General features: G+C 42.6%; 59 protein-coding genes and 5 pseudogenes (1 of these 64 running past the window's edge). 55 read left to right on the top strand and 9 right to left on the bottom strand.

Annotation, left to right across the window (positions count from 1 at the left end; all coding sequences use genetic code 11):
- Window positions 1–419 precede the first annotated feature (419 nt).
- A complete protein-coding gene (locus tag D8793_RS05500; protein WP_125371480.1) occupies window positions 420–1,382 on the bottom strand; it encodes an asparaginase in 963 nt (320 codons plus the stop codon).
- Window positions 1,383–1,448: 66 nt separating this feature from the next.
- On the opposite strand from D8793_RS05500, the gene D8793_RS05505 reads away from it, so the two are divergent.
- The 5 genes from D8793_RS05505 to nusB all read left to right on the top strand — a co-directional run bounded on the left by D8793_RS05505 (window position 1,449) and on the right by nusB (window position 5,455).
- Window positions 1,449–2,855: a Cof-type HAD-IIB family hydrolase gene (locus tag D8793_RS05505; RefSeq protein WP_125371481.1), complete on the top strand. Its 1,407-nt coding sequence runs from the start codon at window positions 1,449–1,451 to the stop codon at window positions 2,853–2,855.
- Between the two features lie 66 nt (window positions 2,856–2,921).
- Complete coding sequence (locus D8793_RS05510; RefSeq protein WP_125371482.1) at window positions 2,922–3,983, top strand: M24 family metallopeptidase; 1,062 nt, start codon at window positions 2,922–2,924, stop codon at window positions 3,981–3,983.
- 61 nt (window positions 3,984–4,044) lie between these two features.
- Entirely contained in the window at window positions 4,045–4,605 is a 561-nt protein-coding gene (gene efp / locus D8793_RS05515; protein WP_005591786.1) for an elongation factor P, read from the top strand.
- A gap of 30 nt (window positions 4,606–4,635) precedes the next feature.
- Entirely contained in the window at window positions 4,636–5,025 is a 390-nt protein-coding gene (locus D8793_RS05520; RefSeq protein ID WP_005591787.1) for an Asp23/Gls24 family envelope stress response protein, read from the top strand.
- Window positions 5,018–5,455 (top strand): transcription antitermination factor NusB, encoded by a 438-nt coding sequence (nusB, locus tag D8793_RS05525; protein WP_185761042.1) that lies wholly within the window; start codon window positions 5,018–5,020, stop codon window positions 5,453–5,455. Before D8793_RS05520 ends, nusB begins: the two co-directional genes overlap by 8 nt.
- Window positions 5,456–5,998: 543 nt before the next feature.
- Here nusB and D8793_RS05530 read toward each other — a convergent pair.
- A complete protein-coding gene (locus D8793_RS05530) occupies window positions 5,999–6,964 on the bottom strand; it encodes a LacI family DNA-binding transcriptional regulator (protein ID WP_045500749.1) in 966 nt (321 codons plus the stop codon).
- Window positions 6,945–8,399, bottom strand: coding sequence for a sucrose-6-phosphate hydrolase (locus D8793_RS05535; protein ID WP_125371484.1), 1,455 nt, complete (start codon window positions 8,397–8,399; stop codon window positions 6,945–6,947). The genes D8793_RS05530 and D8793_RS05535 overlap by 20 nt, the downstream gene beginning before the upstream one ends.
- 199 nt (window positions 8,400–8,598) lie before the next feature.
- Between D8793_RS05535 and D8793_RS05545 the strand changes: the two genes are divergently transcribed.
- The 32 genes and pseudogenes from D8793_RS05545 to D8793_RS05690 all read left to right on the top strand — a co-directional run bounded on the left by D8793_RS05545 (window position 8,599) and on the right by D8793_RS05690 (window position 34,402).
- Window positions 8,599–10,611, top strand: a complete 2,013-nt coding sequence (locus tag D8793_RS05545; RefSeq protein WP_125371485.1) for a sucrose-specific PTS transporter subunit IIBC — start codon at window positions 8,599–8,601, stop codon at window positions 10,609–10,611.
- Between the two features lie 159 nt (window positions 10,612–10,770).
- Window positions 10,771–11,727, top strand: coding sequence for a fructokinase ScrK (gene scrK / locus D8793_RS05550; protein WP_125371486.1), 957 nt, complete (start codon window positions 10,771–10,773; stop codon window positions 11,725–11,727).
- Window positions 11,660–12,070: a peptide deformylase gene (locus D8793_RS05555; protein ID WP_125371487.1), complete on the top strand. Its 411-nt coding sequence runs from the start codon at window positions 11,660–11,662 to the stop codon at window positions 12,068–12,070. Before scrK ends, D8793_RS05555 begins: the two co-directional genes overlap by 68 nt.
- A gap of 29 nt (window positions 12,071–12,099) precedes the next feature.
- Window positions 12,100–12,660 (top strand): hypothetical protein, encoded by a 561-nt coding sequence (locus D8793_RS05560; protein WP_125371488.1) that lies wholly within the window; start codon window positions 12,100–12,102, stop codon window positions 12,658–12,660.
- A gap of 298 nt (window positions 12,661–12,958) precedes the next feature.
- A complete protein-coding gene (locus D8793_RS05565) occupies window positions 12,959–14,053 on the top strand; it encodes a DUF4352 domain-containing protein (RefSeq protein ID WP_185760272.1) in 1,095 nt (364 codons plus the stop codon).
- A gap of 109 nt (window positions 14,054–14,162) precedes the next feature.
- The gene (locus D8793_RS05570; protein ID WP_125371490.1) at window positions 14,163–15,299 is read left to right on the top strand and encodes an amidohydrolase; all 1,137 of its coding nucleotides are present in this window, start codon (window positions 14,163–14,165) and stop codon (window positions 15,297–15,299) included.
- A gap of 204 nt (window positions 15,300–15,503) precedes the next feature.
- Window positions 15,504–16,337 (top strand): amino acid ABC transporter substrate-binding protein, encoded by an 834-nt coding sequence (locus tag D8793_RS05575; RefSeq protein ID WP_125371491.1) that lies wholly within the window; start codon window positions 15,504–15,506, stop codon window positions 16,335–16,337.
- 87 nt (window positions 16,338–16,424) lie between these two features.
- A complete protein-coding gene (locus tag D8793_RS05580) occupies window positions 16,425–17,300 on the top strand; it encodes a MetQ/NlpA family ABC transporter substrate-binding protein (protein WP_125371492.1) in 876 nt (291 codons plus the stop codon).
- 206 nt (window positions 17,301–17,506) lie between these two features.
- Window positions 17,507–18,883: a M20/M25/M40 family metallo-hydrolase gene (locus tag D8793_RS05585; protein WP_125371493.1), complete on the top strand. Its 1,377-nt coding sequence runs from the start codon at window positions 17,507–17,509 to the stop codon at window positions 18,881–18,883.
- Window positions 18,873–19,937, top strand: coding sequence for a methionine ABC transporter ATP-binding protein (locus D8793_RS05590; RefSeq protein WP_125371494.1), 1,065 nt, complete (start codon window positions 18,873–18,875; stop codon window positions 19,935–19,937). Before D8793_RS05585 ends, D8793_RS05590 begins: the two co-directional genes overlap by 11 nt.
- 1 nt (window position 19,938) lies before the next feature.
- Window positions 19,939–20,631 (top strand): methionine ABC transporter permease, encoded by a 693-nt coding sequence (locus tag D8793_RS05595; protein WP_005591809.1) that lies wholly within the window; start codon window positions 19,939–19,941, stop codon window positions 20,629–20,631.
- 457 nt (window positions 20,632–21,088) lie between these two features.
- A complete protein-coding gene (locus D8793_RS05605) occupies window positions 21,089–21,682 on the top strand; it encodes an MptD family putative ECF transporter S component (RefSeq protein ID WP_062005580.1) in 594 nt (197 codons plus the stop codon).
- Window positions 21,683–21,906: 224 nt separating this feature from the next.
- On the top strand, window positions 21,907–22,752 hold the full coding sequence (locus D8793_RS05610; RefSeq protein ID WP_062005582.1) for an SAM hydrolase/SAM-dependent halogenase family protein: 846 nt from the start codon (window positions 21,907–21,909) through the stop codon (window positions 22,750–22,752).
- A gap of 11 nt (window positions 22,753–22,763) precedes the next feature.
- Window positions 22,764–23,327 carry an ECF-type riboflavin transporter substrate-binding protein gene (locus D8793_RS05615; RefSeq protein ID WP_061910022.1) on the top strand — a complete coding sequence of 188 codons (564 nt, stop codon included), beginning with the start codon at window positions 22,764–22,766 and terminating at the stop codon, window positions 23,325–23,327.
- 134 nt (window positions 23,328–23,461) lie between these two features.
- Window positions 23,462–23,662, top strand: a complete 201-nt coding sequence (locus D8793_RS05620) for a potassium transporter (protein WP_125371495.1) — start codon at window positions 23,462–23,464, stop codon at window positions 23,660–23,662.
- The gene (locus tag D8793_RS05625; RefSeq protein ID WP_125371496.1) at window positions 23,646–23,843 is read left to right on the top strand and encodes a helix-turn-helix transcriptional regulator; all 198 of its coding nucleotides are present in this window, start codon (window positions 23,646–23,648) and stop codon (window positions 23,841–23,843) included. Before D8793_RS05620 ends, D8793_RS05625 begins: the two co-directional genes overlap by 17 nt.
- Window positions 23,844–23,862: 19 nt before the next feature.
- On the top strand, window positions 23,863–24,357 hold the full coding sequence (locus tag D8793_RS05630) for a DUF6773 family protein (protein WP_125371550.1): 495 nt from the start codon (window positions 23,863–23,865) through the stop codon (window positions 24,355–24,357).
- A 44-nt stretch (window positions 24,358–24,401) separates the two neighbouring features.
- Window positions 24,402–24,596 (top strand): DUF6773 family protein, encoded by a 195-nt coding sequence (locus D8793_RS12150; protein WP_260471115.1) that lies wholly within the window; start codon window positions 24,402–24,404, stop codon window positions 24,594–24,596.
- Entirely contained in the window at window positions 24,581–24,868 is a 288-nt protein-coding gene (locus tag D8793_RS12155; RefSeq protein WP_260471116.1) for a hypothetical protein, read from the top strand. Before D8793_RS12150 ends, D8793_RS12155 begins: the two co-directional genes overlap by 16 nt.
- Before the next feature lie 131 nt (window positions 24,869–24,999).
- Complete coding sequence (locus D8793_RS05640; protein WP_260471257.1) at window positions 25,000–25,542, top strand: CPBP family intramembrane glutamic endopeptidase; 543 nt, start codon at window positions 25,000–25,002, stop codon at window positions 25,540–25,542.
- 9 nt (window positions 25,543–25,551) lie between these two features.
- Window positions 25,552–26,043, top strand: a complete 492-nt coding sequence (locus D8793_RS05645) for a DUF6773 family protein (RefSeq protein ID WP_125371497.1) — start codon at window positions 25,552–25,554, stop codon at window positions 26,041–26,043.
- A 136-nt stretch (window positions 26,044–26,179) separates the two neighbouring features.
- On the top strand, window positions 26,180–27,166 hold the full coding sequence (trhO, locus tag D8793_RS05650; protein ID WP_062005591.1) for an oxygen-dependent tRNA uridine(34) hydroxylase TrhO: 987 nt from the start codon (window positions 26,180–26,182) through the stop codon (window positions 27,164–27,166).
- A 158-nt stretch (window positions 27,167–27,324) separates the two neighbouring features.
- Window positions 27,325–28,128, top strand: coding sequence for a helix-turn-helix transcriptional regulator (locus tag D8793_RS05655; protein ID WP_125371498.1), 804 nt, complete (start codon window positions 27,325–27,327; stop codon window positions 28,126–28,128).
- Between the two features lie 56 nt (window positions 28,129–28,184).
- Window positions 28,185–28,601, top strand: a complete 417-nt coding sequence (locus D8793_RS05660) for a VOC family protein (protein WP_125371499.1) — start codon at window positions 28,185–28,187, stop codon at window positions 28,599–28,601.
- A gap of 9 nt (window positions 28,602–28,610) precedes the next feature.
- Window positions 28,611–28,961: a TfoX/Sxy family protein gene (locus D8793_RS05665; protein WP_125371500.1), complete on the top strand. Its 351-nt coding sequence runs from the start codon at window positions 28,611–28,613 to the stop codon at window positions 28,959–28,961.
- A 284-nt stretch (window positions 28,962–29,245) separates the two neighbouring features.
- Window positions 29,246–30,157, top strand: coding sequence for a DUF4299 family protein (locus tag D8793_RS05670; protein WP_125371501.1), 912 nt, complete (start codon window positions 29,246–29,248; stop codon window positions 30,155–30,157).
- A gap of 331 nt (window positions 30,158–30,488) precedes the next feature.
- Window positions 30,489–31,250, top strand: a complete 762-nt coding sequence (locus D8793_RS05675; protein ID WP_125371502.1) for a nucleoside phosphorylase — start codon at window positions 30,489–30,491, stop codon at window positions 31,248–31,250.
- Window positions 31,251–31,257: 7 nt separating this feature from the next.
- Window positions 31,258–32,041 (top strand): annotated as a pseudogene (locus D8793_RS12395) (ABC transporter ATP-binding protein); the annotation flags it as partial.
- Window positions 32,017–32,112, top strand: a pseudogene (locus D8793_RS12400) (hypothetical protein); the annotation flags it as partial. The pseudogenes D8793_RS12395 and D8793_RS12400, both read left to right, overlap by 25 nt.
- Before the next feature lie 27 nt (window positions 32,113–32,139).
- Window positions 32,140–32,943: pseudogene (locus tag D8793_RS12405) on the top strand (energy-coupling factor ABC transporter ATP-binding protein); the annotation flags it as partial.
- Entirely contained in the window at window positions 32,936–33,772 is an 837-nt protein-coding gene (locus D8793_RS05685; RefSeq protein ID WP_125371504.1) for an energy-coupling factor transporter transmembrane component T family protein, read from the top strand. The pseudogene D8793_RS12405 and the gene D8793_RS05685, both read left to right, overlap by 8 nt.
- Window positions 33,773–33,934: 162 nt before the next feature.
- Window positions 33,935–34,402 (top strand): hypothetical protein, encoded by a 468-nt coding sequence (locus D8793_RS05690; protein WP_239665871.1) that lies wholly within the window; start codon window positions 33,935–33,937, stop codon window positions 34,400–34,402.
- A 123-nt stretch (window positions 34,403–34,525) separates the two neighbouring features.
- Here D8793_RS05690 and D8793_RS05695 read toward each other — a convergent pair whose 3' ends face one another.
- Window positions 34,526–34,996: a DUF805 domain-containing protein gene (locus tag D8793_RS05695; RefSeq protein WP_125371506.1), complete on the bottom strand. Its 471-nt coding sequence runs from the start codon at window positions 34,994–34,996 to the stop codon at window positions 34,526–34,528.
- A 362-nt stretch (window positions 34,997–35,358) separates the two neighbouring features.
- On the opposite strand from D8793_RS05695, the gene metG reads away from it, so the two are divergent.
- Window positions 35,359–37,356 carry a methionine--tRNA ligase gene (gene metG / locus D8793_RS05700; RefSeq protein WP_125371507.1) on the top strand — a complete coding sequence of 666 codons (1,998 nt, stop codon included), beginning with the start codon at window positions 35,359–35,361 and terminating at the stop codon, window positions 37,354–37,356.
- Between the two features lie 274 nt (window positions 37,357–37,630).
- Window positions 37,631–38,287: a DUF4230 domain-containing protein gene (locus D8793_RS05705; RefSeq protein ID WP_125383789.1), complete on the top strand. Its 657-nt coding sequence runs from the start codon at window positions 37,631–37,633 to the stop codon at window positions 38,285–38,287.
- A gap of 185 nt (window positions 38,288–38,472) precedes the next feature.
- On the opposite strand, the gene D8793_RS05710 is transcribed toward D8793_RS05705, so the two are convergent.
- Window positions 38,473–38,679 (bottom strand): helix-turn-helix domain-containing protein, encoded by a 207-nt coding sequence (locus D8793_RS05710; protein WP_005590983.1) that lies wholly within the window; start codon window positions 38,677–38,679, stop codon window positions 38,473–38,475.
- 12 nt (window positions 38,680–38,691) lie between these two features.
- Window positions 38,692–39,219 carry a DUF2975 domain-containing protein gene (locus D8793_RS05715; RefSeq protein WP_125371509.1) on the bottom strand — a complete coding sequence of 176 codons (528 nt, stop codon included), beginning with the start codon at window positions 39,217–39,219 and terminating at the stop codon, window positions 38,692–38,694.
- 208 nt (window positions 39,220–39,427) lie between these two features.
- Between D8793_RS05715 and D8793_RS05720 the strand changes: the two genes are divergently transcribed.
- Window positions 39,428–39,934, top strand: coding sequence for a DUF3592 domain-containing protein (locus D8793_RS05720; protein ID WP_125371510.1), 507 nt, complete (start codon window positions 39,428–39,430; stop codon window positions 39,932–39,934).
- 109 nt (window positions 39,935–40,043) lie between these two features.
- Here D8793_RS05720 and D8793_RS05725 read toward each other — a convergent pair whose 3' ends face one another.
- The 3 genes and pseudogenes from D8793_RS05725 to D8793_RS05735 form a co-directional block, all read right to left on the bottom strand.
- On the bottom strand, window positions 40,044–41,240 hold the full coding sequence (locus D8793_RS05725; RefSeq protein ID WP_125371511.1) for a ferredoxin reductase family protein: 1,197 nt from the start codon (window positions 41,238–41,240) through the stop codon (window positions 40,044–40,046).
- Window positions 41,241–41,474: 234 nt separating this feature from the next.
- A pseudogene (locus tag D8793_RS05730) lies at window positions 41,475–42,678 on the bottom strand (DUF2974 domain-containing protein).
- A gap of 117 nt (window positions 42,679–42,795) precedes the next feature.
- Window positions 42,796–44,055 carry an NRAMP family divalent metal transporter gene (locus D8793_RS05735; RefSeq protein WP_005590976.1) on the bottom strand — a complete coding sequence of 420 codons (1,260 nt, stop codon included), beginning with the start codon at window positions 44,053–44,055 and terminating at the stop codon, window positions 42,796–42,798.
- 205 nt (window positions 44,056–44,260) lie between these two features.
- Here D8793_RS05735 and D8793_RS05740 point away from each other — a divergent pair, with 205 nt between their 5' ends.
- The 15 genes and pseudogenes from D8793_RS05740 to D8793_RS05815 form a co-directional block, all read left to right on the top strand.
- A complete protein-coding gene (locus tag D8793_RS05740; RefSeq protein ID WP_037615348.1) occupies window positions 44,261–44,947 on the top strand; it encodes a response regulator transcription factor in 687 nt (228 codons plus the stop codon).
- A complete protein-coding gene (locus D8793_RS05745) occupies window positions 44,931–45,911 on the top strand; it encodes a sensor histidine kinase (RefSeq protein ID WP_125371512.1) in 981 nt (326 codons plus the stop codon). The genes D8793_RS05740 and D8793_RS05745 overlap by 17 nt, the downstream gene beginning before the upstream one ends.
- A gap of 111 nt (window positions 45,912–46,022) precedes the next feature.
- Entirely contained in the window at window positions 46,023–46,781 is a 759-nt protein-coding gene (locus D8793_RS05750; protein ID WP_125371513.1) for a TraX family protein, read from the top strand.
- Between the two features lie 83 nt (window positions 46,782–46,864).
- Window positions 46,865–47,644: an ABC transporter ATP-binding protein gene (locus D8793_RS05755; protein ID WP_005592422.1), complete on the top strand. Its 780-nt coding sequence runs from the start codon at window positions 46,865–46,867 to the stop codon at window positions 47,642–47,644.
- Window positions 47,625–49,625 carry an ABC transporter permease gene (locus tag D8793_RS05760; RefSeq protein WP_125371514.1) on the top strand — a complete coding sequence of 667 codons (2,001 nt, stop codon included), beginning with the start codon at window positions 47,625–47,627 and terminating at the stop codon, window positions 49,623–49,625. Before D8793_RS05755 ends, D8793_RS05760 begins: the two co-directional genes overlap by 20 nt.
- 149 nt (window positions 49,626–49,774) lie before the next feature.
- Window positions 49,775–50,423: pseudogene (locus D8793_RS05770) on the top strand (ABC transporter ATP-binding protein); the annotation flags it as partial.
- A 218-nt stretch (window positions 50,424–50,641) separates the two neighbouring features.
- Window positions 50,642–51,505, top strand: a complete 864-nt coding sequence (locus tag D8793_RS05775; protein WP_125371516.1) for an ABC transporter permease — start codon at window positions 50,642–50,644, stop codon at window positions 51,503–51,505.
- Window positions 51,506–51,525: 20 nt separating this feature from the next.
- The gene (locus D8793_RS05780; RefSeq protein ID WP_125371517.1) at window positions 51,526–51,981 is read left to right on the top strand and encodes a LytTR family DNA-binding domain-containing protein; all 456 of its coding nucleotides are present in this window, start codon (window positions 51,526–51,528) and stop codon (window positions 51,979–51,981) included.
- Between the two features lie 10 nt (window positions 51,982–51,991).
- The gene (locus D8793_RS05785) at window positions 51,992–52,393 is read left to right on the top strand and encodes a DUF3021 domain-containing protein (protein ID WP_048766511.1); all 402 of its coding nucleotides are present in this window, start codon (window positions 51,992–51,994) and stop codon (window positions 52,391–52,393) included.
- A gap of 184 nt (window positions 52,394–52,577) precedes the next feature.
- Window positions 52,578–53,144: a TetR/AcrR family transcriptional regulator gene (locus D8793_RS05790; RefSeq protein ID WP_125371518.1), complete on the top strand. Its 567-nt coding sequence runs from the start codon at window positions 52,578–52,580 to the stop codon at window positions 53,142–53,144.
- Window positions 53,145–53,322: 178 nt separating this feature from the next.
- Window positions 53,323–53,670 carry a hypothetical protein gene (locus D8793_RS05795; protein WP_185761048.1) on the top strand — a complete coding sequence of 116 codons (348 nt, stop codon included), beginning with the start codon at window positions 53,323–53,325 and terminating at the stop codon, window positions 53,668–53,670.
- Between the two features lie 9 nt (window positions 53,671–53,679).
- Window positions 53,680–54,027 carry a class Ib ribonucleoside-diphosphate reductase assembly flavoprotein NrdI gene (locus D8793_RS05800; protein WP_125371519.1) on the top strand — a complete coding sequence of 116 codons (348 nt, stop codon included), beginning with the start codon at window positions 53,680–53,682 and terminating at the stop codon, window positions 54,025–54,027.
- Between the two features lie 195 nt (window positions 54,028–54,222).
- On the top strand, window positions 54,223–54,354 hold the full coding sequence (locus D8793_RS12160) for a hypothetical protein (protein ID WP_260471119.1): 132 nt from the start codon (window positions 54,223–54,225) through the stop codon (window positions 54,352–54,354).
- A gap of 526 nt (window positions 54,355–54,880) precedes the next feature.
- Window positions 54,881–55,648 (top strand): ABC transporter ATP-binding protein, encoded by a 768-nt coding sequence (locus D8793_RS05810; RefSeq protein ID WP_125371520.1) that lies wholly within the window; start codon window positions 54,881–54,883, stop codon window positions 55,646–55,648.
- A protein-coding gene (locus D8793_RS05815; RefSeq protein WP_125371521.1) for an ABC transporter permease crosses the window boundary here: on the top strand, window positions 55,641–57,086 show its 5' portion. The gene runs 543 nt beyond the window's last position; the window shows 1,446 of its 1,989 coding nt (coding positions 1–1,446); the start codon lies at window positions 55,641–55,643; its stop codon lies off the right edge, out of view. Before D8793_RS05810 ends, D8793_RS05815 begins: the two co-directional genes overlap by 8 nt.

Genomic DNA, 57,086 nt, shown 5'->3' on the forward strand with positions numbered 1-57,086 from the left:
GTGATTCCCTCCATTTATAAAGTCAGAGAGCTTGTCTACCGATAACCCCTCCATTTATAAAGTCAGAGAGCTTGTCTACCGATAACGTTGTCGTATTTTTATACTCATGCTCAAGGCGATATTTTGGGGTACTCGTCGGTAGAGTGGATTAGTTTGTCCCGCGAAAGTGATATTCAAGAAATTATCAACCACAAAGCCCTCACTTAGATTATACTTCTAAATGAGGGCTGTTGTCTTTATTTTCATGTTTCTGTGGGTGACGGCTATGTCGTCATGGCTGTCTGTCCCAGACTCTTTTTTTGAATTTATAACTTCGCTTAAGGCTAAGAATATTTATGAATTTTATATCGAGGGATACAGCATTTATAAAGGAAAATCAAGAAATAATGCCTAGCAAGCGAGTAGACAAGCTTGGTTTTTTATCCTTCTATATAGTCTCTTAATGCTTGACCACTTAGGCCGACATTGAGGGCAATCAGCAACTTGATGCGAGCCTTGGGTGCATTGAGCTCTTTGACAAACATGATTCCGGCTTGGTGTAGCTTGACACCGCCACCTTCGTAGGCGTAGACAGGCTCAGCAATGCCGTTGAAACAGCGTGAAGCGAGAGCGATGGGGAGGCCAGCTTCTGCCATCGCTGTTAATGTTTCCGCAGTTTCTTTTGGCAGATTGCCTGCGCCAAAGGCTTCGATGACGAGGCCGTCCAACTTTTGCCAATCCAGCATATCAAGTAGTTCTGTTTTCATACCGGCATAGGCTGGGATGATGGGTACCAGCCCTGAAATGCTAGTCAGATCAAAGCGGACGCGAGGTTCTGCTGTTTTGAAATAGAGAATTTCCTGTTTCATGACCAGGCCTAAAGGGCCGTGCGTCGGAGTTTGAAAGGTGCTGACGTTGGTGGTGTGGGTTTTAGTGACATATTTGGCAGCATGCACTTCATCATTCATAACGACTAGAACGCCCTTACCTCTAGCTTTCTCGTCGCTGGCTACCCGTAAAGCAGTCAGGTAATTATAAACTCCGTCACTGCCGAGTTCATTTGAACTTCTCATAGCTCCGGTCAAAACGACAGGGATGTCAGGCAGGTCCATGGTATCAAGGAAGTAGGCCGTTTCCTCTAGAGTATCGGTTCCGTGGGTAATGACCACACCATCGTAGTGCTCAGCGTCAGCCTTGATTTTTTTGTATAGTTCTAGCATATGATGGGGAGTGATGTGAGGACTGGGAACGTTGAAGAAATCAATCACCGTCACTTCAATACTATCTAAGGGAACAGCCACATGGTTCATGGGATTGTCTTGGCTGCTATTGACGACCCCACTTCCGTCAGCCTGCATGGAAATGGTTCCACCAGTATGTAAAACTAAAATCTGCTTATTCATAGATGTGCTTCTCCGCGAATTGTGTTATAATTTATTGTATCATAAAAGGAAAGAATGAGAAAATCAATGGAAATAAAAGCCGTCTTTTTTGATATAGATGGAACCTTGATTAATGATAGTCGAACCGTCTTGAAATCGACAGAGACCGCCATTAAGAGTTTACAAGAACAAGGGATTTTGGTCGGTTTAGCGACAGGCCGCGGCCCCTTCTTTGTCAAGCCTTTTATGGACAAGCTGGATTTAGACTTTGCTGTCACTTACAATGGTCAGTATATTTTTTCAAAAGACAGGGTTATTTCTGCCACACCGATTGATAAGCAGAGCCTGCGTGATTTGATTGCCTACGCTAAGAAGCACCGAAAAGAGATTTCCTTGGGGACAGAACAGGCCATGCAAGGTTCAAAAATTATGACCTTTGGTATGAGTTCTTTTTCTCAGTGGGCTACCCAGTTTATTCCTAGAAAAATGACTCGGACGGTAAGCCATGGTTTTAACAAGATTGTGAGTAAGGCCCTGCCTCAGCATGAAGAAGACCTGCTGAAATTGATCCAAGAGCCCATTTATCAAGTGCTGATTTTGGCGGATCCAGCTGAGAGTGCCAAGATTGAAGCGGATTTCCCCCATTTGAAATTTACTCGTTCGAGCCCTTATGCGGCGGACATTATCAATCAAGGGATGTCCAAGCTGGAGGGGATTCGTCTAGTCGGTCAAGAGTATGGCTTTGATATTCATCAGGTCATGGCCTTCGGCGACTCTGACAATGACTTGGAAATGCTGTCGGGAGTTGGCTTGTCTATTGCTATGGGAAATGGCACCAGCTCTGTCAAAGAAGTAGCCAAGCATACGACTAGCAGCAATAGTCAGGACGGGATTCATCGGGCACTAGAACATTTTGGTATTTTAGCGAGTGAGAAAGTCTTTGTGTCTCGCGATCACCACTTCAATAAGGTCAAGACCTTCCATAGTGTTATGGATGAGTCTACGCAGGAAGAACCCATTGCTTGGACACCAGAGGAAGCTCGGCACCGTGCTGACTTCAAGTTGGAAGAGTTGGTTGAATTTCTCAGAGCTGCCAGCTCTTCAGAGGAAGAATTTGACCAGTCGATGTCCAGAATGCACGAGGCTTTAGATAAGGCTGCTGCCAAGGTTCGTAGCAAGAGCAAGGCAGAAATCTCCTTAGTTGGTCAAGTTGATGCTCTGATCGATACGCTCTACTTTACTTACGGTAGCTTTGTCTTGATGGGAGTTGATCCTGAGCGGATTTTTGATATTGTCCATCAGGCCAATATGGGGAAAATTTTCCCAGATGGAAAAGCGCATTTTGATCCAGTGACCCATAAAATCCTCAAACCAGATGACTGGGAAGAAAAATATGCGCCTGAACCAGCGATCGAACGGGAGTTGGAGCGACAGATTCAGGCCTATCAGCGCAATGTGGAAAAGGCGCAAAAAGAAACAAAAGACGAAGAGTAAGGACTCTTCATCAACAGAATTTTTATTTTACGATACTCAATCGAATTATTTTACGGAGGTTTTCTCATGTTATCAAGAGTTGAAAAATTTGAAGCAGCCTTGGCTCAGACAGAATGCGATGCTGTCCTAGTAACCAATCTGAAAAATATTTACTATCTGACTGGTTTCAGCGGGACAGAAGCGACGGTTTTCATCAGCAAGTCACGACGGATTTTCCTGACAGATTCTCGTTATACCTTAATTGCCAAGGGCGTGGTTGAAGGCTTTGATATTGTTGAAACGCGGGATGCGGTTGGAGAAATTGCTAAAATTATAGCGGACGACAAGTTGGCAAAAATCGGTTTTGACGATGAAATTTCCTATGCTTACTTCAAGATGCTGGAAAGTGTGTTTGCTGGTCATGAGCTGGTGCCGATGACAGCCTTTATCGAAAATCTGCGCATGATCAAAGATGAACAAGAAATCGCGACCATTCGCAAGGCCTGCCAGATTTCGGATCAAGCCTTCCTAGACGTGCTGGACTTTATCAAGCCTGGTCAGACGACAGAGCTGGCTGTTATGAACTTTTTAGATGCCCGTATGCGCCAACTAGGTGCTTCAGGTGCCTCCTTTGACTTCATCATAGCTTCGGGTTACCGTTCTGCTATGCCGCACGGAGTGGCTAGTGACAAGGTTATCCAAACTGGTGAAACCCTGACCATGGACTTTGGCTGCTATTATAATCACTATGTCAGCGATATGACGCGGACTGTTCATGTGGGGCAGGTGACGGATGAAGAGCGGGAAATTTATGATATTGTCCTGCGCAGCAATCAAGCCCTGATAGAAGCGGCTAAGGCTGGACTCAGCTGTATTGATTTTGACCGGATTCCTCGTCAAATTATCAACGATGCAGGCTACGGCCCTTACTTCAGCCACGGGATTGGCCACGGGATTGGGCTGGATATCCATGAGATTCCTTACTTTGGCAAGTCAGAAGAGCCTATCAAAGCGGGCATGGTCCTGACCGATGAGCCGGGCATCTATCTGGATGGCAAATACGGCGTTCGGATCGAAGATGACCTTCTGATCACAGAGACTGGTTGTGAGGTCTTGACCCTTGCTCCAAAAGAATTGATTGTGATTTGAGAATTATCAAGCTTTATGGTAGAATAAAGAGTAAATTATTTATTAAAGAGGTAAAAAACAAATGATTGAAGCAAGTAAGCTGAAAGCTGGAATGACTTTTGAAACTGCTGATGGTAAATTGATCCGCGTCTTGGAAGCAAGTCACCACAAACCAGGTAAGGGAAATACTATCATGCGTATGAAATTGCGTGATGTTCGTACTGGTTCTACATTTGAGACTAGCTACCGTCCAGAAGAAAAATTTGAACAAGCGATCATCGAAACAGTACCAGCACAATACTTGTACCAAATGGATGGCACTGCCTATTTCATGAATACTGAGACTTATGACCAATACGAAATCCCAGTAGTCAACGTAGAGGAAGAATTGAAATACATCCTTGAAAACTCAGATGTGAAAATCCAATTCTACGGATCAGAAGTGATCGGTGTGACAGTACCTACAACTGTTGAATTGGTGGTAACAGAAACACAACCATCTATCAAAGGTGCTACTGTAACAGGTTCTGGTAAACCAGCAACTCTTGAAACAGGTCTTGTTGTTAACGTACCAGACTTCATCGAAGTTGGACAAAAATTGGTCATCAATACAGCAGAAGGAACTTACGTTTCTCGTGCGTAATTTCAATCTTTCATATAGAAAGGAATTCTTATGGCAAACGAACAATTAGGCGAAATCGTTATTGCGCCACGAGTCTTGGAAAAAATTATTGCCATTGCTACGGCTAAGGTAGAGGGCGTTCATTCTTTTGCAAATAAAAGCATGTCAGATAGCCTTTCTATGCGTACGCTTGGACGCGGTGTTGCGCTGCATACGGATGAAAGTGGCGACATATCAGTTGATATCTACCTATATCTGGAGTACGGTATCAGTGTACCAACAGTTGCAGTTGCAATCCAAAAAGCAGTCAAGAGTGCTGTAAGCGATATGGCTGAAGTGGAGCTGTCTGCTGTCAATATCCATGTGGCAGGCATTGTTCCAGAAAAATCACCAAAACCAGATTTGAAAGATCTATTTGATGAGGATTTCCTCAATGACTGATGTTTTGTTAGAATCTAGAAGAGAGCTACGTCAGCGGGCTTTTCAGGCTTTGATGAGTCTAGAGTATGAGGGTGATGCCATTGAGTCTTGCCGCTTTGCCTATACCTACGATAAGGACGAAGAGGAGACGGATGCTGAGGTCAATATTCCAGCATTTCTACTCAATTTGGTCACAGGGGTGCTCCAGTCCAAGGAAGAATTGGATAAAAAAATTGCCCAGCACTTAAAAGCAGGCTGGACAGTTGAGCGTCTGACCTTGGTAGAAAAGAATATCCTGCGATTAGGCATCTTTGAAATGACAGAGTTTGATACTCCTGAGCGAGTAGCGGTCAATGAAGCCATTGAACTTTCCAAGCAATTTTCTGATGAAAAATCAAGTAAGTTTATCAATGGTATTTTAAGCCAATTTATAACAGAAGAAAAAGACTGAGACGACTGTCTCAGCTTTTTTGGTTTTTGATAGTTGCAGGTGCTGATAATGCTTAAGAAGTTTCCATTATAAGTTCCTATAGCTGGAACAGTCTATCTTGCTATAGGTTAATGGCAACCTAGGTCTCGGCTGGTCCTTTTTCCTATAGAATCATGACAATCTAGGCCTCGGCCGGTTACTTTTCCTATAGATTCGTGGCAACTTAGAGCTCGGTTAGTTACTTTTCCTATAAATTCCTGGCAATCTAGGTTTCGGCTGGTCATTTTTCCTATAGAATCTATACAATCTAGGTCTTGGCTGTTCACTTTTCCTATAGAATCATGGCAAGCTAGACCTCGGCCGATCACTTTTCCTATAGAATCATGGCAGCCTAGGTCTCGGCTAGCTACTTCAAACTTAGTTATAAAAGAAAGTCTTCCTAGACGGAGCTAACATTGAAGTAATTGCTAGGGATTAATGATATTAAAAGTCCCCCAAAAGTTGGTTTCTGCCAAACCTTTGGGGGATTCGTCAAGATGAAGGAATTTAGTGAGATCAAAAAAGTTACACGCTTTTGCCAGGCAAGAGGTTCACTGGCAGGAAGTAGCCGGTCGTTGTGACTTCTTGCTTGTCAATTTTTTGTAGCAATAAATCCACCAGAAGTTTGGCAATCTCCTTCAGCGGCTGTTTAATAGTCGCTAATTGAGGATAATAGTTCTCCACAAAGTAGGTTCCGTCGTAGCCGATGATTTTTAAATTTTTAGGAATCTGGATGTCCAGCTCCTGAGCGACTTTCATCACTAGAATGGCTGTCAAATCATCTGAAGCAAAGATAGCATCTGGCTTCTCATGGGTTAAAATATGCTTGATTTCCATTTCCTTTCGAACTGGAGAATAATCGCTGGAGACATTGATGATTGGAGCGTCTGGTAGAACAGAGGCGAAGCCAGCATGGCGCAGGCCAGTTGGGGAATTGGAATTATCATTACCAGTAATCATGATGATGTTTTGAGCGCCAGCCTTGACCAAGGTCTGAGCAGCTAGCACTCCGCCACCATAGTTGTCTGAGGAGACAACTGGGATATCTGGTGAAAGGTTACGGTCAAAGGAAATGATAGGAGCAGTTACGCGATTGTAGTCTTCGATGCCTAGATTGTGACTGCCGGAGATGATACCATCCACCTGATTGGCTTCCAGCATCTCAAGGTACTCACGCTCCTTATCTGAGTCATGCTCGCTATTGCAAATGATGGTTTTATAACCCTGTTTAAAGAGCTCATGCTCCAATTTACCAATTAATTCTGCGTAAAAAACATTGCTGATATTAGGAAAAATGAGTCCAATTAGTTTGGCTGATTTTCCTTGGAGGCTGCGCGCCAGATTGTTGGGCTTGTAGGCCAATTCTCGCATGGCTGCCTCAACCTTAGAAATCGTTTTGTCGGATAAGTAGCCTTTCCTGTTGATGACGCGGGAAACAGTTGTGGGGCTGACTCCTGCTAGTTTTGCTACATCAGTTAGCTTTGCGACCATAATCTAATTCATAGTAAGTACCGGTTGGATTGCCCTTGGTAATAGCAATGCCTGTCTGGTCTTCTCTCGGGAAGACACGGCCGGAAAATACTTTCTCTCCTTTATTGATGAAAATTTCAAAAATTGATTTATCGATGAAGATAGTAGCACTTGTGGCTTCTTTGTCAATATCACAGCTTCGGCTGGTTCCAAAGTCCAGAGCGAATGGCTCACCTGCCTGACTGCGGTCAACGGTCACTTGACCTTCCTTGAGATCGAAGTTGATGCGTAGGCCCTTGCCATCCTTGTCCGCAAAGAGGATGATTTCGTGTTCGGTGTTCGCAGCGAAATCTAGTTCTAGTTCGTAGCTGTTCTTGCTTTCTGCCAAAGCAGCGAAAGGCTGTTCCTCTGTTCGCAAATCCTTGATAGCAGGCACTGGGTACTGGTAGAGCTTGCCGTCTTTCAGGGTTAATTCCTTGACGAGGGAGAAGACCCCTTGATGGTCGAAGTGGTCAGATGGGTATTCGACATCAGGCAAACCTAGCCAGCTGACAGCCAGAGCGCGACCGTCAGGTGTGTTAAAAGCTTGGGTCGCGTAGCAGTCGAAACCGTAGTCCAGATTTTGGATAGGGCTAGGATTAATCATAGCAGCTTGATTTGTGTCAAAAGATTGACCTATTTTATACATATTTGGATAAATGTTGCCATAATCCAGTACGTCTTTAGACAAGCCTTGAGGGCAATAAAGCAAGACTGGCTGGTCGTTGATAAAGACTAGATTAGGACACTCCATCATATAGGCTGTCTTGTCATTGGCGAAGTCCAAATCACCGACGACTTCCCAGTTGGTATAGTCATTATCAACTGCCTTGTAAAGCTTGACATAGCCTTGCTTGTCTAGATTTTGCCCACCGACAATGGCATAGAATTGCCCTTTGTAGTTGAAAATCTGCGGATCGCGGAAGTGGTCAGTCGCTTCAGTAGGTTGCTCAATCAAGACCTTGTCGATTTTTTCGAGCTTGCCTGATTTGTCTAACAGGGCACCGATTTGATAAGGATGACGCACCCAATTCTCATCACGAACATTGCCAGTATAGAAGAGAAAGAGCTTGTCACCGAACTGCATGGCAGAGCCAGAGTAGGCGCCGTGGCTGTCCAGAGCAGTATCTGGCAGCACCCGAAGACCAGTTTCTGTGAAATGAACTAGGTCATCACTTTCTAATTGAACCCAGCATTTGAGACCGTGTGCTGCCCCGAAAGGAAAGTTTTGGTAGAAAACCACCCACTTGCCATCAAAATAAGAGAAGCCGTTGGGGTCATTGAGCAGACCTGTCTGAGGCTCCACATGGTAGTTAGCCCGCCAAGGAGATTTAGCGATGTTTTCTTTGATCTGCTGTAGCTCTTCCTGAGTCCAGTCTTCATAGCGTTTGTAGCGTTTTTCAGTCGTCCAAGCCAATCTTTTGTCCTCCGAATCATATTATTTCTTATTACTATAGTAAACGTTTTCTGCTGAAAAATCAACATTTAACAGTAAAAAAATATTTTTTCTGCAAAACGCTTGACATATCTCTGAATCATGGTAAAATAATATTCGTAAAGGCGATAAAATCGCTTTCAAAAAGTTTTACAATATTTTTATAAGGAGATTTTTGCAAATGAACAATACTGAAATTGCAAAAAAGGTCATCGAAGCCTTGGGTGGACGTGAGAACGTTAACAGTGTAGCCCACTGTGCGACTCGTCTGCGCGTTATGGTTAAAGATGAAGGAAAGATCGACAAAAATACTGTCGAGAACCTAGAAAAAGTTCAGGGAGCTTTCTTTAACTCAGGCCAATATCAAATCATTTTTGGTACCGGTACGGTTAATAAAATCTATGACGAAGTTGTAGCACTTGGCTTGCCAACTTCATCAAAAGATGACATGAAAGCTGAAGCTGCTAAGCAAGGGAATTGGTTCCAACGCGCCATCCGTACTTTCGGTGATGTCTTTGTACCAATTCTCCCAGCTATTGTTGCGACAGGTCTTTTCATGGGAGTTCGTGGAGCAATTGCTCAGGATCAAGTTTTATCTTTATTTGGTACCACAGCGGATGCTTTCAAATCGACTGACTTCTATACTTATACAGTAGTATTAACTGATACAGCCTTCGCTTTCTTCCCAGCTTTGATTTGCTGGTCAGCTTTTAGAGTCTTTGGCGGGAACCCCATCATTGGTTTGGTTCTTGGTCTAATGATGGTTAACTCAGCACTTCCAAATGCTTGGGATGTAGCTGGTCAGGCTACTAAATTTGCTGTTGATCCTTCTAAGGATATTTTAGACAAAATTGCTAATATGGATGTTCTTGGAAGTCTAAAATTTGCTAGCGAAGTTACAGCAACAAAAGCTCATCCAATTTACTTCTTTGGTTTTATTCCGGTGGTTGGCTACCAAAACTCTGTGCTTCCTGCCTTCTTTGTAGGTTTGTTTGGTGCGAAATTTGAAAAATGGCTGCACAAGAAAATTCCAGATGTCTTGGACCTTCTTCTTGTTCCATTCCTTACTTTCCTTGTAATGTCTATTTTGGGACTCTTTGTGATTGGTCCGGTCTTCCACATTGTTGAGTCATATGTTTTGAATGGTACAGAGTTCCTTCTTAGCCTTCCGTTTGGTCTTGCTGGTTTGATTATTGGTGCAGTACATCAACTGATTGTCGTAACTGGTGTTCATCACATCTTCAACTTACTGGAATCTCAATTGGTATCTCAAACTGGGAAAGATCCATTTAATGCGATTATCACTGCTGCTATGACAGCTCAGGCTGGTGCGACTTTGGCTGTAGCTGTGAAGACAAAATCTAAAAAACTCAAGGCTCTTGCATTCCCAGCAGCACTTTCTGCAGGATTAGGTATTACTGAGCCAGCTATCTTCGGGGTTAACTTGCGCTTCGTTAAACCGTTTGTCATTGGACTGGGTGCTGGTGCTGTTGGTGGTTGGTTAGCTTCTATTATGGGGCTTGCAGGTACAAGTTTCGGTATCACAATTATTCCAGGTACACTCCTTTACCTGAATGGTCAATTGTTGCAATATATCTTTATGGTTGTTCTGACAACTGGTTTGAGTTTTGTTCTGACTTATATGTTCGGATACAAAGACGAAGAAACTGCTGAAGAAAAAGCTGAAACTGAAAAACTTGTCGAAGAAGAAACAACTGGTAATGTTCCAGCAGCTCTCCAAGATGAAACAATCATTTCTCCAATTGTTGGTCAGGCAGTAGCTTTGAGCGATGTGAATGATCCTGTTTTCTCAAGCGGAGCTATGGGTCAAGGGATTGCGATCAAACCAACTGAAGGTGTCGTTTACGCCCCAGCTGATGCAGAAGTGACAATTGCTTTTGCGACAGGCCATGCTTATGGTTTGAAGACAGCTAATGGTGCTGAAATCCTGATCCACGTTGGTATTGACACAGTGTCTATGAATGGCGAAGGATTTGATCAAAAAGTTTCTCAAGGTTCTAAAGTCAAAGCTGGCGATATTATTGGAACTTTTGATGCAGCTAAAATCGCAGCAGCTGGTCTGGATGACACGACTATGGTTATCGTGACTAACACAGCTGACTATGCTTCTGTGATCCCAGTAGCAGATGGAACTGTTGCTAAAGGCGATGCGATTATTGAAGTGAAAGCTTAATCTTAGCTATAGAAAGTTAACAAAGGAAAACGAACAACTTATGTTTGTTCGTTTTTTACTTGAGTGCTAAGATTTACAGAGGAAAATCTAAAATATAGAGCCATTTCCAATAGGGAAATATGCTATAATGGAGTATAAAGAATACAAGAGGTGTTTGAAATGACAAAATTGTACGGAAGTTTAGAAGCCGGTGGAACCAAATTTATCTGTGCTGTGGGCGATGAAAATTTTAATGTTGTAGAAAAAACACAGTTTCCTACGACCACGCCGATTGAAACGTTAGATAAAACGATTGAGTTTTTCTCTCGTTTTGACAATTTAGCAGGTCTGGCAGTCGGCTCTTTCGGTCCAATTGATATTGACCCTAATTCAAAAACATATGGCTACATTACGACAACTCCAAAACCACATTGGGCCAATGTAGATATCGTGGGAGCGCTTCGTCGTGCGTTGAATGTGCCAATCTACTTTACGACAGATGTCAACAGCTCAGCTTATGGTGAAGTTGTAGCTCGTAACAATGCTGGTGGTCGCATTGAAAATCTGGTTTATTATACGATTGGAACAGGGATTGGTGCTGGTGCTATCCAACGTGGTGAATTTGTTGGGGGTACAGGCCATCCAGAGATGGGACACTACTATGTAGCTCAGCACCCAATGGATGTGGAAAAAGGCTTTAACGGCGTCTGTCCTTTCCACAAGGGATGTTTGGAAGGCTTAGCAGCAGGTCCTAGCTTAGAAGCGCGGACTGGTGTGCGTGGTGAAAATATCGAGCTCAATAATTCTGTCTGGGATATTCAGGCTTACTATATTGCGCAGGCAGCTATTCAAGCGACGGTGACGTTCCGTCCGGATGTCATTGTCTTTGGCGGTGGCGTGATGGCGCAGCAGCACATGTTAGACCGTGTCCGTGAGAAATTTACAGTCCTGCTCAATGGCTACCTGCCAGTGCCAGATGTGCGTGACTACATTGTCACCCCGGCTGTCGCAGGAAATGGCTCGGCTACACTAGGAAATTTTGTCCTCGCAAAAGATATTAGCGAACGCTATGCAAAAAGCAATTGTGAAAGATCCTTTCTTTTTACAGCAAAAGTCGGTCCCAGCTACAAAGGCTGACCTATTTTTAGCCCAAGACTTGCAGGATACCTTGTTGGCCCATAGAGAGTCTTGTGTCGGTCTTGCTGCAAATATGATTGGTTCCCAAAAGCGAGTGATTATTTTTATGTATGGTATGTTGCCCATGGTCATGTTTAATCCAGTTCTCATTCAGAAATCAGGAGCTTATGAAACGGAAGAAGGCTGTCTGTCCTTGACAGGCAGTCGGTCAACCATTCGTTACCAGAAAATCACTGTCGAATATCTGGATCAGAATTGGCTGAAGAAGACCATCACGTTAGAGGATTTCCCAGCGCAAATCTGCCAGCATGAATTAGACCATTTGGAAGGAATTCTCATATAGGAAATATATCTGGAAAGGATGGGAATAGAATGAAAGTATATCAGCGCGATGGAGAAAAATTTTATGCCATGGGCCTTCTCTTACTCTTTGCTATCTTTTTTATCATGTCTTCTGCATCTATGGATAAGGCCTCCCTTGAGTCAACAAATCAAAATAGTGCTAATCAACTGGTTCATAGGGCTTCTATCAACGAAGAAGACCAAATAAGCAGGCAGATTACTGAAGAAAGCAACAATATGCTCAATCCAGTCTATTGGGGAATGGGCATAACCGCTATTTTTATGATCGTTCTAGGCTATATTTCGAATCATAAACCACCGATTTTAGAGATGGATGAGATGGGAATAAGGCTGAGAGGCTTATCTGCTAAAAGAGAGAAGTACTTCTTGTGGCAGGAGATTGAGCAAATTGAATACGATATCTATCGATCTAGGTCAGAACCGGGCAGTCGAATTTTATATTTCTATCCTAAAAATCAAGAGGAGAGTGCGGTCTCTTTGGACTTGGATGATGTGAAAAATATTAGCTTCAATGAACTTCATCAGGAGATTTTCCAACTTGCTCCTCATATCAAGTGGCTTTTTCCGTAGAAATATTATTATAGAGTAGGGATCTGATCTGCTTATTTTATCGATGTAAGATTAGTTGGATAAAAGATAATGGCACAGCTTAGGCTGTGCTTTTTTGTAACCAATTTCTTAATATGAGAGTTAGAAATGTTGCCTGTTTTACTTAAGACCGCACTTTAAAATTTTCATTTGATCTGCTTGGTCATTTTAGAGATTGCAAGGATGCATTTTTACATGAGGTTGATTTCAAACGCTATTTACCAGTTTAGTTAAGTATGATAAAATAGAAAAGTCAGAGTATTAAGAAATTAAGGAGACAATGATGAAAAAAGTATTTAAATACACAGCCTTGCTTGTGGCAGGTGTGAGCTTAACAGCCTGTGCTTTGCTTCCAAGTCCAAATAAAAAACATTCTGGTAAGCCAAGCCAGGAAACGACTGTCAAAAAATCAGCCAGCAATGGGCAGGTTGATATCCAGATTAAGGATGGTCAGTTCATTATGCCAAGCAACGGATCAGCTGATGCCAAATACTTGGCCTTGTCTTTGGAAATTAAGAATAAAACAAATGATAAGATCATGATTTCCTCTTCAGACATTGGTTTTTATGATTCAGAGGGAGAGAAGATCCAGCCGGTCGGAGTCTATGACGACAAAGAAAACTTTAAAACACTGAGCTATGAAGATTTAGCGGAAGGAAAGACTCTTTCTGGTAATCTGGTCTTTAAGGTTGAAGATGGCAAGAAATATGAACTTCACTATGAGAAGAAATCCTACGGCTCCGATGAAAAAGCAGAAGCTATCAAACTAAAAGTTGATCCTGCGAAATATCCGAATCACGTTGACGAATCAAAGAAATTAGCTTCTGATTACCTCAATGCTGTTTTCTTGGGAGGAGAAGCCAAGACAAAATCTTCTAAAGACAAAGGTGATTTGGTTTTAGGTGGCGATTTGGAGCAAGATAAGAAAGATTATAGAGCAGCTTTTGCAGCAGATTTTACACGTAAATTGCATGATTATCCCTTTAGTGAGGATGAAATCAATGCTTTCATTGATGCCTATGTGAAAAGTAATGCCAAACGCTCAGAAATTGATTACACAGTAGCGCAGTACATGCCAAATTCAATCATTATCAAGATCAAACCGAGAACGGTCAGTCTAAATAAAACCATGTATACCTACCGTCAAGATTTTTATGACAAACATCGCTCTGAATATGGAAGCCTGAGTGACGTCTACAAAGCTACTGATAAGAGCTATGCTAATGATATGATGGCTGGAATGGATTCACGTCCTCTCCTCACACCAGAACGAGATTATCAGTTGAAATTTGTCAAAACAGATGGCAAATGGGTCCTAGAGCGTGATTATTCTTATGAATCCATCGTCAGAGCTTTTGAGGGTGATATATCTTAATAGCAAGATGAGAGGGCAGATGCTTCATTCTGCTCTCTATTTTATTTTGTTTCCTAGCCTAGCTTTGTGCTATACTGGAGGGTAGATATGTAGAGTAAAGGAGTCTAGCATGAAACAATTCTATGATAAATTAGTAAAAACGCGTCATTATCTCCATCAGCATCCAGAGCTGTCTGGTCAAGAATATGAAACAACGGCTTTTCTAAGCCGTTATTTGCAAGACTTAGGAATTAAAATCTTGGACTCTGACTTAGAGACGGGCTTGATTGCCGAAATCGGTCAAGGAGAACCAGTTATCGCCTTGAGGGCAGATATTGATGCCCTGCCCATTATAGAGCAGACAGGTCTGCCTTACGCTAGCCAAAATCCTGGTGTCATGCATGCCTGCGGTCATGATTTTCATCAGACTAGTCTTCTGGGAGCGGCGGAGTTGCTCAAGGCTATGGAAGAAGATTTACAGGGAACCATTCGCCTGATTTTTCAGCCAGCTGAGGAGACCTCTCAAGGAGCCAGTCAAGTTCTGGCTACGGGTTTGCTGGATGATGTAGTTGCGATTATCGGTTTTCACAATATGCCCCAGTTAAAAGCTGGACAAATGGCCTTGAAGCCGGGAGCCATGATGGCAGGCGTGGAAAAATTCAAGGTGACTGTGGAGGGAGTCAGCAGCCATGCGGCTCGGCCGGACCTGGGAGTGGATACGGTGCTGACTCTGACTAGCATGATTCAAAATCTTCAGGCACTGGTTTCTCGGACTGTCTCGCCCTTTGAGCCAGTTGTTTTATCTGTGACCCACATTGAGGCTGGGGCGACTTGGAATGTCTTGCCTCAAAATGGCTTTTTTGAAGGCACCATTCGTTGTTTTAACCCTGATTTGCAAAAGCGTTTGAAGGCAGATTTTATCCGTATTGTGGAGCATACGGCGGAGAATTTCGGTGCTAAGGTCACTATTGTATGGGATCAGACTCCGCCAGTGACCTATAATGATCTAGAATTAACCGAGCTTGTTTTTGAGAACTCCCAGAACATCGGGGAGCTACTGCCTGCTCAGCCATCTTCAGCTGGCGAAGACTTTGCCTTTTATCAAGAAAAAATCCCTGGTGTCTTTGCTTTTATCGGCTCAAATGGTGCAGCAGATGCGCCTGACCTGCACCATGATAGCATGACGATTGATGATGCGGCCTTCCAGGTCTCTGTGCCTTACTATGTCGAAAACGCCCTCTTCCTCCTCAAACACTATAAGAAATAACTATAGTCTTTCATAGAAAATAAGAACTAGGCAAGCTCCTCTTCTTTTGTTATCATAGAAAAACAAGATTTTGATATTTTCAAATAGTTTGAATAATCGAATCAGTGATAAAGAAAATCTATCACCTTGATAAAAAATATATAATGGTCAGGATTTTCGACTTTTGGTATGATAGAAACATGCTCTTTAGGAGGAGATAGAGATATGAATATTAAAAAAATATTGAAATACACTGCCACTGCTGTGGTAGGAAGTCTTGCAGTTGGGCTGCTTGTGGCCTGCTCGTCTTCTGCAAGTAAAGATAGTGCTACAAAGAAAAAGACGATTGAAGTCGGAACGGTTGGAACAACCAAGCCTTTCTCTTATGAGGATAAGGCCGGAAAACTAACTGGTTACGAAATTGAAGTGCTTCGTGAAATCTTTAAAGGTTCAGATAAGTACGAAGTCAACTTCAACAAAACCAAATGGGCTTCTGTTTTCTCTGGCTTGGACAGTGACCGCTACCAAATCGGTGCCAACAACATCAGTTATTCAGAAGACCGTGCTGGTAAATACCTCTATACCAACCCTTACGCTAAAAACCCAACCGTCTTGGTGGTTCGTAAAGGAGTGAATATCAAGTCGCTGGACGATATCGGAGGCAAGTCTACTGAGGTTGTTCAAGGTACTTCAACAGCCAAACAACTGGAAAAGTACAATGAAGAGCACAGTTCAAACCCAACAACTATCAACTATACAGATGGTACAATCCAGCAAATCCTAGCTAATTTGAATGATGGCCGTTCAGACTACAAGATCTTTGAACGTATCACAGTAGATACCATCATCAAAGACCAAGGTTTAGATAATGTCGAAGTGATTGAACTTCCAAGTGACCAACAACCGTATGTCTATCCAATCCTTGCTTCAGGACAAGAAGAGCTTCAAACCTTCATGAACAAGCGGATCAAGGAACTCTACGAGGATGGAACACTTGAAAAATTATCAAAAGAATTCTTTGGAGGCACTTATTTGCCAGACGCCAAGGATATCAAGTAAGTTCTGATTTTCTTTGCCCTAAGCAATTGGAAATAACTTACAACCCACTCATTAGAAAAAATATATTTTATATAAGGAGATTATCTCATGAAATTGAAAAAATGGTTTGGTGCAACAGCACTCTTGGCTGTAGCAGCATTTGGTTTGGCAGCTTGCTCGTCTTCAACATCAAAAAACGCTAAGTCAACAGACAGTGCAACAGTGACTGTAAAAGTTGGTGTGATGAACCTCAGTGATACAGAAGAAGCGCGTTGGGACAAGGTTCAGGAAATCCTTGATAAGGATAAAGCAGGTGTTAAATTGGAGTTTACCCAATTTACAGACTATTCTCAACCTAACCAAGCAGTTCGTGATGGCGATGTAGATATCAATGCCTTCCAGCATTACTACTACCTGAAAAACTGGAATAAAGAAAACAATGCTGACTTGGTGTCTGTAGCAGATACATATATCGCGCCAATCCGCCTTTACTCTGGTACTAAAGATGGCAAAAACAAATATACTGCTGTGAAAGATATTCCAGAAAACGGAAGCATTGCCGTACCAAATGACCCAACAAACGAAAGCCGTGCTTTGAACCTTCTTCAAGCAGCTGGTTTGATCAAGTTGGACGTGGATTCAACGAAGCTTGCGACTGTTGCTAACATCAAAGAAAACAAGAAAAACTTGAAAATTTCTGAATTGGATGCTTCTCAAACAGCAGCTTCTCTTACTTCTGTAGATGCAGCGGTTGTCAACAATACCTTCGTTCGTGAAGCTGGTATTGACTATAAGAGCGCTCTTTACAAAGAAAAGACAGATGAAAATTCTAAACTGTGGTACAACCTGATTGCTGCTAAGAAAGATTGGGAAAAATCTGACAAGGCAGATGCCATCAAGAAAATCATCCAGGCTTACCATACTGACGAAGTTAAAAAAGTCATTGAAGAATCTTCAGATGGTATGGATCAACCAGTTTGGTAAGATTTTATAGAAAATAATTGAAGATAGAAAGGGCGGGGAATGGATTTCTCCAGCCCTTTATCTGCTATTAGTTAGAGTTTTTATCAGCGGAGATGATTTAGCAATATTAAAACGCTGAGTCAAAGACTTACCTGACAGCAAGTCTTTGCTCTTTCGTGAATCATAGCAGATAATCTTTACAGAGATGCGATTAGTAGGAGTTACACATGCCTTTCTCAACTGAGAGTGAACAAATTAAAAAGTTTGAAAATGATGAGGTGGCCCAACACTATTTTGAGGTGTTGCGGACTTTGATTTCTAAAAAGTCTATCTTTGCCCAGCAAATTGGGCTCAAGGAGGTAGCTACCTATCTGGGAGAAATTTTCACTGCCGCGGGTGCTAAAGTGATGATTGATGACAGTTACACGGCTCCCTTTGTATTGGCAGAGTTTCAATCGGACAATCCTGAGGCCAAGACTATCATTTTCTATCACCACTATGATACGGTGCCGGCCGATAATGACCAGCCTTGGACTAACGATCCTTTTACTTTGTCGGTCCACTATGGTGTTATGTATGGTCGCGGGGTCGATGATGACAAGGGCCACATTACTGCGCGTTTGACAGCGGTACGTAAGTATATCCGAGAGCATGGTTCGCTGCCAGTCAATATCATCTTCATGATGGAGGGAGCAGAGGAGTCAGCTTCGACAGACTTGGATAAATATCTGGCCAAGCATAAGAAACATTTGCGGGGAGCAGATTTGCTGGTCTGGGAGCAGGGCACGCGTAATAATCTAGGCCAGTTAGAAATTTCTGGTGGAAATAAGGGTATTGTTACCTTTGATATGTCTGTTCGCAGTGCGGAAGTTGATATTCATTCTAGCTATGGCGGTGTCATTAATTCAGCTTCTTGGTATTTGATGGATGCTATCTCTAGCCTGCGTAGTGCTGACGGTCGGATTTTGGTGGAGGGCATCTATGAGCAAGTACAGGAGCCCAATGAGCGAGAGCTGGCTTTGATTGCCCAGTATGCTCTGAAAACACCAGAAGAGTTGAAGGAAATTTACGGCCTCCAGCTTCCAGTCTTGAAAGAGGACAGGCAGGAATTTCTGCGTCGCTTCTATTTTGAGCCAGCCATTAACATTGAAGGATTCGGTTCAGGCTATCAGGGACAAGGAGTCAAAACCATCCTCCCAGCATATGCATCTGCCAAGATGGAAGTGCGCTTGGTACCAGGCTTAGAGCCCCATGATGTCTTGGACAAGATTCGCAAGCAACTGGACAAAAATGGCTATGATAAGGTAGAATTAACCTATACACTGGGAGAAATGAGCTATCGTAGTGATATGAGTGCTCCTTCTATCCTAAATGTGATTGAACTGGCCAAGGATTTTTATCCAGAGGGCATCTCGGTGCTTCCGACATCGGCAGGAACAGGCCCCATGCATACAGTCTTTGAGGCTTTGGAAGTTCCGATGGCTGCCTTTGGCTTGGGAAATGCCAATAGTCGAGATCATGGTGGCGATGAAAATGTCAAGATTGCCGATTATTATACCCATATTGAATTAATCAAGGAGTTAATCAGAAGTTATGAGCAATGAAATTATCAAATTAGACCGTATTGATGTCACTTTCACGCAGAAAAATCGTGTCATCAAGGCGGTTGAAGATGTGACCATTCACATCAATCAGGGAGATATTTACGGTATCGTGGGTTATTCTGGTGCCGGAAAGTCAACTTTGGTGCGGGTTATTAATCTTTTGCAGAAGCCATCTGCTGGTCGCATTAATGTGGATGGAACAGTGTTATACGACAAGGAGACTGTCCAGCTGAATGCGGCTCAACTGCGGGAAAAGCGCAAGGACATTGGCATGATTTTCCAGCATTTCAATTTGATGGCTCAGATGACGGCCAAGGAAAATGTCGCGTTTGCCTTGAAGCACTCAACTCTGTCTGCTGCTGAAAAAGAGGAGAAGGTTCGCAAACTTTTAGAACTGGTTGGTCTGGAAGATCGAGCAGATAATTATCCGTCTCAACTGTCTGGTGGGCAGAAGCAGCGCGTGGCGATTGCTAGAGCTCTGGCCAATGATCCAAAAATCTTGATTTCAGATGAAGCGACTTCGGCATTGGATCCTAAAACAACCAAGCAAATTTTGGCCTTGCTTCAGGATTTGAATCAAAAGTTGGGGCTGACGATTGTACTCATCACGCACGAAATGCAGATTGTCAAAGATATTGCCAATCGTGTGGCTGTTATGCAGAATGGGAAATTGATCGAGGAAGGCTCAGTTTTGGATATTTTTACCAATCCACAGAACGAATTGACCCAAGACTTTATCACAACGGCAACAGGTATCACTGAAGCGATGGTTAAAATCAATCAACAGAAGATTGTGCAAGATTTGCCAGCGGATTCTGTCTTGGCGCATTTGAAGTATGCTGGTACAGTGACAGATACAGCCATTATCAACGATATCTACAAGCAGTATCAAGTTTCAGCCAATATTTTACATGCTAACATTGAGATTTTAGATAATGTGCCTGTTGGGGAGATGGTAGTCATTTTGTCAGGAAATGCAGAAAACCTTGCGTCTGCTCAAAGTAATTTACAAGCTGCTGGCGTAGAATTAAAGGTGCTTAAGGGAGGAATTTAGATTGATAGACTTGATTAAAACATTTTTGCCTAACGTCTATAAAATGGGCTGGGCTGGTCAGGCTGGCTGGGGAACAGCGATTTATCTGACCCTTTATATGACAATTATTTCCTTCCTGATCGGTGGGATTCTAGGTTTGATCGCTGGACTTTTCCTGGTATTGACAGCGCCAGGTGGTATTTTAGAAAATAAAACAGCCTTTTTCATCTTGGACAAGGTCACATCCATCTTTCGGGCAATTCCCTTTATCATTCTCCTAGCTTTGATCAATCCCTTCACACGGATGATTGTGGGGACAGGGATTGGTCCAACAGCAGCTTTGGTGCCACTATCTTTGGCAGTCTTTCCTTTCTTTGCCCGTCAGGTGCAGGTGGTCCTATCAGAATTAGACCGCGGTGTGATTGAAGCAGCGCAGGCAGTTGGAGCTAACTCATGGGATATTATCGGTGTTTACCTGCGTGAAGGCTTACCAGACTTGATTCGGGTGACAACAGTGACCCTAATCTCGCTAGTTGGTGAAACAGCTATGGCGGGAGCGATCGGTGCAGGTGGCCTTGGGAACGTAGCGATTGCCTATGGTTATCAACGTTTCAACCAAGACGTGACCATTTTAGCAACTGTTTTGCTCTTGCTTCTTATCTTCTTTATCCAGTTTCTGGGAGACTTCCTAACTAGAAAGATCAGTCATCGCTAGACGAGAGTGGGACAGAAATCGGTAATTCGTTAGAATTCGATTTCGTCGTCCCACCTCCGCACAGTTGAGTAGGGCTCGACAATCCAAAGACAATTTAGAGGCTAGGACTTTTGTCCCAGCCTCCTTTTGTCAGCTATCTTCCTTTGAAAAGTCTGAAAGTTTAATTTACATTCTATTTTCATAATGCTATAATAAATAAAGCTAAGTATAGAAAAATAGCATAATACATTACTTCTTGGCAGTGCTGGATTTTGCCCATGCCGAGGAAAGTTGCTTTAATAAACAATTAGTTTTCCTAGGAAGAAAGCTTATCAAGGATGCTAGATCTACAAACCTTGTTAGAACTTCCTCCTGTAGGAAGGATGGCAAAGCTTGAAATGCGCATTTGCACGTATCAAGGATATAGCTATCAATAGTTTTATGAAGTTTTAGCTTCACAATTAGAAAGGATTCGATAATGACATCGTTAACACTGAAAGAGTTGAAATGGACGGGAGTCTTTGCTTTGCTCTACTTTCTCTGTGTCGGACTAGGAGTACTAGTAGGGCACTTTTTTGACAATGCTGGCAATATGCTCTATGCTCCAGTATTTGCTGCAGTTTTTGGCGGAAGCGTTTATATGTTGCTACAAAGCAAGATTAAAAAATTTGGAGCGATCAGCTTAGTAGGCCTAATAATGGGAGGCTTTTTCCTCCTGTCTGGTCATTTTATGATTGCTGGTCTGCCGGGCTTGGTGTTCGGTCTCTTGGCGGACACGATTGCAGGCTTGGGCAAATACGAAAATAAATTCTGGAGTCTGCTTTCCTTTGTTTGTTTCTCTTTTGTCAATTCAGGCCCTATTATCCTCATGTGGCTAGCGCGTCAAGCTTATATTGATAGCTTGGTAGCGCGTGGTAAGACAGCAGAATACATCAATCGGATTTTGCTGCCGTTGGATTTTCCGACCATTGCCAGTTTTATCGTGATGGTAGTGGCAGGTGCTTTAATCGGTGGCTTGCTCGGTCAATATCTGGTAAAAAAGCGCAGTGCAAAAGCTGCCTCTCAGTCATAAAAAGTCAAGCCAGATGAAAGTTGCTGGATTTTCCTATCTTAGCTTGCTCAAGGAATTGTTCTGGCATAAGTTTGATCCAGAAATGCCCTAGCTTGCATGCTATATCTTTGAGAAATAGACGGTTATAAAAAAATCCTATGCCTCCGGCTCTAGCGAAAAGAGCCTAATTTTGGTAAGATTAGAAGACTTGGAGAATATCAGGCTCAAGGCCTGGGAGGAATAAGATGAACAACATATTAGTGCTGCAGTCGGACTTCGGTCTGGTAGATGGAGCAGTGTCAGCTATGATTGGAGTGGCTTTGGAGGAATCACCAACGCTGAAAATCCATCATTTAACCCATGATATCACCCCTTACAATATTTTTGAGGGTAGTTATCGTCTCTTTCAGACAGTAGATTATTGGCCAGAGGGAACGACCTTTGTTTCGGTCGTGGATCCGGGAGTGGGTTCCAAGCGGAAAAGCGTGGTTGCTAAGACCAGCAAAAATCAATATATCGTGACACCTGATAATGGTACTCTGTCCTTTATCAAAAAGCATGTCGGTATCGTAGCTATTCGTGAGATTTCAGAAGTGGAAAATCGCCGCAAGAATACCGAGCATTCTTATACCTTCCACGGGCGAGATGTCTATGCCTATACAGGTGCCAAGCTAGCTAGCGGCCATATTAGTTTTGAGGAAGTTGGCCCAGAGCTGAGTGTCGAAGAAATTGTCGAAATCCCTGTTGTCGAAACAAGGCTAGCGGATAATTTGGTCAGCGGAGCTATTGACATTTTGGATGTTCGCTTTGGCTCCCTTTGGACTTCGATTACGCGCGAGGAGTTCTGCACCTTGGAGCCAAGCTTTGGCGACCGTTTCGAAGTCACTATTTACAACAATGATATGTTGGTCTATCAAAACCAAGTGACCTATGGCAAGTCCTTTGCGGATGTTCGTATTGGTCAGCCAATTTTATACATCAATTCCCTCTATCGGGTAGGCTTGGCTATTAACCAAGGTTCCTTTGCCAAGGCCTATAATGTTGGTGTTGGTGCTCAATGGCACATTGAGATTAAACGTATAGAAAATTAAAGGAGAATATTATGAAAAAGAAATTGTTGGATACAAAGTTCACTATTAAAGAAGTTGTTGCAACAGGGATTGGAGCTGCACTTTTTGTAGTCATTGGGATGATTAGCATTCCAACACCTGTCCCAAATACCAGTATTCAGCTGCAATATGCGGTTCAGGCCCTCTTTAGTGTCGTTTTCGGTCCCTTTGTTGGCTTTCTGATGGGCTTGATTGGCCACGTTATCAAAGACGCTATGGCTGGCTACGGTCTCTGGTGGTCATGGATTATCGCTAGTGCCTTCTTTGGTTTCATTCTTGGTTTGTTTAAAAATCGCATTCGTGCAGCAGAAGGTGTTTTTGAAGTGAAGGACATCGTCAACTTCAATATCTTCCAGCTTTTGGCCAATGCTTTTGTCTGGCTCTTGGTCGCTCCGATTGGCGATATCTTGATTTATAGCGAGCCGGTCAATAAGGTCTTTGTGCAAGGCTTTGTGGCAACTCTGTCCAATGGAGTGACAGTTGCCGTAGCAGGAACCTTGCTCTTACTAGCCTACGCCCGTACTCAGACTCGCTCAGGCAGCCTTAAGAAAGATTAATCAAATTAGATAATTAAAGATTGGGAAAGTCCCAATCTTTTTTTGTACAAAATAAAAAACAAAATGTAATTTATATATTGCATTATTTAAAATATATTGTATAATGGATTTATGAAGACGAAAGGAGCGCAAATATGAATAAGAAAGGGAATAATCTGCTTACACTACTTATTTGTCTTGTATCGGCGATAGTTCTACTAGTAGTTGGCATGATTCAGAAAGATCAAACCTTTATCATAATCGCTTGTACTGATGTCGTCCTTGGCACTATTTTCTACGCCATAGGCGGGCAAAAGAAATACGAAAAGGATGGTGACTATGGCAAAAAATCTTAGGTTAAAAATGGCAAGGGCTGAGCATGACATGACCCAAGGCGACTTGGCTGATGCCATTGGTGTGACTCGTCAGACCATTGGGCTGATTGAGGCAGGCAAGTACAATCCCAGTCTTAGTCTATGCTTGGCCATTTGCAAATGCCTCGATAAAACGCTGGATCAGTTGTTTTGGGAAGAATAGTAGGAAAGTGAGAAAGAAAATGAAGGACAAACCACAAAAAGTCTATACAGACGAGCGGACTCTACAACTTGAGCGAAAATTAGGAAATGAAGTTGCATTTTTTGCGATTATCTTGCTCCTTATCTCTATTTTTATCAAAATCATGATTTGGCATGTGCCAGTAGAAGGTTACTTACCGGAAATTCTAGTTATTTTGGCTATGGAAATCTATGCTGGAATTCGTAGCTGGCAGTTGGGACTTGATATCAGACGCGACAAGCCATCTATTGGGCATAGGAGTTTCAGAAGTCGTTTGGCTAACGGAGCTATCTTAGCGATTGTAATCGTGGCTGTTCAGATGTGGAGTGGAAATTCAGCTCTTCGACCATTCTTTCGCCATCATCCAATTCTGCAATTTATTTTTATTGTAGCTTTGATAACTGCCTTTTCTAGTATATTTGATCAGTTGGTCAATTATTTTTATCAGAAGAGACAGGTTTTATTGGACCAAGAACTAGAAAATGATGAGAATTAGAATCAATGAATCTTTAACTTATAAATAAGAAAGTGAGAAAGAAAATGAAGAAGCAGCCTGTTATAAAAGATGAACGAACAGAAAAATTGGACGGCAAAGTTGCAGGAGAGTTAGTACTAGGAATGTTTCTCTTCTTAGCTATCTCTGTATTTTTCAAAGCCTATATCCTCCATCTAAGCTTGCTGGCCTATCTGCCAGAAGGTATTCTGCTTGTCTATATGCCTTGCTTCGTCGCGTAAGCCTAGGCGTTGATGTTCGCGATATGGTGAGAGAGGAAAAATGGCCAGAGCGATTTGGCGGTGGAGTCGTCTTTGCTCTCATTGTTATAGGCATTGATTTCTTTGGTCAGCGAGAAAGTCTGGCCAGCATGTTCAGCATTTTGTATCTGCTCAAGCTGGCTCTTGCAATGATACTGTTTATGCTTGGAAGCTTGACCATGGACAAGATCAGTCTTTATCTAAACAGTAAAGGTCAGGCAAAGCTAGATCAGGAATTGGAGGATGAAGAATGACTTGGTGGAAACGATTGATCTGGGTTGGCTGCGCTTTCTTAGCTTTGGGCTTGTATGTCCTCCCTATGCTGTTTTAGCAGGTAGCAATCATTTATCAATTTCCCAAACAGTGGACCATCGGTCTTGGGCTTTTGCTGATTTTCCTCACCTTGCTGGCCTTTGTCGTGGCAGCAAAGAAAACTGGCATCCTATCTCCATCTGGAAAAATTTTTCAAAAAGGAGATGGGAAGCGAATTGCTCTAGGCCTCTTAGGCATGTTGCTCATATCTGTTCTTGGGACGGTATTACTCCGGTGGTTACATGGAGAGGTGACGACGGCTAATCAGGCATCTTTGATGGAGGAGTTCCGAAGAGGGGATGTAATTTTATTGTCCATCATGCTTGGAGTTTTGGCGCCTATCGCAGAAGAAGTTATTTTCCGTGGCATCATTCCTCTAAAAATCTTTAAAGGCTATGAAAGCTGGGGCTATATCATAGGCGGACTACTCTTTGCGATATTTCATGGCCCAACCAATATCATGTCCTTTGTGATTTATGGTGGTGCTTCTGTGATTTTGACCTTGCTGGCTTATCGAACTCGGCGCTTGGAAGTCAGTATTGCAGTTCACATGCTAAATAACGGACTTCCTGCCATTCTTATGTTATTAATCCCTATTTTTGGAGTAGAAGTATAGGAGTTTGAAATGAAAATGAAACTTATCAAACGTCAAATTTTAGACGAACGGGAGGAGCAACTGGTCAACAAGGCTGGTATGGAGGCTTTTAGTCTCATGCTATGTGGCAGTTTAGCTTTATATATGGGTTCTGTAGCTATGAATGGGGGAGTCGTTCACTATCAGCCCTTCTTGCTTTTGATTCTCATCACTAGCTTTTATTTCATGTGTCGCACTCAGTATCTGGGAGCTAATTATTACAATAGTTTCAGTCTGACTATCTGGGGTGTGCTGGCTGCGACAGGATTTCTGGCCCTTTTGATTGCCTGCCAAAATTTTCAGCTCAATCATGCTATTTATCACAATAGTGTTTTTCACCCCATGTTTCTATTTGTTATTTTAATTACTTTTGTCATTCACTTTCCCTTTATGCTGCTGGTCAATATTTTATTAGAGAGCCTCAGCAAGTGGCAAAAGAAGCGCTTTGAGAAGTATTTGGAGGAATTGGAAAAAGAGGGCTAACCTGCTTTTCTACGTATAAATTCTAGCTCTGCTATTTTCCAAACAAATGTTTTGCCCAGTTTTTTCAATCAGGTTATAATAAATAGATGAATTAAAAAATTCAGAAAATTTATAGAGAAATGAGAGTTGAAATCTTATGGCAAAAGATATTCGCGTATTACTTTACTACAAATATGTTCCGATTGAGAATGCTGAGAAGTTTGCAGCTGATCATCTGGCCTTCTGTAAATCTATCGGTCTGAAAGGCCGTATCCTGGTAGCAGATGAGGGAATCAATGGAACGGTTTCTGGTGACTATGAAACCACTCAAAAATACATGGATTATGTGCACAGCCTTCCAGGCATGGAAGACCTTTGGTTCAAGATTGACGAAGAAAATGAGCAAGCCTTCAAGAAAATGTTTGTTCGCTACAAGAAAGAAATTGTCCACCTTGGTTTGGAAGACAATGACTTTGACAACGACATCAACCCGTTGGAGACGACAGGAGCTTACTTGTCTCCAAAAGAGTTCAAAGAAGCCCTCTTGGACGAAGACACTGTTGTCCTAGACACTCGTAATGACTACGAGTATGATCTGGGTCACTTCCGCGGTGCTATCCGTCCAGACATCCGCAACTTCCGCGAATTGCCGCAATGGGTTCGTGATAACAAAGAGAAGTTCATGGACAAGCGCGTGGTTGTTTACTGTACCGGTGGTGTTCGCTGTGAGAAATTCTCAGGCTGGATGGTGCGTGAAGGATATAAGGATGTCGGTCAGCTTCATGGCGGTATCGCGACTTACGGCAAGGATCCAGAAGTTCAAGGTGAGCTTTGGGACGGCAAGATGTATGTCTTTGATGAGCGTATCTCGGTTGATATCAATCATGTTGATCCAGTTGTGATTGGGAAAGACTGGTTTGACGGTACTCCTTGCGAGCGCTATGTCAACTGTGGCAATCCAGAGTGTAACCGCCGCATCCTGACTTCAGAAGAAAACGAAGACAAGTACCTCCGTGGCTGTTCTCACGAATGCCGCGTTCATCCTCGCAACCGCTATGTGACTGAAAACGGTCTGAGTCAAGCAGAAGTGATAGAACGTTTGGCTGCGATTGGGGAGAGCTTGGAAACACTAGTAGCTCAGTAATTTAATCGTGAAGATAAAAAACTTTAGATGTTTCAAGTGTCTAAAGTTTTTTCATTATTTAGTTGCAGATTAGCTTTTCATTATTCAGATTTCGATGTTTTGTCCCTTCTTTTTGATGTGATATAATGGGCTTAAATAAATGGGAAAGGAGCAAGTCTATGTCTAAAGCTATCATGGAAGAAGTGGCAGCCTATCTGCGTCAGCATGCAGATGAAGAGCTGAGTCTGACTGATTTGGCTCAGCATTTCCACTATAGTCCTTCCCATCTATCCAGAACTTTCAAGAAAAAGATGGGCTTTTCTATCAAGCAATATATGGAAGCTCTTAAGATGGAAAAAGGGATTCAGGAGATTGTGGAAGGTCGGCAAAATGTGACGGATACCTCTATGGAAGCTGGTTATGATAGCCTAGGCAGCTTCTCCAATACGTTTAAGCGGCATACTGGACTTTCGCCTAAAAAATACTATCAGGAATCAACCAAGGCTTATGATTTCATGGTCAAACAGCTGGATGAGAAGGGAGCTTTGTTGCATCAGGATCCCGACTGTAAAAGTGGCAATCGATTGACTGTGACGCTATCTTATCCTGAGGGGTATGAACCACGTATTAGTTGTGTCGGGCTTTTTAAAACCCGCATACCCAAAGAAGAGCCGGTTATCGGAGTAGCACTGAGTCAGGAGAGCCGGTTTATTTTTGAAAATGTACAGGATGGTCACTACTATCTTTTGGCCTGTGAATTGCTGGAGGATTTATGCCTAACTAAAAACTATGTCTTGAAGCATAACTTTCGCTGGGGCAGCGATGAGCCTCTCACTTTTTCAGGCGATAGCATCTATCAGGAGGAAATCAGCATGCGCAGGCCCTTGCCCAGCGATCCACCTATTACAGTTAATCTTCCAGTTTTAATCATGCGTTCCCTAGCCAAACAAGCGCAATTGAGAATAAGAAAATTTTTATCTTAATTGATAAACTGATACTAGAGATTTATTCTCAGATATAAAAAATTGGAGGAACAATAATGAAATTAGACGTATTTTTAAGTTTTAATGGTCAGGCCGAAGAAGCTTTTCGTTTTTATGCAGATCTTTTTCAGACAGAGATAAAGGGACTTGTACGAGCTAGTGAGATGATGGATCCAGCAAACCTTCCTGCAGAAAAACGGGATAAGCTTGCCTGGATTGCTTTAGATACAGAAAACTTGACCCTGAATGGTGAGGATGTAGGTGTTTTTAATGACCTATCTATTCCTAGCAATCATCAGCCTAATCAATGGTTGGTTCTGAGCCCAGATAGTAGAGAAGAAGCCAATGAGCTTTTTGCCAAGCTTGCTGAAGGTGGACAAATTCTCTATCCTTTAGAGGAACAAGCTTTCGCAGAGTTTTATGGCCGCTTGATTGACCGTTTTGGTATCGGCTGGGATGTGATGATGAAGTAGGGGAGAGCGATGGAATATAGTAAATCTTTGGCTCAACAGATTCGTACCATTTTAGCTACTGAACTTCCCCCTCATGTTTTTGAAGAAGAGGTAGAAGAGAAGAAGATGTTTGGTGGTTTGGCTTTTATGGTCCGTGGTAAGATGACCGTTACTGTGAGTTCGAGAAGTCAAGAGCTTGTCATGGTACGCATCGGTAAGGAAATGGAAAAGCAGGTCCTGCCTAAAAATGGTGCCAGTGTCACAGTGATGAAGGGCAGGCTTTATCATGGCTATATTGATTTAGATGGCGAAGGACAAAAGGAACTGCCTTACTGGATCAAGCTAGCCTTGTCCTACAATCAGGAGCTGACGCAAAAATGAAGTGATAGAGCGTTTGGCTTCGATTGGGGAGAGCTTAAATGAAGTAAGTCCTGCATAAAGAATCAAAAACAGTCCACTGGGGCTGTTTTTGATATGGAAAGATAACCTGTTTAGTAATGGGGCTCAGCGTTATGTATTTTAGGATGATGATATGGCAAGCTAGTATTTTTAGAAATAAATCTAGAAAATCTCTTATAGCTCTATTTTTCTAGTTATAGGTCTTTATTTTACATTCTTGTAGCATATGTTATAATATAACAAGATAATATAAGGATGTTTGCTTTATGAGTATTACATTTTCCATTCCAAATAAACGAGGTTTTCTAGGATTTCAGAAAGTTTTAAAAATCAGTGAATTGCTTGGATTTGTTGATGGACTTGAACCCCACCCTATACAGAAAGAGTTTGTGTACCTTGGACTAGATAAGCTTGCTCTATTGAAATGCTGGGTTCCTGCAAAGTCAGGCCGTTATATTGACTTGGAATATGATAAGACTCAACAAACTTACAATGTGCGGATTCTGACTCCTTCAACACTTGCTGATTGGTCTCAGGCCCTTACTTTGATTTCTAAGTTATCAAGTCGTTTGGGGACAAGCATCCGTGATGAACATGGTAGAGAATATAGCAGTTCAAGTGTCTGGGACTACCCTTATCAAGAGGACATAATTTTTGGCTTGGAGGACTTTCTAAAATCAGGCTATGAGCTTGTGTATCAAGATGGTATTCGGAGAACGCTTGCCCTGAGTCCACATCTGGTGGAAGGTTTCTTGAAGGCAGATAATCCTGCTCAGAGTTATAGCGATTTTTTCACCACTCGACAGTATATTGGTGCCTATGACGCTCAAAGTAAATTTTATGGAAGTGAGCAGAGTGAAAAAATTTTAGGGACCTATACGCTAACTGCTGGTGTTGATACAATCCTTCCTCTCGTACCTACCCTCGCACCAGAAGATACTGAATATATTGATGAATCAAAACTTAGCTGGTGCTGTAATCTGGTCGGATGTGATGATGCAGACCCGGACAATCTGGAGAAATTCTTTATTTACAAGAGAATTTCATATTCAGATTTTTTGGACAAGCTTCCTGAAAATATGACACAATTATTTGATGCTGAGAAAGTTCTTGTTTCTGCTATGACTTTTGCCCAAATGAAAGCTCTCTTTGAAGATTGCCAGGAGTTTGTTTTGTAGTCTTTGTTCATGCCAAGACTGGACTCAGCCAGTTTAGCTTCAGCTTCTATTATGGATAAATAATCTTTTTATGTGAAAATTCTTGTTCAGATTGACTGCCCTCCGATAGCTAGATATTAATCTAGCGCACGGGGGCAGTTGCTTTATCCCAATTTTTTGTTTTGAAATGCGCTTGAGCCCATCCTTGCTATAGAGCCTGCCTATATCCTTGGCTAGCTAGAAAATATGCAGGCGATAGTCAGTAGACCGCCTTTTTATGATACAATAGTAGGATAGAGTCAGTGGATGTTAGCTGGCTATTTTATGCTAAAGAAAGGGACAAAACAAGTCGATGATTCTTGAAGAGTTTGATCAAAACCGTAAGGCCATCATCAATCCAGAGGATTTGATAGAGCCTATTGAAGGCTTTCCGCAGACGGCAGTGTCCTGCTTTGCTCGGGAGACCTTTGCCCGAATGCTGGCGGATTTTGACCATGAGTTGATTACGACGACATCTATGGCCAACATTGAGATTCCTATTTATCGTGTCTTTGTGGATGGGCAGGAGCTAGCTCTTTTCAATGCTCCAGTTGGGGCTTCTGCTTGTGTGGCTATTCTGGAGGATTTGATCGCTTTTGGCATGAAAAGACTGGTTCTATTTGGGACTTGTGGTGTGCTAGACGAGGATATCAAAGAAACATCCATCATTATTCCGACAGCAGCCTTGCGCGATGAGGGGACTAGCTATCATTGCCAGCCGGCTAGTTCGGAGATAGCGGTCAATGTCGGCTTGCAGGATTTTCTGGTAAATTTCCTTGAGCAGCGAAGGATTTCCCATAGTTTGGGCAAGGTTTGGACGACCGATGGCATTTTCCGAGAGACTGCGGACAAGCTGCGCAGGCGAAAAGAGGCGGGAGCTATCTGTGTGGATATGGAATGCTCGGCTGTAGCGGCTTTGGCGGCCTTTCGTGGCATTCGAGTTTGCCAGTTCTTTTATGCGGCGGATCATCTGTCTGAGGAGGCTTGGGATATGCGCAATCTGGCTAATCATGCGGACTTAGACGAGAAAGACAAGGTGGCCAATCTGGCGATTCAGATCGCTCTGGCTTTATAGAAAAAACATGGAAAAACCAATTATTCAATTTGAAGATTTTAGTTTTCAATATCAGGCTCAGTCGGAGCCGACTTTGAAGCATATTAATCTGACCATTTATGAGGGGGAAAAGGTGCTGCTTATTGGGCCGTCTGGCTCTGGTAAGTCAACCCTAGGGCAGTGTCTTAACGGTATTATACCCAATATTTACAAGGGACAGGCCAGTGGACATCTCTTGATTAAGGAGCAGCCAGCTTTTGACACCAGCGTTTATGACAAGTCAAATCTTGTCAGCACGGTTTTGCAGGACACGGATGGTCAGTTTATCGGACTCAGTGTTGCAGAGGATCTGGCCTTTGCCTTGGAAAATGATATGGTGGCCTTGCCCTTGATGCGGGAGAAAGTCCTGCGTTGGGCCAAGCAGCTAGACCTAGAGCAGCTTTTGGACCATCGTCCTCAAGACTTGTCTGGCGGGCAGAAACAGCGGGTCAGTCTGGCGGGTGTCTTGATCGATGAGAGCCCAATTTTGCTGTTTGATGAGCCTTTGGCCAATCTCGATCCCAAGTCTGGTCAGGACATGATTGACTTGATTGATCGGATTCATAGAGAAGCTGCGACCACGACCATCATTATTGAACATCGCTTGGAAGATGTTCTTTATCGACCTGTTGATCGAGTTATCCTCGTCAATGATGGGCAAATCCTCTTTAACGGCGCGCCGGATGATCTGCTCAAGACAGAGCTTTTAGCGGAAAATGGGATTCGAGAGCCTCTCTATATCACAGCCTTGCGGCAGCTTGGTTTTGATGTGGCAAGTGCGACTCATCTGGCTGATTTGACCAAGCTGGAGCTTACAGGACTTTCTCAGAATCTGACCGAGCAAAAAGCAGAGCAGGTTGACAGTAGGCACGAAGCTCTTTTGGAACTCGATCATGTTTCTTTTGCCTATCAGAACGACAGACCTATTTTGCGGGATATTAGTCTGAAGATTTTCAAGGGTGAGCGGATAGCCATCGTTGGGAAAAATGGAGCTGGCAAGTCTACTCTAGCCAAGGCTCTTTGTCGTTTTATTGATACAGAAGGGGAGTATCGTTGGCAGGGACAGGATATCAAGGGCGACTCTATCAAGGAGCGAGCGGAGCGGATTGGCTATGTCCTGCAAAATCCCAATCAGATGATTTCAACCACAATGATCTTTGATGAAGTAGCTCTGGGACTGCGGTTGCGTGGTTTGGCAGAGGCGGAAATTGAAGAAAGGGTTCATGCTGTGCTCAAAACTTGCGGTCTCTATGAATTTCGCAGTTGGCCGATTTCAGCTCTGTCTTTTGGTCAGAAGAAGCGGGTGACCATTGCTTCTATCTTGGTACTAAATCCAGAGATTATCCTTTTGGATGAGCCAACAGCTGGTCAGGATCAGCGCCATTATACAGAGATGATGGACTTTCTCGATGAGCTAAACCAGCAGGGACACACGATTATCATGATTACCCATGATATGCAGCTTATGCTGGATTATTCGGATCGGGCCATCGTGGTGGTGGACGGCCAGATTTTAGCAGACCAGTCGCCTGCTCAGGTTCTGTCCAATCATGAGTTGATTGCAGCGGCCAATTTAAAGGAAACTTCGATTTTTAGCTTAGCTGAGAAGCTGGGAATGGATCCGTTAGCTCTGACTCAATTTTACATGCGAAAAAAGGAGGAAAGTCATGTTTAATCAACAGAAATTGATTGGCTACCATGCCGGAAAGACTTTTCTCCATGCTCTTTCTGGTGCTAGCAAACTGATCTTTTTTATCTTGGTTTCAGTGGCGGCCATGATGAGCTACGATACGCGTTTCCTCCTTCTTGTGGCTCTGGCTTCTCTGATGTTATTTCGAGTGTCTGAGATTCGGCTGAAAGATATTTCTTTTGTTCTGGCTTTTGCGGGAACTTTTGCAGCACTGAATATTCTCATGGTTTATCTCTTTGCCCCTCAGTATGGGGTGGAGATTTATGGAGCCAAGAATTTGCTCTGGACAGGCTGGGGAGCTTATAATCTCACGCTTCAGGAGCTCTTTTATCTCTTGAATCTTTTGCTCAAGTATTTCTCAACGATTCCCCTAGCGGTGATCTTTCTCATGACCACCCATCCCAGTCAATTTGCTTCCAGTCTGAATCAAATCGGCCTTTCTTATAAGATTGCTTATGCGGTCAGCCTGACCCTGCGTTATATTCCGGATTTGCAGGAGGAATTTTACCTCATCAAGATGTCTCAAGAGGCGCGTGGGCAAGAATTATCCAAGAAAGCTCCCCTTAGCAAGCGGGTCAAGGGCAATCTGCAAATCGTCATTCCCTTGATTTTCAGCTCGCTCGAGCGAATCAACACCATCGCGACGGCCATGGAGCTGCGTCGCTTTGGGAAAAACAAAAAGCGGACTTGGTACACCCAGCAAGCCTTCGGAAAACTAGACAAACTTGTAATCGTGGTGTCTGTCCTTCTACTAGGCCTCAGCCTTCTTCTTTTCGTTGTCAATCAAGGACGCTTTTATAATCCTTGGGCATAGGATCGAGGTGGAAAACGAGCCATGTTTGGATTGAGAGGATAATTGGTGCAAGAAAAAATAAATTTTAAATTTTATAAGGAATTAGTTTTTCCTATTTTTTGTGGTCTAGGGGCTTTCGCTTTGCTCTTGGCTTTGTCACAGACAGATGAAGTCGGGGGGAGAATGACCCTGATTTTAATCATCTTGCTAATGGCGATGAGCGGTCTCTTTACTTGCCTTGCTATAGTCAATAGGGAAAAGAGTTTGCGACGCTGTCAAGAACTTTATTCTCACTTTCCAGAGCTGGAAAAGGATCTTCAACTGATTTATAGCGACTCTCGTTATGCGCGTGAAAGCTTATCTCTCTATCTCTACAAGGATGCCATCATACGGGTGGATGCTTATTTCCAATTTCTCATGCTTTCTGATTTAGTTGATGTGACCATTAAGATTGAGGAAGTGCAAGAAACAAAGTATGCAAAAGTTCATCACCTGTATCTGTATTACAATCCAATGAGTTCTAACAAAGATATTCGTCTGGCTTTTGGACCTTATACGGATCAAAAATATATTGACTTATTACAGTTTTTAGATGTGATAAATCAAGTTGCTCCTTGGATTCGAATCTATAATGAAGCTGTGGAAAAATAATATGGTTTAACAAACATAAAAAACCAGGTAAATTTAACAGGCCTCCCAAAGAGTTAGATACAAAAATCTAACCTTTCGGGAGGCCTGTTAAAGTAGAATGCTTTTTGTTTGATTCAATGGACTTTACTCGTTTTCAGTTGCCACAAAATTTTGTTGGTAATTTTGCTGCTCTTGATAGGGATTTTGGCTAAATTGCTGATCTTGGTATTCTGTATTATTATAGGAATCATTGCTAACGAGTTCATATTTTGTAGGCTGACAATAAAAAATAAACAGAATAAAATGGCCAAAAAATGGGACCAAGTACAAAAAGAGAAGAGCCCAATAATAGCCACCATCTCGCAATCGTCGAACTTGAATGGCGAGAGAGGGAAGCAGAATTGCAATGTAATAGACAACTATCAGGCCAACAAAGGCGGTAGATAAGGCTCCTCCAGTCTCAGAGTTCAAAACCGTCTCAATCAGAAGAGCAGTACAAAGTATTAGTATCATTACTAAAAAATGGCAGAGAATTGGCCACCAAAATTCTGGGCGAGTTGAGCGACCGGTGAAATCCACATAGCCCTTCCAAAATTTTTTATATGCATCAATCATGTAGTAATCTCCTTAAATATTTTTATATATTCTACTATATTTAGCAAGAATTGGCAAGTTTTGGGGAAATAGCGATCTTTGGCCAGAACAAAATAGATGGCTAAATCAAGGTGTTTTATTATAGCCCTAGAAAAGAATTATGAACAAACTAAGAAGATCGTTTCTCAACCGATTTGATGAATAGAGCTGTTCTTTACTATTACTATCGTCGAAAGAAACTATGGAATAAAACCTATCGTCCTTATTTATTTTAAGAGAAGAAAGCCTAAAATCAATGTCAGTTCCCCTCTTTCAATCGCTAGGAAATATGATATAATAAAGTGTTATCAAAAAAGGTTTCATTAGCCTTGAAAGGATTAAAAATGACTACAAAACAACCATTTTATATTACAACCCCTATCTACTATCCGTCTGGTAAACTTCATATCGGGTCTGCCTATACGACTATTGCCTGTGATGTTTTGGCTCGCTACAAGCGCCTCATGGGCTACGATGTTTTCTATCTGACTGGTCTGGATGAACATGGTCAAAAAATCCAGCAAAAAGCGGAGGAAGCTGGTATCAGCCCGCAAGCTTACGTCGATGGCATGGCAGTTGGGGTCAAAGAACTCTGGAAATTGCTCGATATCTCATATGATAAATTCATCCGTACGACCGATGACTACCATGAAAAAGTAGTGGCTCAGGTCTTTGAACGCTTACTTGCTCAAGATGATATTTACTTGGGCGAATACTCTGGTTGGTATTCAGTTTCAGATGAGGAATTCTTTACAGAAAGCCAGCTTGCAGAAGTTTTCCGTGATGAAGCTGGAAATGTAACGGGCGGAATTGCGCCATCTGGACATGAAGTGGAATGGGTATCAGAAGAGTCTTACTTCCTTCGTCTAAGCAAGTACCAAGATCGCTTGGTAGAATTTTTCAAATCACAGCCCAACTTCATTACTCCAGACGGTCGTCTCAATGAAATGCTGAAAAACTTCATCGAGCCAGGCTTGGAAGACTTGGCCGTCTCTCGGACGACCTTTACTTGGGGCGTGCCTGTGCCATCAAATCCTAAACACGTGGTCTATGTTTGGATTGATGCCCTGCTCAACTATGCGACTGCTCTTGGCTACGGTCAGGATGATCATGTTAACTATGATAAATTCTGGAATGGCACTGTCTTCCACATGGTGGGCAAGGACATTCTGCGTTTCCACTCTATCTATTGGCCAATTCTGCTCATGATGCTGGATATTAAGCTGCCTGACCGCTTGATTGCTCATGGCTGGTTTGTCATGAAAGATGGCAAAATGTCTAAGTCTAAGGGCAATGTAGTCTATCCTGAAATGCTGGTAGAACGTTATGGTTTGGATGCTCTACGCTATTACCTCATGCGCAGTCTTCCAGTTGGCTCAGACGGAACTTTCACGCCAGAAGATTATGTTGGCCGTATCAACTATGAGCTGGCCAATGACCTAGGAAACCTCCTCAACCGTACCGTTTCCATGATTAACAAGTACATTGACGGTCAGGTGCCAGCCTATGAAGAAAATGTGACGGACTTTGATGGAGCTCTAGCTCAGGTGGCAGCTGAATCCATCGTTGACTACTACAAACACATGGATGCAGTGGACTACCCACGTGCTCTGGAAGCAGTCTGGACGCTCATCTCCCGCACCAATAAATATATTGATGAAACAGCTCCTTGGGTTTTGGCCAAGGATGAAGCTAAGGTCAAAGAACTGGCAGCAGTCATGAGTCACTTGGCAGCGAGCCTCCGTGTTGTTGCCCATATGATTGAGCCTTTCATGATGGAAACCAGCAAGGCTGTCCTCAGTCAACTGGGCTTGCCTCAAGCAGTTTCGTTGGAAAACCTAGCAATTGACCAGCTCCCAGCAGGTCTGACAGTTGTAGAAAAAGGGACACCAATCTTCCCTCGTCTAGATATGGAAGAAGAAATTTCCTATATCAAAGGACAAATGGAAGGAAACAAACCTGAGGTTGAAAAAGAATGGAAGCCAGAAGAAGTCGAGCTCAAACTTAACCGTGAAGCGATCAAATTTGACGACTTTGATAAGGTAGAAATCCGTGTCGCAGAAGTCAAAGAAGTTTCTAAGGTTGAAGGCTCTGATAAGCTGCTTCAATTCCGCTTGGATGCAGGAGACGGTCAAGACCGCCAAATCCTCTCTGGTATTGCCAAATACTATCCAAACGAGCAAGAACTGGTCGGTAAGAAAGTCCAAATCGTAGCCAACCTCAAGCCACGCAAAATGATGGGCCGCATCAGCCAAGGTATGATTCTATCAGCCGAGCACGGCGACCAACTGACTCTCCTAATTGTGGACGAGAAAGTACCAAATGGAAGTTTGATTGGGTAGCAATCTTTGCTCTAATGACAATCCCCCAGCAGCCTCCTGCTGGGGAATTTTGATGTATTATTCTCTTTGAGACCGCTTGACAAAAGGTATATATATTTATATAATTTTTATTGAAAAGATTTTAGGAGTTATATTATGAAAATAGTAAAAATTGCATCACTTGTTTTGTTGTTGCTTTTAATTGTCCTTCTTTTTCCGCTGAATCCCTATTTATCAGCTATTCTCGCTATAATTAGTCTTGGAACAGCATTTTTAATTCGGAGGAAATAGGATAATGAAAATAGTTAAAAATTTCATAAGAAAAGTTTTAGGAGCTAAGATTTACGTTTGGATTGTGGTAGCCGTTCTCGCTATCTTTTTTGTTGTTGCGAAAACTTATAATATCGTTGGATATTTCCAAGGGAAAAACGCTTCAGATGAACGAAGCCAAATCTACACGCAGATAACTCACTTGGAAAAAGTTAATGAAAGTGTTTTTTTGAATGTGGGAATTCAAAAAGTCGAAACGATTGAGAAAGATAAAAAAATACCTGGTACTAATATCAGTATTCCACTCTCTGTTAAGAAAGCAATCATTATTATTAATTATACGGCTAAATTTGGAATTAAGGAAGGAGTCAAGGTTAGGAAAATTGCTGAGCATGAGTATGAGCTGACTATTCCTAAATATGAAGTTGTAGGTGTAGAGGTTCCAGATAATCCCAAAGATCGATATAAACTATATGATACGAGTGGACAGTTGTTGAGCGGTTCAACAGAAAATATTGATACTGGAGAGCATGTTGCTAAAACTCTTGGCAATAAAGAACAAGAAGAATATCTTAAACAATATAAAAATCTTATCACAGAATCAGCCGAGAAATATTATAGAGCGATTGTAACTGGTATTGACCCAGAAGCTAAAGTGACCTTTAAAAATGTGAATAAATAGGAATCATAATTTTTTGAGTATTGTTACAGTTTAGCTGATAGTGAAATGTGTCGTTCTATCAAATGGGGAAAGCATCTTGCACATCATTGCAAGGTGTTTTTTTATATCCTATACCATATCGCTAGCCCTTAATTTGTTTAAAACAAACAAATAGTCATAACCACCTGTTTAACGGGTGGTTATGACTATTCATCATCTGTAAATTCTAGGATGTCTCCGGGCTGGCAATCAAGGGTCTGACAGATAGCATTGAGGGTGCTAAAGCGGATAGCCTTAGCCTTGCCCATTTTGAGGATGGAAAGGTTGGCGTTTGTGATGCCGATGATATCGGCTAGTTCTCCCAGTTTCATCTTTTTCTTGGCCAGCTGAACATCAAGATTAACGATAATCATGATAGCAGCCTCCTAGATAGTAAATTCATTTTCTTCAGCTATATCAATCCCCTTTTCCAGAATTTTCATCATCAGCCAAATAATCAGAGCGCCTAAGAGAGGTGTAAAGCTCATACTGGCGTTAAAAGAGAAGGGGAGGGCGATGGGATTGCCTGATGCAGCAACCTTAACGGAAAGAAAGGTCAGAGCCAGAAAGACTTTCCATGCCTTATCAGCTAGTTGCGTGTTTGATGAATCAAAAATCTTTCCACCAATCAAATTTTTGATGAAATTACGAGCAAGATAGATGAGATAAATAGTCAAAGAAGCTGTGAGAAGATTTATAACAAAGGCTAAAATGCTCCACCAATTTGAAAAATCAGCTGAGGGCAGAAATTGAACATTGAGCTTCATTCCCAACCTGTCGGAAAGACCGGTGTAAGAAATCACACTTAGGATAGTAAGAAACACCAGAATAGCAGCATAACCCACTATGATAAGATTCAGAAGATTAACGATATCTTTGAGCAAAGAATTATTCTTTAATTCAATCTTTTTCATGATGCTTACCTCTATCGAAAATCAGTCGGCAGTAGATTTTCTTTTCCTTTTATTCTTATTATAATCTATTTTTTATTGTATTTTAATAAAAATGTATCGAAAAACGATAATTTTTATAAAGGCAAAAAGATATCCTATAGAGACTTTGGTATAGATGAAAATTTTGATACAATATGTATTGAATATCAAAGTAACGAAGGAGATAATAATGAATCCTATGATTACGATTGTGGTGCTTGGGCTACTCTGGCTAGTCATTGTTTTTCCACTCTATCTTCACTACCGAAAAGAAATTTCTATTAAAAGTAAATCTACATCTTTAATATCAGGCAAAGTAGTAGGGTATAACAGTTTCATCTATAGTCGCCATGGTAAGCCACCTCAGGTAGCCTTGCCTATTGTAGAGTATACCGTTCGCGGCAAAAAATATCGAAAAAGACTTGAGTATAAACAGTTTATCCCTGCCTCTTCAGGAAAAATCCAAAAAGATGTCTTTTCAAGTGATTATGTTTACGGCTCGGATAGGAATCTAGACTTGAAAAAAATATTTCCCGTCGGCTCAAATATGGCTGTTTACTATAATCCTAAGAATCCAGAAGAGGCATATGTTGAGCGCTGCATCAGCAATGAAAAGTATTTTAAATATTTGTTTATCGGATTATCTATTTTCTTTCTCATTCTGATTGGAATTAATCTTTTCCGTATATTTTTGTAGTTTGAAAAGTCTATTTTTGGATATTGAGTGATAGAAATTTTATCTTTTTCAAAATCTGTTGAATTCAAATAGAGTAAAAAAGAGGATTGAACTCCTCTTTTTGGTTTCTTTATTTAAACTTAAATCCTTCATAGACCAGATCTGCCTTAGGATTGGTCTTTTTAAATTCGTTGGCTAGTTTATCCATCATCTTGACAGGTCCGCACATGAAGACGGTGGTTTTGTCGTCCAAAGGATAATTCTTGAAGTCCAAATAGCCAGAGACCTTACTATCAACCAAATGAAGGTCAAACTGCGGATTCTTGGCCGCGTAGTCTGTGAGGAGGTCTAGGTAAACAGCATTTTCAGCTCCAGTATAAGCGTAGTAGAAGCTGACTGGACGATTCAGATTAGGATTTTCACGGATATAGGAAATGAAGGGCGTAATGCCAATCCCGCCAGCAATCCAGATTTGTTTTTCCTGCCCTTGGTCAAGAATCATGTGACCATAAGCTTGGTCAATGGTGACTTTGGTTCCCTCTTGGATTTTGTCATAAATTTTTTTAGTGTGATCGCCAGAGTTCTTAATAGTAAAGTATACGATATTGTCATGGCCACCAGAGATAGAGAAAGGATGTGGCGCTTTTTCAAATCCTTCTTGGAAAATCTTGACAAAGGCAAACTGACCATACTGATAGTCTAGCTTTTGACTAAGCTGGATCTTCAACTCCACGGTATCGTGGTTCAGTCGTTTGACCTGCAGAATTTTTCCCAGATGGCGAAAGGCCAAACTTTGATAGAGGAAGATAATGTAAAAGCCAGAAGCTAAACCTATGATAGCGTAGAATCCGACTACGAAACCTAGTAAGGTCGGTGTTAGGAGTCGACCGCCCATCAGCATATAGGCGTGGAAGAGACCAAAGATATAGGCCAAATAAACAAAACGGTGAATCCAGCGCCAAGCCTCATATTTGATGTGCTTGCCAAGATAGGCCACCAGAACAATGCTGACAAATAGATAGATGCCGACGTTCCCAAGCTGGGCTGCCAGATGAGAGCCCCAGAGACTGCCACCCATAGCAACATTGTGGAGAGCAAGCAGGACGACGGAAAAGATAGCTGTAAATTTATGATAATCATACATCTTTTCGATACCATGGAACCATTTTTCCAAAAGGGCGTTCCGAGTCGCAAGTAAAAAGGTCAGCGAAAGAGTAGTCAAGGCCAGACCGGGTACAATAAAGGTGGTCATTCCAGCTGAAGCCCAAGCATAGATGGTCAGGATTATGCTAACAGCAATAAGGGCGATTCCTTTGATAGATTTCATGATGGTTTCCTTTCTGATTTTTATCACTACTTAGTTGTAAATATATTTGTTACATTCTAACAAAGAAAAAACAAGCTGTCATGAGACTGCCTGTCCATCATACTACATGTTGCGTCCAATTTTAGAGAATTAACTTGTTAGTCATAATAAAACACTCCTGAATCTAGTTTTCTAGATTTTGACAGGAGTGTTTTTCTTTTATATTAGAGAGTTTCCAAGTGCTGTATTTATAGCTTATTGCTCATCGGGTTTATCTGTTTGAGCGAAATCATTGCTTGTAAAAGGAAGATTCTTAGTGAATTCGGATAGATTTTCCTTAACCTCTTGAACAAGTTTGCTAGGCTTCAGCAGATTCATGTCGTCTTTCCAAGACTGGTAGCGCATGTCTACCAGTAGTTTGGCGAGGCGCGACAGCATTTCCCGCTCCTGGTCTGTGAGAGCATTGGCATTTTCAAAAACAGCTAGGATTTTGTTGAAATTTTCCAGCTTGGTGAGGTCATTGATGGAGCTGATGCCAGCATCTAGGATGAGGCCGAAAAAGAGGTCGAAAAAGTCTTTTAGTTCGTCATCAGAAACGCTATCTACCCAGTTTTTCAGAGTTTTATCTACTTGAAGGCTGTCTGGATTAAGGTTGTCCAGTAGGACAAAAGTCTGGCCACTGATCTGCCAAGTGAAGGTATCGTGCTGGGCCAGAGCCGATAGCTGTACTTTTGACAATCTGAGCCTGCTTGGGCGTTTCGAGCATCATTCCGACGATAGAGCCTTGCGGAATGTAGCGCTTTATCTTGTCTGAAATAGTCTGGTAGCCTTGACTGGTGATGACCGAGTGATTCAGTCCAGGAGCATCATAGCTGTAAATGCTCTGAATGCGCTCTTGATACTCTGGCTCGATCTGACTAGCAGCGTAGGAAGCTAAGTTGCCGCCCTTCGAGTGGCCCGTCAGGATGAACTGCCCAGGCAGAGCATCCATGGCTTTTCGCAGATAATTGACCGCCGTTTTTTGAGCTGGGACCTGATCCATATAGGTCATGTGGAAGTCCTCTTTCCAGCCGATAATGGAATCATCAGTTCCGCGGAAGGTTAGAACATAGCTATCAGGCTTGATTTTGAAAATCATAGCTGCAAACTGCTTTTGGATATCAGGATCAATATCATTGACATAGCCCATAAGCTTAATATTTTTAAAACGGGTTGAGCTAGCTACCTTTTCTAAAAGTTTCAGACGATTTTTAGTCACCAACATGGACAAATCCTGGGGCACTTTTTCAGCAGCCTCAAACAAGCGGCAAGTACAATCAGGGGACATCTGGTCAGACACGATCTGGTCAAAAGGCAGATAAGTTATCTCGGTCAGCATCAGCATATCCAGTTCATTAAAGGGGGTATCGTAGATACTGTCGTAAGCTACTTGGTCTAGGTAATCAAAAATTATTCCCATATTTATCTCCATATTCTATCTTCTTCCAGTATAGCATAAGTGGGGCAGGTTGTCAGAAAGGAAAAAGAAAAGAGCGGAACTCTGAAGATGTCCTTCAGTATTTCCAGCTCTTTTGATCTAGTAAGCCTTACCGATGAGGATGGCGTAGATAAAGAATAAGGCAAAGCCAAAGAGGAAGATCAAACCAAGGATGGAAAGACCTTTTAGCCATTTGCTCAGATGTTTATTCTCGCTCGTAACGAGGAGATAGTTTAGAAGAGCAAAAAATGGAGTAGTCAGGAAGGAAGCAATCATGGCAAAACGAAGCATGAGAGCCACACTACCTTGGAAGAAGTAGATGATAACGCCACCGATAATAGCTGTAGCGGTCATCCAGATATGCAGAGTTTTTTGAGAAGTCTTCTCTTCATTGAGAAGGAGGCGTAGGGATTCAGCGTTTACACGGGAATAGCCATCGATAACGGTAATAACTGTACCAAAGATACAGAGAAAGGCGATGAAAGTAATCAGAATCCGTGACCAGTCGCCAAGAACAGATGCGTACATCCCAACGAATTGCTGGATGTAGGCAGCACCAGCATCTTGAACTGCTTGGCCAGTTGGATACTGGATAAGAGCGCCCATAGCGACGAAGAAGATAGCCAGAATGGCCGTACCGATATAGCCAACATTAAAGTCAAAGAGACCGTCTGTGACAGAGATATTGACAGATTTTCCTTTCTCAGCAGTCCAGAGGGAGTTGATTGCTGAAATCTCGATTGGAGCTGGCATCCAGCCCATTAGAGAAACGATGAAAGGCAAGGCAGCCATTTGCCAAGGTGTCTTTTCAACGAAGTCTGCTCCGTACTCAGGATGCTTGATAATGGCAACGATGACTGCAATAACGGTTGCAAAGGTTAGAGCGGACATGATCCATTTAGCAAGGCCATCGAGGAACTTGTAGCCACCAAAGAGTAGCATTGCCCAGATCAGGATGATGAGGATCAGAGACCATTGAGTAATACTGAGTCCAAGGGCGTTTGGAAAGGCGCTGGCGATAATGGCAGCACAGAGAATCCCAACCCCTGCTGTATTGACCAAGGCGGAGAAGACATTTAAAACGAAGAAGATGCCCAAGTAGACTTTTCCTTTTTGGGCATAGCCTTCAACCAAGCTGTGACCAGTTTCTAAGGTGTACTCAGCACCGAAGCGAAAGAAGGGATATTTGAAGAGGTTAGCCAAGATGACCAGTCCCATCAAAGCCCAGCCATACTTGGCGCCTGCTTGAGCAGAGGAAACAATGTGAGAGCCACCAACAGCAGCAGAGGCCATGAGGATCCCAGGACCTAGGGCTTTTAGTTTAGACTGCCAGGTAGATGTCTGAGTTTGTTCTAGCATAATAATCTCCTTATTATAAAAAATGAATTTTCAGACAATTCTGAATGTAGTGTTATTTTATCTTTTTACTATACTTTTGTCAATACTCCTTGAATTATTTCTTGAAAATTTCTGAAAATAACGTAAATTTCAGACTAAAAAAGTCTCTGTGATTTAAGGGAGAATTTGATATAATAGCAGTAAGAAAAATGAGTGAGGAAATGGAATGCACAAGATTTTACTGGTCGAGGATGATGCGGTCATCCGTCAAATGATCAAAAAAATGCTGGAGCAATGGGGCTATCAGGTTGTGGCGATTGAAGATTTTATGCAGGTTTTGACAACCTTTGTCAAGGAGGAGCCCCAGCTGGTGCTGATGGATATTGGCCTGCCCCTCTTTAACGGCTACCATTGGTGCCAGGAAATTCGGAAGATTTCGACGGTACCGATTATGTTTCTGTCTTCGCGCGACCAGTCCATGGATATCGTCATGGCCATCAATATGGGTGCAGATGACTATGTGACCAAGCCTTTTGATAATAATGTCTTTTTGGCAAAAGTTCAAGGCCTGCTGCGACGTTCGTATGAGTTTGGGACGGATCAAAGCCTTTTGGAATATCAGGGCGTGATTTTAAATCTTAAATCCATGGATTTGGTCTATGAGGGCGAGCTTGTAACGCTGACCAAGAATGAATTTCAGATTTTGCGGGTGCTCTTTGAGCATTCTGGCAGCATTGTGGCGCGTGATGACTTGATGAAGGAGCTCTGGAACAGCGATTTCTTTATTGATGACAATACCTTGTCCGTCAATGTTGCCCGCCTGCGCAAGAAGCTGGAGGAGCACGGTCTGAAGCATTTTATTGAGACGAAAAAAGGGATAGGATATGGTTTGACCAATGGACATGCAGGATAAATTTTTCTTTTTGAAGCATCATCTGTATTCCCGTCGCTTCATCTTGATGCTCTTGCTGATTGTATTTTCAATTATGGGGATGTTTGCCTTTATTTTTGAAGACGGGCGCAGCCTGCTAGAGTATCAGCTGCTCTTAGCCTTTCTCCTCGCTAGCTTTTTCTTGGGAATGGATCTCGCTAGTGCCTATAAGGAATATCGCAACCAGCTCTTCTATGCCTCAGGTCGGCCTCAGACTGCCTTAGAGGTTCTCCTTTTTGAGAAACTGGCTCTTTTGGAAATGGACAAGAAGAACCGTGCGATTGAGGAGAGGGAGAAGCTAAATGACCTGATGGACTACTATACGCTCTGGGCCCATCAGATTAAGACGCCTATTGCGGCTAGTTCCTTGCTGGTCGGAGAGATTGAGGACAAGAAGGTCAAGAATCAGCTGGAGCAAGAGCTTTTCAAGATCGAGTCCTATGTCAATATCGTCTTGCAGTACCTTCGTTTGGAGAGTTTCCACGAGGATTTGGTCTTGAAAAAGGAAAATATTGAAGACTTGGTCAAGGAGATTGTCAAGAAGTATGCGATTTTCTTTATCCAAAAGGGCTTGAGCCTCAATTTGCATGATCTGGACCGAACCATCATCACAGACAGGAAATGGTTTGTCGTTATTTTGGAGCAAGTGCTGTCGAATAGTCTGAAATACACCAGCCAAGGCGGGATTGAAATTTATTTTCAGGAGGATAGGCTTTATATCAAAGACAGCGGTCTGGGCATTCAAGATGCGGATTTGCTACGCGTTTTCGAGCGAGGTTTTTCGGGCTATAATGGTCGCCTGACCCAGCAGTCATCTGGCTTAGGACTTTATCTGTCCAAGAAAATCGCAGATGAGCTGGGGCATCAGATCAGTATTGCTTCGCAGGTCGGCCAGGGAACGACTGTCATGATTAGTTTTTCAGAGAAGAAGATGATATTTGAATAAGGCATTCTTACAAATTTGTAAGGTTGGCCAGTGAAATTGAAAGGTTAGGTTATGGTACCGACCTTTCTTTTTTTGTAAGATAGATGTATAAAGAAGACAAGGAGATATGAAATGAAAACAAGAGGATTAAATGCTTTCCAACTCAAGCTTTTCATGGCCTTTTTAATGGTTTTTGATCATATTGGTAAGATTCCAGGGCTTTTGCCGACGGGCTGGGACGGGATTTTTCACCTGCTGACTCGCTGTGTAGCTGCTTGGTTTGCTTTTAGCGCAGTAGAAGGCTTTCTGCATACGCGCAACCGCTTGGCCTACAATGCACGCTTGTTTATCTGGGCGGCTATCATGCAGCTGGGCAATACCATCCTGACCATGCTCTTTCATAGCAAGGGGATTCATCTTGAGAATAATATCTTTCTCAGCTTAGCCTGTGGCGTTCTGGTGCTTAATCTTGTATTTGGTCTTTCCAAAAATAGTGAAGAGATTATGGATGAGAAGCGCTATTTTCGGATTGGAGCGGCAGTCTTAATCGGTTTGGCAGGAGTTTTTTTGACAGAAGGCGGCATGACCATTATTCCTTTGATGCTGATTAGCTATATCTTCCGCAATCAGCCTGCTCTCAGAACTTTTTCTTACATGGTCTTGGCTTTTCTGCTCTTCTGTCTGAGCATTGAAATCTACCCAACCATGGGAGCCACCCTTTCGATGATGCTCTACAATTCAGACTGGGCCTTTATTACCGTCTTGCCCTTCCTCCATCTCTACAATGGCGAGCGAGGCTATAATGGCAAGTGGGGCAAGTATTTCTTCTATATCTTTTACCCAGCCCATCTCTGGATCATCGCACTGATTGCTTATCTAGTGCAGAGATAAAAATATTGGCATTTAAAAATTAGTAAAATATGGAAATAAAGCTGTTTCTGTATTAAAATGGAATTATAGAAAAGGAGATCATGATGACCTTATTAGATGTACAACACGTGAAAAAGATTTATAAAACTCGCTTTCAGGGCAGCCAAGTGGAGGCGCTGAAAGACATTCACTTTACGGTAGAAAAAGGCGAATATGTCGCCATCATGGGTGAGTCAGGTTCTGGGAAATCCACCCTGCTCAACATCTTAGCCATGCTGGACAAGCCGACTGAGGGCCGCGTCTTTCTCAACGGAACTGACACAGCAACCATCAAAAACAGCCAGGCTTCCAGCTTCCGCCGAGAAAAATTAGGCTTTGTCTTTCAGGATTTTAACTTGCTGGATACATTATCGGTCAAGGATAATATTCTCCTACCCTTGGTACTCTCTCGTCGTCCCATTACCGAGATGATGCAAAAGTTGGTCACCACCTGCAACGAACTGGGGATAAATAAACTCCAAGAGAAGTTCCCTTATGAAATTTCCGGTGGTCAGAAGCAGCGAGTGGCAGTAGCCCGTGCTATTATCACTGAGCCTGAGATTTTGCTGGCAGATGAGCCGACAGGAGCCTTGGATTCCAAGTCTTCGGCAGCTCTCTTAGATGTCTTTGATGACATTAATGATCGCGGCCAGACCATTCTCATGGTAACTCACTCGACTTCGGCGGCTAGTCGGGCCAAGCGGGTGCTCTTTATAAAAGACGGGATTCTCTACAATCAAATCTTCCGCGGCAACAAGACCGAGCGGCAGATGTTCCAAGAGATTTCCGATACTCTGACAGTCATGGCAAGTGAGGTGGGCAATTATGTTCAAACTAACGAGTAAACTGGCTTTATCAAATCTGATCAAAAATCGCAGTTTGTATTATCCATTTGCCTTGGCAACGGTACTGGCAACAGCGATTTTGTATAGTTTTGTCTCACTGGCTCACAGTCCAAATATGGAAACTTCTTATGGTGGTACAGCAGCTCGCATGACTTTGCAGTTTGGTATCCAAGTCATTCAGATTGCCGTCCTTATCCTTATCACCTATGCCAATAGCTTTGTCATGAAGAACCGTTCGCGTGAGCTTGGTGTCTATAGTGTGCTAGGGATGGAGAAGCGTCACTTGCTGCTCATGACCTTCTTTGAACTCTGTGTCTTTTATCTGGCTACAGTCGGTCTGGGTATCTTGTCTGGCCTAGCTTTAGATAAGATGCTCTATGCAGTCCTTTTGAAATTGATGGGAATGCCGGCAGTTCTTGCCTCGACCTTCCAATGGCAGAATGTCTGGATGACTCTAGCTAGTCTGGGTGTCGCTTTTGCGGTGATTTTGTTGCTCAACTCTACGCGTCTTCTACGCTATAGCTCTCTTAACCTAATGAAAGAAAAGAAAGCTGGCGAGAAGAAAGGACGCTTCCTTTGGGTGCAAACCTTGCTGGGGCTCTTGCTCATGGGAGTGGCTTATTACATGGCTTTGACCGTTACCAAACCTGTCGCTGCTATCGGCAATTTCTTTGTAGCTGTGATCATGGTTATCCTAGCAACCTATCTGCTTTTTAATGCCGGTTCGATTACACTATTGCAATTTCTCAAAAAGCGCAAAGGCTACTACTATAAAACGCAGAATTTCATTTCTGTTTCCAATCTCATCTCGCGGATGCGTAAAAATGCGGCAGGATTGGCAACCATCTCCATTCTATCTACCATGCTCCTTGTGACTTTGGTTGGTACAATCAATATCTATGTTGGAGGTCAGGATTATATTACTACCTTGCATCCAAAGGATTACAATGTTAGCGTCGTCTTGCCGAAATCAACCGAGCAGAAGGAGGCTCTGTTGGATAAGGTTCAGCAGGTCGCTCAGGATACAGGTCTGAAGAAGCCAAGCTATACTACCTATCTCTATCAATCAGCCTTCATCATGAAACTAGCTGGAAATGATATCACGGTTCCAGCGCAAAGCGAGCTGGATTCGGATCCAAGTATCTTGACCAAGTCTGCCGGCACGATTACAGTTATCAATCGTCAGGATTATGAACAAATGACAGGGAAAAAGATAGACTTGGCAGATGATGAAACTCTTGTCTATGGAAAAAATGTTTCCTTAAATAAGGATAAACCTCTCCGAGTAAATGGTAAGGACTGGAAGATCAAGCAGATTTTACCGTCGAATTTCACGCATGGGGAAATCCCTAATCCAAACGACGTGGCCATGGAGCAGGGCCTCTATATGGTGGTCAATGATAGTAAAGAAGTAGGACTAAATGTTGCACACTATTACTACATTGGAGTTGCTTCAGAGACTAAGGGCAGTAAGAAATTTGTCGAGCAAGTCCAGCTGGGACTGAGGGATACTTTGGATCAGGAACAGGCCCAAGATGGCAGCTACGCAATGGCTAGTGATCGTCATAGCGCAGAAAAGAGCTATCAGGAACTTACTGGAACCTTGCTCTTCATCGGTGTCTTCTTATCCGTTATCTTTCTTCTAGGAGCTGTTCTTGTGATTTACTACAAGCAAATCTCTGAAGGCTATGAGGACCGTGATGGCTTTATCATCTTGCAAAAGGTTGGTTTAGATGAAAAGCAAACCAGAAGTACCATTCGCAAGCAGATTTTGACTGTTTTCTTCCTACCTCTCATCTTTGCTTTTCTACATATAGCAGCAGTCTTTCATATGCTGCGCTTGATAGTTGCTCTATTGGGAGTGACCAATCTTCCTCTCTTAATCCAGACAACACTTGCAACTTGCGGCGTCTTCCTCCTGACCTATATTTTAGTATTCTTACTAACTTCTCGCAGTTACCGCAAGATTGTCGCCCGCTAAGAGCAAATCCCTGACCTCTGGTCGGGGATTTTTTAATGTCTGGAATTTTACCACTCATCTCCCTCATTTTACCGCTTGTCCAAAAAGCCGAGATTTTTTAAAAAAGACTTGCTATCATAGTCTCAGAAGTTAAGACAGGAGAAAAGAACATGTTAGTCCAAGTAAAAAATCTGACCAAAGTTTATGGAGACAAGGTAGCAGTTAATGGCCTGAATTTAGAAATTGAGGCAGGTAGTTTTACAGCCATTTTAGGGCCAAATGGAGCAGGAAAATCGACAACGATTCAGATGTTGATTGGACTTTTGCAGCCAACATCAGGACAAATCACTTATGCAGAACAAACCAAGCTGGGTGTGGTCTTTCAAAATAGTGTGCTAGATGCCAATTTGACAGTAATTGAAAATCTGCAAATTCGTGCCAAGCAGTACAAGCAGGTGGAAACTGGTAAGATTGAGCAATTGATTGAGCAACTGGGGCTGACTAGTTTTGCCAAACAACGCTACGGGACGCTTTCTGGTGGACAAAAGCGACGGGTGGACATTGCCCGTGCGCTGCTCAATAGTCCCGACTTACTTTTTCTGGATGAGCCGACGACAGGCCTGGATATCCAGATTAGAGAAAGAATCTGGAAGCTACTCAAAGACCTGCAGCAGAAGGAAAAGATGACCGTAGTTTTGACAACCCACTATCTCAATGAAGCCGACGACGCAGATAAGATTTATATCGTAGACCATGGTCAAGTCACCGCGCAAGGCTCTGCTGACCAGATCAAGGAGCGCTATGCCCGCAATGTTTTGCGAATTCTGACCCCAGATTCAGAGGACTTGAAGGCTGCTTTGCCGACTAGCTGTGAATGGGAGCAAACCAAGGAAAATGAGTTTTTCTTTTATCCAGAGACGACGAAGGAAGCCTTGGCTTTGCTGGGCCAGATTGGCTCCTATATTGAACAATTTGAATTCCAACCCGGAACCATGGATGATGCCTTTATGGCTCTGACAGGAAGAGAGGTACGTTAAATGTTAATGTTGATCAAACGAAATTTTTTGCTCTATTTTCGCAATCATAGTGGGGTGATCCTATCTCTCTTTGGAGCCATTATTCCCTTTGTTTTATATCTGGTTTTCCTAAAGAACAACATGAAAGGCTCTTGGTCAGACAGTAGCCATGCGACGGAACTGCTCGACTTTTGGTTGATTAGCGGAACACTGGCTGTCACCGCCTTGACAACTACTCTATCAGCTTTTTCGCAACAGACCGAAGACCGAGAAAGAAAGGTGACTGCCGACCTCTTTATCACAGATTTAGGGCAATGGGGCTTGCGGTTTAGCTACCTAATCAGTGCCTTTGCGATTGGCTTTGTCATGCAGGTCTTCATGTTTGCTGTCATGCTGACCTACTTTATTCTAGCGGACAAGATTTCCTTTGACTGGGGGCTTCTTCCCCAGCTGGTCGGCCTCATGATGCTCAATAGCTTGCTGGCAAGTCTCCTCAATGCGCTAGTTGTTCCTTGTTTCAAATCGGTGAATTCCTTGGGACAGTACGCGACGGTCATTGGTGCGGCCTCTGGTTTTCTAGTGGGAACCTATATTCCGATTGGGACTCTGCCCAGCCTTGCCCAAAATCTCATGAAACTGACTCCCTTAACCTACATGGCTTCCCTCTTCAGACAAGTCCTGATGAAGGATTCTCTGACAGAAGTTTTTGCTGGTCAGGGTCAGCTCCAGCAAGACTTTGAGAAGCTCCTAGGTATCCGTATCGAATGGCAAAAGCTCTTGACAAGCCAAGAAACATACTATATAGTTGGAGTAGTGCTCACGGTAGCAGCCCTGTTCTGGCTAGGTCAAAATTGGCTGCTGAATCGACGGATGAGCTTCAAGTAAAGAAAGTAGGAGGCCTAGGTTTGCAGACAAGATTTGAAGAAGATGCTCAGATTTCTTCCCAAGACCCGCTGGTCGTCGTGAAAGCGGATCAGTTGGCTGGCGAGGCCAAGACCGTCCTAGACTATCTGGAACACTATAAGGCTGGTCCAAGTGGTGTCCTGCCTATTAAATCGGATGATAAGCTGGTCATGCTCAAGACGGAAGACATTATCCTGGCTGATATCAATCAGACAACCCTGATGATTTACAGTACCGAGGGCATTTACACAACGACAGAAACGTTGACTCGTTTTCAAAATCGTCTCAATAGTCGCAATTTCATTCAGGTGTCGCGGCATGCAGTCATTAACATCGATCATCTGGAATCCTTGTCGGATAGCTTTTCGGGTAATATGACTGCCAAGCTAAGCAATCAGCTCAAAACCGATGTCAGCCGCCGTTATGTCAAGCTGCTTATGGACTATTTGGGAATTTAGGAGGAAAATAATGACCTTTAAAAAAATTCTAATCGGCATGCAGGATGGTCTGAGAACAGGTAGCTTGGTCTTTCTGCTGGTAGGCCTGTTCTCAGGAAAAACATTTTTGTTGACTCCTAGCTCTATTCTCAGTGTCCTCCTTGTCAGCGCCTTGATTGGAGTAGCAAGCTATATCTTTGATGCGACAGATCGCTTTCCATTTCCTTTCCTACTTTTCTGCCACTTTGTAGTGACAGCGACCATCGTTTGTCTAGCTGTGATCTGCAACGGCTGGGGGACCATGCTTTTCGGCTGGTTCTTCTGGCTAAACTTTGTGTTGATTTACCTCTTGGTTTGGTTTCTTATCTCCGTTGATTCGATGATCAAAACCAAGAAAATCAACGAGGCCTTAAAAAATCGTAGAAAACACTAATGTATCCAAGATGCAAGCAAGTTTTATCGAGAACTTGTTTGTTTTTTTATTTAACAAAGGAGCTATTATCTCAAACTGCCGTCTTCCTTTCAAAGTATGATTTCTGCTTTTCTTGACAAAGATTTTAAAAGTGTTATAATTTGAATGAATAGAAAATTAAATTCATTCACAAAAGGAGAAGGTCATGGACAAAAAAGCTGAATTATTGGCTGAGGCTAGGCAGGTGTTTGCTGAGAAGGGCTATAAAAAGACGAATATTTCAGATATTACCAAGCGTGCTGGCATGGCTGTTGGCTCCTTTTATAAGTATTATGAGTCCAAGGAAGCTATTTTTTTAGAGGTTTATGTAGCTGAGAATAACCGCATACGTGAGGAAACCATGCAGCGCGTGGATTGGCAGGGTGAGCCAGAGGCAGTCGTTGAGCAGCTTTTTGCAGTCACTTTTGAGTTGATTTCGCCTAATAAAATTTTGGCTGAGTGGACCAAGCCGGGCATTTCTCAGATCTTGCACGACTACTATAATCAGGATGCTGGCCGTGCGGCCAATGCTTTTCACCAGTTTCTGATTCGGACTTTCAGCCAGCGTTTGCAGGAGAAGGGCTTTTCACAAAAGGAAGTCGCCCAAATCATGAAGGCTTACGATTTGATCTACTACATTGACATGCATGTGACAGAGCAGGATTTTCCAGGTTATTTTGAGAGTATCGAGACCTTGGTGAAATATTTTTTAAAGGGAATTTTTGCTAAATAAGAATTTCCTTTTCTTGGAAGATGACGTGAATGAATTTATCAAAATATTCATTCAGATAAGGAGGTGGATTTGTGTGATATAGAGCGATGGAGAAAGCAAATTAGAGGAAAATATTTTTTTGAGAAGATGTGAATGAATATTATAAGTTATTCATTCAAACAAGAAAGTGAGGAAAATGATGATGAAACAAGGTGGAAATCTATTGAGTGGAAGGACTATTTTGGGAGTTTGCCTAGTTGTGATTGGTTTTTTGACCCTTGGTTATGGCGGTGTGGAATTTGGCTTTGGCCTAAGTTTAGGCTTTCAGTCTTTTTTGATTGGTGGTCTCCTTTGTATCTTGGTTGGATTGCTCGTGATGTCAGGAGTAGCAGTAGCTGTCAAGCTGGTGGTCTTGGCCTTGACGGTGATCAGTATCTTGCTCTATATTCACAGTATGCCTGATTTGGAAATTCTCTTACAACTGATATCGGATGTAGTGGTTGTAGGCTTTGCTGCTTTTCTGGCAGTGCTTTTGTTGAGAAAGTAGGAGGAAAAAATGATTATAGTTTATGATTCAGTAACGGGTGTTGGGAAGCAATTTGCAGAATTGCTGGGTTATCCGACACAAAGCATCAAGGAAAAGTTGGAAGAACCTTGTATTCTGATTACGCGAAATGCTGGGGCTGGGAAAATTCCTTGGTCAAGCAAACGCTTCATCAAGAAACATTCAAGCCTGATTAAAGGCTTTGTCAATAATGGAGATTCGGTGAAGCATGGACAGACCTTCTGCGGGGCTACACCTTTGATTATCGAAAAATATGGGCTGCCGCATATCTGCGATATTGACAGAGGTGGCAAGGAAGAAGACATCAAACTTGTGCAGGAATACCTAGCTAAATTCTAAGAGTGGATGATTTATATGATAAATCTATAGGAAAAGGATGGGTGATAATCACTCATCCTTTTTAAGATGACAAAAATGTAAGTTTAAAGTTTAAAATGAAAGGTTATTCGATGGTAGTGGGACGGGGAATTTTATATCATATAGGTGTAAGGAAAAACAAATCATAAATAATATCCAAATAAAAGGAGGCCCACTATGAAAACAAATCTCTTCAACCATAAACAAAAGACACCAAAGGCGCAAAAGATTTCTAAGGAAGAAATCGAAAAAACCAGACTGGGCTGTGCATCAAGCCAGTATTATTTCTGGTTACAATATAGTCATTAAGAAGCAGATGCAGTGAAGGGGCTGGAGAGTGGGACAGAAATCGGTAATTCGTTAGAATTCGATTTCGTCGTCCCACCTCCGCACAGTTGAGTAGGGCTGTAAAAGCTGATGAAATCAGCGTAGTAGAGCCCACTCAACCACTGCGTCTTGCTCGACAATCCAAAGACAATTGAGAGGCTAGGCCCTTTTTCCCAGTCCCACTGCCTTTTTGTCCAAACGGAATTGAAAGTTTAGGGAGGCAAACTGGGAAAACAACCCAAATCATACGGCCCTTTCCCTTTAATGAAAATCAGGTATTTCCATAACTAGAAGACCGCTAAGTGACAAAAATGTAAGATTAGCGTCCAAAATGAAAGATTAGCTTATGGAAACTTATCGGGCTTTTCGGTATGATAATAGTATCGTTTTTAGTTTGCTTTCAGTAGGGGCAGTGGCTCAGGTAATCTTGGAGCAGAGCCAGCTAATAAAGCATTGGAAGCTAAGTTAAATAACCATTTTACACATAAATAAAAAAAGAGGTTCAAGTATGACATTATTAGATGTACAACACGTGAAAAAGATTTATAAGACTCGCTTTCAGGGCAGCCAAGTGGAGGCACTGAAGGACATTCATTTTACGGTAGAAAAAGGCGAATATGTCGCCATTATGGGTGAGTCTGGCTCTGGGAAATCCACCCTGCTCAATATCCTAGCCATGCTGGACAAGCCGACTGAGGGTCGCGTCTTTCTCAACGGAACTGACACGGCAACCATCAAAAACAGCCAGGCTTCCAGCTTCCGTCGGGAGAAATTAGGCTTTGTCTTTCAAGATTTTAACTTGCTGGACACCCTATCGGTTAAGGATAATATCCTCCTGCCTCTGGTGCTCTCTCGTCGTCCTATTACCGAGATGATGCAAAAGCTGGTTGCCACCTGCAATGAGTTGGGGATTAACAAGCTACAAGAGAAGTTTCCTTATGAGATTTCCGGTGGCCAGAAGCAGCGGGTAGCAGTAGCCCGCGCCATTATCACAGATCCTGAGATTTTGCTGGCGGATGAGCCGACAGGAGCTTTAGATTCTAAGTCTTCGGCAGCTCTCTTAGATGTCTTTGATGACATTAATGATCGCGGCCAGACCATTCTCATGGTGACTCACTCGACTTCAGCTGCCAGTCGTGCCAAGCGGGTGCTCTTTATCAAGGACGGGATTCTCTACAATCAAATCTTCCGTGGCAACAAGACCGAGCGGCAGATGTTCCAAGAGATTTCCGATACTCTGACAGTTATGGCAAGTGAGGTGGAAGCTCATGCTTAGATTAACTAGTAAGCTTGCGCTTTCTAACTTAATCAAAAATCGTAAGCTTTATTATCCGTTCGCTCTGGCGACCTGTCTAGCTATCGCCATCTCCTACATCTTTTTCTCCCTGACTTTTAATCCTAATTTAGTAAAAATGACGGGGGCAAGCGCCGTTTCTATGGTGCTATCTTTTGGGATGGTGATTGTCAGCATCACGACCAGTATTATCGTCTTTTATGCTAATAGCTTTGTTTTCAAGAATCGCTCCAAAGAGCTGGGGCTCTACAGTGTGCTAGGGCTCAATAAATTCCACCTCTTTGTCATGGTGGTAATTGAATTACTGGTATTTGGTCTGGTCACTCTTATCCTTGGACTAGGGATTGGACTCTTATTTGACCAGTTGATCTATGCTCTCTTGCTAAAAATCATGGCGATAAAGGTCGTCTTGGTGTCAACTTTTCAGCCTGCTGTCGTTATCGCGGTTGCTGTTTTCTATGCTTTTGTCTTTTTCTGCTTGATGATTAGCAATGGTCTGCGCCTGAGAAAGCTTGATGCGTTGCAATTGGTCAAAGAGAAGAATAGCGGAGAAAAGAAAAGTCGCTTTTTATTCCTACAAACGCTACTTGGACTGGCAGCCTTGGCATACGGTTACTTCCTTGCATTAGGAGTGACCAATCCTTTATCAGCAGTCTTTACATTCTTTGTCGCGGTGCTCTTTGTGATTCTAGGCACCTATCTACTCTTTAATGCTGGAATTACAGTCTTTCTACAATTTTTGAAAAAGAGGAAGTCCTATTATTACCAACCTAATAACATGATTTCCGTTTCCAACCTGATTTTCCGCATGAAGAAAAATGCGGTGGGGCTAGCGACAATTGCTATCCTATCAACCATGGTTTTGGTAACCTTATCTGGCGGAGCTAATATCTATGCCGGTGGTGACTACATGCAGAAAGCTATGTTTCCTCATGATTTTAGCATTCAAGGAAAAGGAACCACAGGTGAGCAGATGGACCAAGTGCTGACAGAGTTTGTGAATGAACAGCAGTTACCAGTCACTAAGAAAGGTGTCTATCCATACTATACGATGGGAGTGACAAGTCGTGCTGACAACCAGCTCGATATCAACGCTGCTGCTCAAAAATTTGTCACACCGAAAACGTATATTTTGGCTATTTCAGAAGCGGATTATCAAAGTATGACGGGGAAAACTCTTGATCTTGGGGATGATGAAGTGGCACTCTACCAGCAAGGCGTGAAGTTAGATTCCAAGCAAGACTTACAGCTGGCTGGTCAGACCTTTAAAATCAAAGAGGAACTCAAAGAAGACTTTATCTTTGGTCATTTACCTGATCAGATGAACATGATCGTTCCAGAGAAAATCTACATGGTTCTTAAAAATCCTGACCAAATCTTCTCTGCAATGACGGATAAATATGCTGTAAACCTTAATTAT

The organism is Streptococcus cristatus (assembly GCF_003943465.1).
Classification (GTDB): domain Bacteria; phylum Bacillota; class Bacilli; order Lactobacillales; family Streptococcaceae; genus Streptococcus; species Streptococcus cristatus_C.

Bases quoted from the DNA above. Each gene is read 5' to 3' on its own strand.
- scrK (WP_125371486.1), top strand. From the start codon at position 10,771: ATGACAAAATTGTACGGAAGTTTAGAAGCCGGTGGAACCAAATTTATC.
- D8793_RS05660 (WP_125371499.1), top strand. From the start codon at position 28,185: ATGAAATTAGACGTATTTTTAAGTTTTAATGGTCAGGCCGAAGAAGCT.
- metG (WP_125371507.1), top strand. From the start codon at position 35,359: ATGACTACAAAACAACCATTTTATATTACAACCCCTATCTACTATCCG.
- D8793_RS05675 (WP_125371502.1), top strand. From the start codon at position 30,489: ATGATTCTTGAAGAGTTTGATCAAAACCGTAAGGCCATCATCAATCCA.
- D8793_RS05800 (WP_125371519.1), top strand. From the start codon at position 53,680: ATGATTATAGTTTATGATTCAGTAACGGGTGTTGGGAAGCAATTTGCA.
- D8793_RS05590 (WP_125371494.1), top strand. From the start codon at position 18,873: ATGAGCAATGAAATTATCAAATTAGACCGTATTGATGTCACTTTCACG.
- D8793_RS05500 (WP_125371480.1), bottom strand. From the start codon at position 1,382: ATGAATAAGCAGATTTTAGTTTTACATACTGGTGGAACCATTTCCATG.
- D8793_RS05630 (WP_125371550.1), top strand. From the start codon at position 23,863: ATGAAGGACAAACCACAAAAAGTCTATACAGACGAGCGGACTCTACAA.
- D8793_RS05530 (WP_045500749.1), bottom strand. From the start codon at position 6,964: ATGGTCGCAAAGCTAACTGATGTAGCAAAACTAGCAGGAGTCAGCCCC.
- D8793_RS05505 (WP_125371481.1), top strand. From the start codon at position 1,449: ATGGAAATAAAAGCCGTCTTTTTTGATATAGATGGAACCTTGATTAAT.
- D8793_RS05585 (WP_125371493.1), top strand. From the start codon at position 17,507: ATGCCTTTCTCAACTGAGAGTGAACAAATTAAAAAGTTTGAAAATGAT.
- D8793_RS05720 (WP_125371510.1), top strand. From the start codon at position 39,428: ATGAATCCTATGATTACGATTGTGGTGCTTGGGCTACTCTGGCTAGTC.
- D8793_RS05685 (WP_125371504.1), top strand. From the start codon at position 32,936: ATGTTTAATCAACAGAAATTGATTGGCTACCATGCCGGAAAGACTTTT.
- D8793_RS05715 (WP_125371509.1), bottom strand. From the start codon at position 39,219: ATGAAAAAGATTGAATTAAAGAATAATTCTTTGCTCAAAGATATCGTT.
- D8793_RS05790 (WP_125371518.1), top strand. From the start codon at position 52,578: ATGGACAAAAAAGCTGAATTATTGGCTGAGGCTAGGCAGGTGTTTGCT.
- D8793_RS05625 (WP_125371496.1), top strand. From the start codon at position 23,646: ATGGCAAAAAATCTTAGGTTAAAAATGGCAAGGGCTGAGCATGACATG.
- efp (WP_005591786.1), top strand. From the start codon at position 4,045: ATGATTGAAGCAAGTAAGCTGAAAGCTGGAATGACTTTTGAAACTGCT.
- D8793_RS05670 (WP_125371501.1), top strand. From the start codon at position 29,246: ATGAGTATTACATTTTCCATTCCAAATAAACGAGGTTTTCTAGGATTT.
- D8793_RS05725 (WP_125371511.1), bottom strand. From the start codon at position 41,240: ATGAAATCTATCAAAGGAATCGCCCTTATTGCTGTTAGCATAATCCTG.
- D8793_RS05740 (WP_037615348.1), top strand. From the start codon at position 44,261: ATGCACAAGATTTTACTGGTCGAGGATGATGCGGTCATCCGTCAAATG.
- trhO (WP_062005591.1), top strand. From the start codon at position 26,180: ATGGCAAAAGATATTCGCGTATTACTTTACTACAAATATGTTCCGATT.
- D8793_RS05620 (WP_125371495.1), top strand. From the start codon at position 23,462: ATGAATAAGAAAGGGAATAATCTGCTTACACTACTTATTTGTCTTGTA.
- D8793_RS05605 (WP_062005580.1), top strand. From the start codon at position 21,089: ATGACATCGTTAACACTGAAAGAGTTGAAATGGACGGGAGTCTTTGCT.
- D8793_RS05580 (WP_125371492.1), top strand. From the start codon at position 16,425: ATGAAATTGAAAAAATGGTTTGGTGCAACAGCACTCTTGGCTGTAGCA.
- D8793_RS05755 (WP_005592422.1), top strand. From the start codon at position 46,865: ATGACCTTATTAGATGTACAACACGTGAAAAAGATTTATAAAACTCGC.
- D8793_RS05760 (WP_125371514.1), top strand. From the start codon at position 47,625: ATGTTCAAACTAACGAGTAAACTGGCTTTATCAAATCTGATCAAAAAT.
- D8793_RS05520 (WP_005591787.1), top strand. From the start codon at position 4,636: ATGGCAAACGAACAATTAGGCGAAATCGTTATTGCGCCACGAGTCTTG.
- D8793_RS05775 (WP_125371516.1), top strand. From the start codon at position 50,642: ATGTTAATGTTGATCAAACGAAATTTTTTGCTCTATTTTCGCAATCAT.
- nusB (WP_185761042.1), top strand. From the start codon at position 5,018: ATGACTGATGTTTTGTTAGAATCTAGAAGAGAGCTACGTCAGCGGGCT.
- D8793_RS05510 (WP_125371482.1), top strand. From the start codon at position 2,922: ATGTTATCAAGAGTTGAAAAATTTGAAGCAGCCTTGGCTCAGACAGAA.
- D8793_RS05610 (WP_062005582.1), top strand. From the start codon at position 21,907: ATGAACAACATATTAGTGCTGCAGTCGGACTTCGGTCTGGTAGATGGA.
- D8793_RS05565 (WP_185760272.1), top strand. From the start codon at position 12,959: ATGATGAAAAAAGTATTTAAATACACAGCCTTGCTTGTGGCAGGTGTG.
- D8793_RS05555 (WP_125371487.1), top strand. From the start codon at position 11,660: ATGCAAAAAGCAATTGTGAAAGATCCTTTCTTTTTACAGCAAAAGTCG.
- D8793_RS05575 (WP_125371491.1), top strand. From the start codon at position 15,504: ATGAATATTAAAAAAATATTGAAATACACTGCCACTGCTGTGGTAGGA.
- D8793_RS12160 (WP_260471119.1), top strand. From the start codon at position 54,223: ATGAAAACAAATCTCTTCAACCATAAACAAAAGACACCAAAGGCGCAA.
- D8793_RS05705 (WP_125383789.1), top strand. From the start codon at position 37,631: ATGAAAATAGTTAAAAATTTCATAAGAAAAGTTTTAGGAGCTAAGATT.
- D8793_RS05695 (WP_125371506.1), bottom strand. From the start codon at position 34,996: ATGATTGATGCATATAAAAAATTTTGGAAGGGCTATGTGGATTTCACC.
- D8793_RS05645 (WP_125371497.1), top strand. From the start codon at position 25,552: ATGAAAATGAAACTTATCAAACGTCAAATTTTAGACGAACGGGAGGAG.
- D8793_RS05665 (WP_125371500.1), top strand. From the start codon at position 28,611: ATGGAATATAGTAAATCTTTGGCTCAACAGATTCGTACCATTTTAGCT.
- D8793_RS05795 (WP_185761048.1), top strand. From the start codon at position 53,323: ATGATGAAACAAGGTGGAAATCTATTGAGTGGAAGGACTATTTTGGGA.
- D8793_RS05655 (WP_125371498.1), top strand. From the start codon at position 27,325: ATGTCTAAAGCTATCATGGAAGAAGTGGCAGCCTATCTGCGTCAGCAT.
- D8793_RS05735 (WP_005590976.1), bottom strand. From the start codon at position 44,055: ATGCTAGAACAAACTCAGACATCTACCTGGCAGTCTAAACTAAAAGCC.
- D8793_RS05570 (WP_125371490.1), top strand. From the start codon at position 14,163: ATGAAACAATTCTATGATAAATTAGTAAAAACGCGTCATTATCTCCAT.
- D8793_RS05745 (WP_125371512.1), top strand. From the start codon at position 44,931: ATGGACATGCAGGATAAATTTTTCTTTTTGAAGCATCATCTGTATTCC.
- D8793_RS05750 (WP_125371513.1), top strand. From the start codon at position 46,023: ATGAAAACAAGAGGATTAAATGCTTTCCAACTCAAGCTTTTCATGGCC.
- D8793_RS05810 (WP_125371520.1), top strand. From the start codon at position 54,881: ATGACATTATTAGATGTACAACACGTGAAAAAGATTTATAAGACTCGC.
- D8793_RS05785 (WP_048766511.1), top strand. From the start codon at position 51,992: ATGACCTTTAAAAAAATTCTAATCGGCATGCAGGATGGTCTGAGAACA.
- D8793_RS05690 (WP_239665871.1), top strand. From the start codon at position 33,935: ATGACCCTGATTTTAATCATCTTGCTAATGGCGATGAGCGGTCTCTTT.
- D8793_RS05615 (WP_061910022.1), top strand. From the start codon at position 22,764: ATGAAAAAGAAATTGTTGGATACAAAGTTCACTATTAAAGAAGTTGTT.
- D8793_RS05560 (WP_125371488.1), top strand. From the start codon at position 12,100: ATGAAAGTATATCAGCGCGATGGAGAAAAATTTTATGCCATGGGCCTT.
- D8793_RS05710 (WP_005590983.1), bottom strand. From the start codon at position 38,679: ATGATTATCGTTAATCTTGATGTTCAGCTGGCCAAGAAAAAGATGAAA.
- D8793_RS12150 (WP_260471115.1), top strand. From the start codon at position 24,402: ATGAAGAAGCAGCCTGTTATAAAAGATGAACGAACAGAAAAATTGGAC.
- D8793_RS05545 (WP_125371485.1), top strand. From the start codon at position 8,599: ATGAACAATACTGAAATTGCAAAAAAGGTCATCGAAGCCTTGGGTGGA.